This is a genomic window from Empedobacter brevis, assembly GCF_965118635.1.
Lineage (GTDB): Bacteria > Bacteroidota > Bacteroidia > Flavobacteriales > Weeksellaceae > Empedobacter > Empedobacter brevis_A.
The window spans coordinates 1-57,671 of sequence record NZ_CBCPHV010000002.1; the positions used below are offsets into that span (position 1 = coordinate 1).

51 protein-coding genes and 1 riboswitch (1 of these 52 running past the window's edge) are annotated in these 57,671 nt (G+C 30.7%); of the genes, 18 read left to right on the plus strand and 33 right to left on the minus strand.

What is annotated here, in order from left to right; all coding sequences use genetic code 11:
* Positions 1 to 585 precede the first annotated feature (585 nt).
* Positions 586 to 1,098, plus strand: coding sequence for an N-acetyltransferase family protein (locus ACMHJW_RS02370; RefSeq protein ID WP_413531813.1), 513 nt, complete (start codon positions 586 to 588; stop codon positions 1,096 to 1,098).
* A 224-nt stretch (positions 1,099 to 1,322) separates the two neighbouring features.
* Entirely contained in the window at positions 1,323 to 2,666 is a 1,344-nt protein-coding gene (locus ACMHJW_RS02375; RefSeq protein ID WP_413531814.1) for an ammonium transporter, read from the plus strand.
* 54 nt (positions 2,667 to 2,720) lie between these two features.
* Here ACMHJW_RS02375 and ACMHJW_RS02380 read toward each other — a convergent pair whose 3' ends face one another.
* Positions 2,721 to 4,748, minus strand: coding sequence for a M3 family metallopeptidase (locus tag ACMHJW_RS02380; protein ID WP_413531815.1), 2,028 nt, complete (start codon positions 4,746 to 4,748; stop codon positions 2,721 to 2,723).
* A 141-nt stretch (positions 4,749 to 4,889) separates the two neighbouring features.
* Between ACMHJW_RS02380 and ACMHJW_RS02385 the strand changes: the two genes are divergently transcribed.
* From ACMHJW_RS02385 to ACMHJW_RS02395, 3 genes are all read left to right on the plus strand, one after another.
* Positions 4,890 to 5,816 carry a 2-hydroxyacid dehydrogenase gene (locus ACMHJW_RS02385; RefSeq protein ID WP_413531816.1) on the plus strand — a complete coding sequence of 309 codons (927 nt, stop codon included), beginning with the start codon at positions 4,890 to 4,892 and terminating at the stop codon, positions 5,814 to 5,816.
* A gap of 101 nt (positions 5,817 to 5,917) precedes the next feature.
* Entirely contained in the window at positions 5,918 to 6,811 is an 894-nt protein-coding gene (locus ACMHJW_RS02390) for a helix-turn-helix domain-containing protein (RefSeq protein WP_413531817.1), read from the plus strand.
* Between the two features lie 176 nt (positions 6,812 to 6,987).
* Positions 6,988 to 7,986: a beta-ketoacyl-ACP synthase III gene (locus tag ACMHJW_RS02395; RefSeq protein ID WP_413531818.1), complete on the plus strand. Its 999-nt coding sequence runs from the start codon at positions 6,988 to 6,990 to the stop codon at positions 7,984 to 7,986.
* Positions 7,987 to 8,044: 58 nt separating this feature from the next.
* On the opposite strand, the gene ACMHJW_RS02400 is transcribed toward ACMHJW_RS02395, so the two are convergent.
* Positions 8,045 to 8,461 carry a DUF2007 domain-containing protein gene (locus ACMHJW_RS02400; protein WP_413531819.1) on the minus strand — a complete coding sequence of 139 codons (417 nt, stop codon included), beginning with the start codon at positions 8,459 to 8,461 and terminating at the stop codon, positions 8,045 to 8,047.
* Between the two features lie 80 nt (positions 8,462 to 8,541).
* On the opposite strand from ACMHJW_RS02400, the gene ACMHJW_RS02405 reads away from it, so the two are divergent.
* Positions 8,542 to 9,315 carry a dienelactone hydrolase family protein gene (locus tag ACMHJW_RS02405; RefSeq protein WP_413531820.1) on the plus strand — a complete coding sequence of 258 codons (774 nt, stop codon included), beginning with the start codon at positions 8,542 to 8,544 and terminating at the stop codon, positions 9,313 to 9,315.
* On the opposite strand, the gene ACMHJW_RS02410 is transcribed toward ACMHJW_RS02405, so the two are convergent.
* From ACMHJW_RS02410 to ACMHJW_RS02430, 5 genes are all read right to left on the minus strand, one after another.
* Positions 9,305 to 10,219, minus strand: a complete 915-nt coding sequence (locus ACMHJW_RS02410) for an AEC family transporter (protein ID WP_413531821.1) — start codon at positions 10,217 to 10,219, stop codon at positions 9,305 to 9,307. The genes ACMHJW_RS02405 and ACMHJW_RS02410 overlap by 11 nt on opposite strands.
* A 117-nt stretch (positions 10,220 to 10,336) precedes the next feature.
* Positions 10,337 to 10,510 carry a DUF4269 domain-containing protein gene (locus ACMHJW_RS02415; RefSeq protein WP_413531822.1) on the minus strand — a complete coding sequence of 58 codons (174 nt, stop codon included), beginning with the start codon at positions 10,508 to 10,510 and terminating at the stop codon, positions 10,337 to 10,339.
* A complete protein-coding gene (locus tag ACMHJW_RS02420) occupies positions 10,504 to 10,875 on the minus strand; it encodes a DUF4269 domain-containing protein (protein WP_413531823.1) in 372 nt (123 codons plus the stop codon). Before ACMHJW_RS02420 ends, ACMHJW_RS02415 begins: the two co-directional genes overlap by 7 nt.
* A complete protein-coding gene (locus ACMHJW_RS02425; RefSeq protein ID WP_413531824.1) occupies positions 10,875 to 11,297 on the minus strand; it encodes a PaaI family thioesterase in 423 nt (140 codons plus the stop codon). The genes ACMHJW_RS02420 and ACMHJW_RS02425 overlap by 1 nt, the downstream gene beginning before the upstream one ends.
* Before the next feature lie 48 nt (positions 11,298 to 11,345).
* The gene (locus ACMHJW_RS02430; protein WP_413531825.1) at positions 11,346 to 11,951 is read right to left on the minus strand and encodes a hypothetical protein; all 606 of its coding nucleotides are present in this window, start codon (positions 11,949 to 11,951) and stop codon (positions 11,346 to 11,348) included.
* 48 nt (positions 11,952 to 11,999) lie between these two features.
* Positions 12,000 to 12,094: riboswitch (SAM-I-IV-variant riboswitch) on the minus strand.
* 465 nt (positions 12,095 to 12,559) lie between these two features.
* Here ACMHJW_RS02430 and ACMHJW_RS02435 point away from each other — a divergent pair.
* Entirely contained in the window at positions 12,560 to 13,354 is a 795-nt protein-coding gene (locus tag ACMHJW_RS02435; protein WP_413531826.1) for an alpha/beta fold hydrolase, read from the plus strand.
* A 97-nt stretch (positions 13,355 to 13,451) separates the two neighbouring features.
* Here the strand turns inward: ACMHJW_RS02435 and ACMHJW_RS02440 are convergent, their stop codons facing one another.
* On the minus strand, positions 13,452 to 14,318 hold the full coding sequence (locus ACMHJW_RS02440) for a type II toxin-antitoxin system death-on-curing family toxin (RefSeq protein WP_413531827.1): 867 nt from the start codon (positions 14,316 to 14,318) through the stop codon (positions 13,452 to 13,454).
* 539 nt (positions 14,319 to 14,857) lie between these two features.
* Between ACMHJW_RS02440 and ACMHJW_RS02445 the strand changes: the two genes are divergently transcribed.
* Both ACMHJW_RS02445 and ACMHJW_RS02450 read left to right on the plus strand, forming a co-directional pair.
* Positions 14,858 to 15,499, plus strand: coding sequence for a DUF6266 family protein (locus tag ACMHJW_RS02445; protein ID WP_413531828.1), 642 nt, complete (start codon positions 14,858 to 14,860; stop codon positions 15,497 to 15,499).
* A 601-nt stretch (positions 15,500 to 16,100) separates the two neighbouring features.
* Positions 16,101 to 16,310 (plus strand): helix-turn-helix domain-containing protein, encoded by a 210-nt coding sequence (locus ACMHJW_RS02450; protein WP_413532217.1) that lies wholly within the window; start codon positions 16,101 to 16,103, stop codon positions 16,308 to 16,310.
* An 857-nt stretch (positions 16,311 to 17,167) separates the two neighbouring features.
* On the opposite strand, the gene ACMHJW_RS02455 is transcribed toward ACMHJW_RS02450, so the two are convergent.
* Both ACMHJW_RS02455 and ACMHJW_RS02460 read right to left on the minus strand, forming a co-directional pair.
* The gene (locus ACMHJW_RS02455; RefSeq protein ID WP_413531829.1) at positions 17,168 to 19,117 is read right to left on the minus strand and encodes an oleate hydratase; all 1,950 of its coding nucleotides are present in this window, start codon (positions 19,115 to 19,117) and stop codon (positions 17,168 to 17,170) included.
* A gap of 91 nt (positions 19,118 to 19,208) precedes the next feature.
* A complete protein-coding gene (locus ACMHJW_RS02460) occupies positions 19,209 to 20,084 on the minus strand; it encodes a helix-turn-helix domain-containing protein (RefSeq protein ID WP_413531830.1) in 876 nt (291 codons plus the stop codon).
* Positions 20,085 to 20,320: 236 nt separating this feature from the next.
* On the opposite strand from ACMHJW_RS02460, the gene ACMHJW_RS02465 reads away from it, so the two are divergent.
* Together ACMHJW_RS02465 and ACMHJW_RS02470 are read left to right on the plus strand one after the other, a co-directional pair.
* Positions 20,321 to 21,511 (plus strand): MFS transporter, encoded by a 1,191-nt coding sequence (locus ACMHJW_RS02465; protein WP_413531831.1) that lies wholly within the window; start codon positions 20,321 to 20,323, stop codon positions 21,509 to 21,511.
* A gap of 9 nt (positions 21,512 to 21,520) precedes the next feature.
* The gene (locus ACMHJW_RS02470) at positions 21,521 to 21,958 is read left to right on the plus strand and encodes a hypothetical protein (RefSeq protein ID WP_413531832.1); all 438 of its coding nucleotides are present in this window, start codon (positions 21,521 to 21,523) and stop codon (positions 21,956 to 21,958) included.
* Positions 21,959 to 22,044: 86 nt separating this feature from the next.
* Here ACMHJW_RS02470 and aceA read toward each other — a convergent pair whose 3' ends face one another.
* Positions 22,045 to 23,322, minus strand: a complete 1,278-nt coding sequence (gene aceA, locus ACMHJW_RS02475) for an isocitrate lyase (RefSeq protein ID WP_413531833.1) — start codon at positions 23,320 to 23,322, stop codon at positions 22,045 to 22,047.
* Between the two features lie 75 nt (positions 23,323 to 23,397).
* Entirely contained in the window at positions 23,398 to 24,984 is a 1,587-nt protein-coding gene (aceB, locus tag ACMHJW_RS02480) for a malate synthase A (protein ID WP_413531834.1), read from the minus strand.
* Between the two features lie 118 nt (positions 24,985 to 25,102).
* Here aceB and ACMHJW_RS02485 point away from each other — a divergent pair, with 118 nt between their 5' ends.
* Positions 25,103 to 26,590, plus strand: a complete 1,488-nt coding sequence (locus tag ACMHJW_RS02485) for a helix-turn-helix domain-containing protein (protein ID WP_413532218.1) — start codon at positions 25,103 to 25,105, stop codon at positions 26,588 to 26,590.
* A 52-nt stretch (positions 26,591 to 26,642) separates the two neighbouring features.
* Here ACMHJW_RS02485 and ACMHJW_RS02490 read toward each other — a convergent pair whose 3' ends face one another.
* From ACMHJW_RS02490 to udk, 11 genes are all read right to left on the minus strand, one after another.
* Positions 26,643 to 28,532, minus strand: a complete 1,890-nt coding sequence (locus tag ACMHJW_RS02490; RefSeq protein ID WP_413531835.1) for an ABC-F family ATP-binding cassette domain-containing protein — start codon at positions 28,530 to 28,532, stop codon at positions 26,643 to 26,645.
* Between the two features lie 36 nt (positions 28,533 to 28,568).
* Positions 28,569 to 29,750, minus strand: coding sequence for an ABC transporter permease (locus tag ACMHJW_RS02495; RefSeq protein WP_413531836.1), 1,182 nt, complete (start codon positions 29,748 to 29,750; stop codon positions 28,569 to 28,571).
* A 6-nt stretch (positions 29,751 to 29,756) separates the two neighbouring features.
* Positions 29,757 to 30,749, minus strand: a complete 993-nt coding sequence (locus ACMHJW_RS02500) for an HlyD family secretion protein (protein WP_413531837.1) — start codon at positions 30,747 to 30,749, stop codon at positions 29,757 to 29,759.
* Between the two features lie 4 nt (positions 30,750 to 30,753).
* Positions 30,754 to 32,136, minus strand: a complete 1,383-nt coding sequence (locus ACMHJW_RS02505; protein WP_413531838.1) for a TolC family protein — start codon at positions 32,134 to 32,136, stop codon at positions 30,754 to 30,756.
* Positions 32,137 to 32,285: 149 nt separating this feature from the next.
* Positions 32,286 to 32,960: a hypothetical protein gene (locus ACMHJW_RS02510; RefSeq protein ID WP_413531839.1), complete on the minus strand. Its 675-nt coding sequence runs from the start codon at positions 32,958 to 32,960 to the stop codon at positions 32,286 to 32,288.
* A 61-nt stretch (positions 32,961 to 33,021) separates the two neighbouring features.
* The gene (locus ACMHJW_RS02515; protein ID WP_413531840.1) at positions 33,022 to 34,821 is read right to left on the minus strand and encodes an ABC transporter ATP-binding protein; all 1,800 of its coding nucleotides are present in this window, start codon (positions 34,819 to 34,821) and stop codon (positions 33,022 to 33,024) included.
* A gap of 12 nt (positions 34,822 to 34,833) precedes the next feature.
* On the minus strand, positions 34,834 to 37,002 hold the full coding sequence (locus tag ACMHJW_RS02520) for an FUSC family membrane protein (RefSeq protein WP_413531841.1): 2,169 nt from the start codon (positions 37,000 to 37,002) through the stop codon (positions 34,834 to 34,836).
* Positions 37,003 to 37,064: 62 nt separating this feature from the next.
* Entirely contained in the window at positions 37,065 to 38,231 is a 1,167-nt protein-coding gene (locus ACMHJW_RS02525) for a THUMP-like domain-containing protein (RefSeq protein ID WP_413531842.1), read from the minus strand.
* Between the two features lie 127 nt (positions 38,232 to 38,358).
* Complete coding sequence (locus ACMHJW_RS02530; RefSeq protein ID WP_413531843.1) at positions 38,359 to 39,633, minus strand: methylmalonyl-CoA mutase family protein; 1,275 nt, start codon at positions 39,631 to 39,633, stop codon at positions 38,359 to 38,361.
* On the minus strand, positions 39,626 to 40,015 hold the full coding sequence (locus ACMHJW_RS02535) for an FtsB family cell division protein (protein ID WP_413531844.1): 390 nt from the start codon (positions 40,013 to 40,015) through the stop codon (positions 39,626 to 39,628). The genes ACMHJW_RS02530 and ACMHJW_RS02535 overlap by 8 nt, the downstream gene beginning before the upstream one ends.
* Positions 40,015 to 40,683 (minus strand): uridine kinase, encoded by a 669-nt coding sequence (gene udk / locus ACMHJW_RS02540; RefSeq protein ID WP_413531845.1) that lies wholly within the window; start codon positions 40,681 to 40,683, stop codon positions 40,015 to 40,017. The genes ACMHJW_RS02535 and udk overlap by 1 nt, the downstream gene beginning before the upstream one ends.
* Positions 40,684 to 41,022: 339 nt before the next feature.
* Between udk and ACMHJW_RS02545 the strand changes: the two genes are divergently transcribed.
* On the plus strand, positions 41,023 to 41,628 hold the full coding sequence (locus ACMHJW_RS02545; RefSeq protein WP_413531846.1) for a DUF4126 domain-containing protein: 606 nt from the start codon (positions 41,023 to 41,025) through the stop codon (positions 41,626 to 41,628).
* A gap of 79 nt (positions 41,629 to 41,707) precedes the next feature.
* On the opposite strand, the gene ACMHJW_RS02550 is transcribed toward ACMHJW_RS02545, so the two are convergent.
* The 8 genes from ACMHJW_RS02550 to ACMHJW_RS02585 all read right to left on the minus strand — a co-directional run bounded on the left by ACMHJW_RS02550 (position 41,708) and on the right by ACMHJW_RS02585 (position 48,135).
* The gene (locus ACMHJW_RS02550) at positions 41,708 to 42,412 is read right to left on the minus strand and encodes a formyltransferase family protein (RefSeq protein WP_413531847.1); all 705 of its coding nucleotides are present in this window, start codon (positions 42,410 to 42,412) and stop codon (positions 41,708 to 41,710) included.
* Entirely contained in the window at positions 42,409 to 43,269 is an 861-nt protein-coding gene (locus tag ACMHJW_RS02555; protein WP_413531848.1) for an ATPase, read from the minus strand. Before ACMHJW_RS02555 ends, ACMHJW_RS02550 begins: the two co-directional genes overlap by 4 nt.
* Positions 43,270 to 43,370: 101 nt before the next feature.
* Positions 43,371 to 43,853 carry a DUF4625 domain-containing protein gene (locus tag ACMHJW_RS02560; RefSeq protein ID WP_413531849.1) on the minus strand — a complete coding sequence of 161 codons (483 nt, stop codon included), beginning with the start codon at positions 43,851 to 43,853 and terminating at the stop codon, positions 43,371 to 43,373.
* A gap of 50 nt (positions 43,854 to 43,903) precedes the next feature.
* Positions 43,904 to 44,221: a hypothetical protein gene (locus tag ACMHJW_RS02565; RefSeq protein ID WP_413531850.1), complete on the minus strand. Its 318-nt coding sequence runs from the start codon at positions 44,219 to 44,221 to the stop codon at positions 43,904 to 43,906.
* Positions 44,222 to 44,228: 7 nt separating this feature from the next.
* Positions 44,229 to 46,613 carry a TonB-dependent receptor gene (locus tag ACMHJW_RS02570; RefSeq protein ID WP_413531851.1) on the minus strand — a complete coding sequence of 795 codons (2,385 nt, stop codon included), beginning with the start codon at positions 46,611 to 46,613 and terminating at the stop codon, positions 44,229 to 44,231.
* Between the two features lie 21 nt (positions 46,614 to 46,634).
* Positions 46,635 to 46,928: a hypothetical protein gene (locus tag ACMHJW_RS02575; protein WP_413531852.1), complete on the minus strand. Its 294-nt coding sequence runs from the start codon at positions 46,926 to 46,928 to the stop codon at positions 46,635 to 46,637.
* A gap of 65 nt (positions 46,929 to 46,993) precedes the next feature.
* The gene (locus tag ACMHJW_RS02580) at positions 46,994 to 47,635 is read right to left on the minus strand and encodes a hypothetical protein (protein WP_413531853.1); all 642 of its coding nucleotides are present in this window, start codon (positions 47,633 to 47,635) and stop codon (positions 46,994 to 46,996) included.
* A complete protein-coding gene (locus ACMHJW_RS02585) occupies positions 47,635 to 48,135 on the minus strand; it encodes an RNA polymerase sigma factor (protein WP_413531854.1) in 501 nt (166 codons plus the stop codon). The genes ACMHJW_RS02580 and ACMHJW_RS02585 overlap by 1 nt, the downstream gene beginning before the upstream one ends.
* 327 nt (positions 48,136 to 48,462) lie before the next feature.
* Between ACMHJW_RS02585 and ACMHJW_RS02590 the strand changes: the two genes are divergently transcribed.
* Genes ACMHJW_RS02590 through ACMHJW_RS02600 form a run of 3 tightly spaced genes read left to right on the plus strand, consistent with a single transcriptional unit; the run spans position 48,463 to position 52,016 of the window.
* Entirely contained in the window at positions 48,463 to 49,155 is a 693-nt protein-coding gene (locus ACMHJW_RS02590; protein ID WP_413531855.1) for a succinate dehydrogenase cytochrome b subunit, read from the plus strand.
* A gap of 17 nt (positions 49,156 to 49,172) precedes the next feature.
* On the plus strand, positions 49,173 to 51,185 hold the full coding sequence (locus tag ACMHJW_RS02595) for a fumarate reductase/succinate dehydrogenase flavoprotein subunit (RefSeq protein WP_413531856.1): 2,013 nt from the start codon (positions 49,173 to 49,175) through the stop codon (positions 51,183 to 51,185).
* Positions 51,186 to 51,245: 60 nt separating this feature from the next.
* The gene (locus ACMHJW_RS02600; RefSeq protein ID WP_413531857.1) at positions 51,246 to 52,016 is read left to right on the plus strand and encodes a succinate dehydrogenase/fumarate reductase iron-sulfur subunit; all 771 of its coding nucleotides are present in this window, start codon (positions 51,246 to 51,248) and stop codon (positions 52,014 to 52,016) included.
* 651 nt (positions 52,017 to 52,667) lie between these two features.
* On the opposite strand, the gene htpG is transcribed toward ACMHJW_RS02600, so the two are convergent.
* Positions 52,668 to 54,545: a molecular chaperone HtpG gene (gene htpG, locus ACMHJW_RS02605; RefSeq protein ID WP_413531858.1), complete on the minus strand. Its 1,878-nt coding sequence runs from the start codon at positions 54,543 to 54,545 to the stop codon at positions 52,668 to 52,670.
* Positions 54,546 to 54,724: 179 nt separating this feature from the next.
* Between htpG and ACMHJW_RS02610 the strand changes: the two genes are divergently transcribed.
* Positions 54,725 to 55,606, plus strand: coding sequence for a DUF72 domain-containing protein (locus ACMHJW_RS02610; RefSeq protein WP_413531859.1), 882 nt, complete (start codon positions 54,725 to 54,727; stop codon positions 55,604 to 55,606).
* Between the two features lie 36 nt (positions 55,607 to 55,642).
* A complete protein-coding gene (locus tag ACMHJW_RS02615) occupies positions 55,643 to 57,139 on the plus strand; it encodes a DUF6770 family protein (RefSeq protein ID WP_413531860.1) in 1,497 nt (498 codons plus the stop codon).
* A gap of 18 nt (positions 57,140 to 57,157) precedes the next feature.
* Here the strand turns inward: ACMHJW_RS02615 and ACMHJW_RS02620 are convergent, their stop codons facing one another.
* Positions 57,158 to 57,671: the 3' portion of a M48 family metalloprotease gene (locus tag ACMHJW_RS02620; RefSeq protein WP_413531861.1), read on the minus strand. The gene runs 740 nt beyond the window's last position; only the last 514 of its 1,254 coding nucleotides appear in the window; its start codon lies off the right edge, out of view; it ends in the stop codon at positions 57,158 to 57,160.

The window sequence follows — 57,671 nt, forward strand, 5'->3', positions numbered from 1 at the left end:
CTTTTTGTACAATGTATTAAGTATTAAGTATTAAGTATTAAGTATTAAGTATTAAGTATTAAGTATTAAGTATTAAGTATTAAGTATTAAGTATTAAGTATTAAGTATTAAGTATTAAGTATTAAGATAATCTTATAAACTCAAAACTTAAAAATCACTGGTTGAGTAGGGGGGAATTCTACGGATTGTATTCGGGGAGTTCACGGAAACGCATCGGTTAACATATCAAAGATTCTTCACTTCGCTGTTGCTACGTCTTGAATGACAGGTTATTTAATATTTACCGTTAGAAATTGTGTTAGGGATAGTAGTGGAAATCCTTTTGTTGGATTTTAATTTTCTTGTTATGATTTCTATTTTCTTTTACAAAAGATTGTAACGAATAGCCCGACCGAGCGATTTATTTTACAGCTGTTTGATCTATTATAATTCTTCTAAGAAATGTAGAATAGGAAGGAAAAGAGCGAGGGAACGCTCAAATAATTTTGAAAATAATTAGATTAGCTGTACTTAATTTATTAAAATTAAACATCAAAACTTATAATTTGCTTAAAAATAACTTATATTGAACATAAAATAAGTGATATGATAGATGGATTAAATTTACGCCAAGGAACTTTAGAGGATATTGATAGAATTTGGGAGATTTTACAACAAGCAATTCAGAAAAGAAAGGAGGAAGGAAGTAAGCAATGGCAAAATGGTTATCCAAATGTAGATGTTGTAAAAAATGATATTTCAAAGGGCTTTGGGTATGTAATAGAGAATAAAGATAAATTTATTATTGGTTACGTAGCGATTATAGATGAAATCGAACCAGCTTATACAGCTATAGAAGGAAAATGGTTGAATGATGAGCCATATATTGTTATTCACCGATTGGCTATAGCACAAGATATTACAATTAAAGGTATGGGAACTTGGACAATGAAGGAGATTGAAAAAGTTGCAATTGCTAAAAAAATACATGCTATAAAAGTTGATACAAATTTTGATAATATAGGAATGCTTCGTGTTTTTGAGAAGTTAGGATATCACTATTGTGGAGAAGTTTATTTTAATAATAGTGCAAGAAAAGCTTTTCAAAAAATCGTTTAGTATTTAACATAATTAAATATTTTAGCTTGAATTTGATAAAACTGAATAATCAAATTGATAAAAAGATTCCATTTTTGGAATCTTTTTTTATCAATTTATATGGTATAATCGTGTTTTAAGTATTGATATGTTATTTTAACCCCTAATTTTATAGGGGTGTTAATAAAAATATATTGTTTTATTTAAAAAATAATCTATTTTTGATAGGGTTAAAACTAAAACTTATGAAAATTGGATTAAAATGGAAAGTTGCATTTGCTATTATAACAGTGATCGCATTTGCTGGATTATTTTGGAAACCTGTTGTAGATATTCCAAATACAGGAGAATTCCTTAGTGAAGATAATATTGTCAATTCAGATGTCGCTTGGATATTGGCTGCAGCAGGTTTAGTATTATTGATGACACCTGGTTTATCATTCTTTTATGGAGGAATGGTAGGGAAACGAAATGTTATTTCTACAATGTTGCAAAGTTTTATTGCATTGGGAGTGATTTCTATTTTGTGGGTTGTTGTAGGATTTTCACTATCCTTTGGAGAATCAATTGGTTTTACGATTAATGGTGAACATTACGGAATTATAGGAAACCCGCTTAGTTATCCATTTTTTAATCATGTCGGAGCATTTCCACATAAAGATATGGCATCTACAATACCATTTGTTTTATTTGCATTATTTCAAATGAAATTTGCGGTAATTACACCAGCTCTTGTAACAGGTTCATTTGCAGAAAGAGTACGATTTATTTCATATTTATTGTTTATGATTTTATTTAGTCTAATCATTTATACTCCACTTTGTCACATGGTTTGGCATCCAGAAGGTTTACTAAATAAATATTTTGGAATAAAAGATTTTGCTGGTGGAACTGTTGTTCACATGAGCGCAGGATTTGCTGCATTGGCAGGAGCTTTAGTTATAGGGAAACGAAGAAATAGAGAGCACAAACCTGCAAACATTCCATTTGTTATGCTTGGTACAGGAATGTTATGGTTTGGATGGTTTGGTTTTAATGCTGGTTCAGCTTTAGGAGCAAATGCAACAGCAGCTTTAGCTTTTGGAACAACAACAATAGCTTCAGCTTCAGGAATGATGACATGGATACTTTTTGATAGAATAAATGGACGTAGTGTTTCTGCAATGGGAGCATGTATTGGTGCAGTTGTTGGGTTAGTTGCTATAACTCCAGCATGTGGATTTGTAACAATTCCTGAAAGTATATTTATTGGTTTTATAACTGCAATTGTTTCAAATATAATGGTTAATTGGAAAGTATTAAAAAGAGTTGATGATACTTTAGATGTTTTTGCCTGTCATGGTGTTGGAGGAATTATGGGAATGATTCTCACAGCTATTTTTGCACATGGAGAAAATGCCAGTTTATTGCATGGAGGAATAGATGTTTTTGTGCATCATATGGTAGCCTTATTATTTGTCTCTTTATTCACCTTTTTTGGTGCAATTGCTTTATTTTATATTACAGATAAAATGATTCATTTACGCGTTAGCGATAGAGCTGAGTTTGAAGGTTTAGATTTGTCTCAACACAAAGAAAGTTTAAATTAGTAAAATAAGAACAATATAAAAAAGCCGACTATTTTTAATAGTCGGCTTTTAAATTTATACTAATCCAGCTCGCTTCAATAAAGCATCTGCTGTAGGTTTATGCCCTCTAAAATCTTCATATAATTTCATTGGTTCTATTGTTCCTCCACTTGATAAAAGTTGATGGAATTTTTGAGCTGTTTCTGGATTGAAAATTCCAGTTTCTTGGAAAAATGCAAAAGCATCTGCATCCAAAACTTCGGCCCATTTATATGAATAGTAACCAGAAGAATATCCGCCTTGAAAAATATGAGAGAATGACGTACTCATCATATTTTTATCAACTTCTGGATAAAGTTCTGTTAGTTTGAATGTCTCTTTTTCAAATTGTTGTAAATCATTAATTTCAGTCAAATCATTTGCATGATAAGCCATATCTAATAAGCCAAAACTCAATTGACGTACAGTTTGATAACCTTCCATAAAAGTTGAAGAAGCTTTTACCTTTTCAATTAATTCTTGCGGAATAATTTCTCCTGTTTTATAATGTTTTGCAAATAATTTTAATGCTTCTGGTTCATAACAAAAGTTTTCATAGAATTGAGATGGTAATTCAACAAAATCCCAATAAACATTTGTTCCTGAAAGGCTTTCATAAGTTGTATTTGGTAACATTCCGTGCAAAGCATGTCCAAATTCGTGGAACAATGTTGTGACTTCCTGAAATGTTAATAAAGAAGGTGCATCTTTTGTTGGTTTTGTAAAATTACAAACAATAGAAATGTGAGGACGTTTGTTGTTTCCATTTACATTAGAAGCTTCTCTATAACTTGTCATCCAAGCACCTGGACGTTTTCCTGCGCGCGGAAAAAAGTCGGCATACAATAAGCTTAAGAATTCTCCATTTTTATCTAAAACTTCATACGTTGTTACTTCTGCATTGTATTTATCAATCGTATGAATTTCTTTAAACGTAATTCCATACAATTTTGTTGCAACATCAAAAGCACCTTGAATCACGTTTTCTAATTGAAAATAAGGTTTCAATTCTTCATCAGAAAGACTAAATTTTTTCTGTTTTAATTTTTCTGCATAATAAGCATGATCCCAACGTTGCAATGTTTCAATATTATCCAATTCTTTTGCAAATTCAACAATTTCCTCAATTTCTTTTTCAGCAAAAGGTTTTGCTTTCGTCAACAAATCATTCAAGAAATCTAATACAGTTTTAGGCGTTTTTGCCATACGTTCTTCTAAAACATAATCAGCATGCGTTTTATAACCTAATATTTTAGCACGCTCGTGACGAAGTTTTACAATGTTTTTTACATTTTCTTCGTTGTTGTATTCATTATTTTGATAAGCTTTTACACCATTAGCTCTAAACAATTTTTCTCTTAATTCACGATTTTCTGCATATTGCATAAACGGAATATAACTTGGAGCTTGTAATGTAATCAACCAACCTTCGTAATTTTTTTGTTCAGCATCTGCTTTTGCTTGATCTATTGCATATTGAGGCAAACCTTTTAAATCATTTTCATCTGATATTTTCAATTCATAAGCATTCGTTTCAGCCAGAACATTTTGTCCAAATTGCAAAGAAAGCATTGCTAATTGCTTGTCAATTTCGCGTAATTTGTTTTTATCTTCATCGTTTAAATTCGCACCGTTTCTAGAAAAACCTTTGTATTTTTTTTCTAATAAATAAGCTTGTTCATCTGTTAAATTCAACGAATCTTTTTGATTATAAACAACTTTTATTCGTTCAAATAATTCTTGATTTAAGCGAACATCATTTCCAAATTCTGATAATAAAGGCGAAATTTCTTGTGCTATTTGTTGAATTTCATCATTTGTTTCAGCTGAATTAAGATTGAAGAAAATAGAAGAAATTCGACCTAATTTTTCGCCAGAAAGTTCCATTGCTTCTATTGTATTTGCAAAAGTTGGCGCTTCTGTATTCGCTGTAATTGCATTTATTTCTGCTTTCGCTTCTTCAATTGCTTGGATAAAAGCTGGTTTGTAGTCTTCATTTTTTATTTTAGAAAAAGGAGCACTTTCAAAAGGTGTATCAAATTTTTCTAATAATGGATTTGCCATTTATAATGTATTTTTTTAGTTAAAATATAGTTGTTAAAACTCTTTCAAATTCTAATCCAAATGTAAGAAATCTGACAAAACGTCAAATTTAATGCTCGATTAATTTAGAGTTATTTACATTTGTTATAAAAGTAATCAATTATGAGTATAGCATTAATATTTAATCAAAAACCATCTGAAGAATGGCAAAGAAATTTACAAGAATTATTGCCAGATACGAAAGTTGAAGTTTATCCAACGATCTCAAATCCTGACGATGTAGAATTTATTGCAACTTGGAAACCACACAAAAATTATGTCGCTGAATTTCCAAATCTAAAAGTGGTACAATCTGTTGGAGCTGGAATTGATCATTTGTTACATACAAAAATTCCAAATTCAATAAAGGTCACACGAATTGTAGATCCTGCTTTGAAACAAGAAATGTTTGAGCATGTTTTGGCTTGTGTAATGACTTCAATGAAAAATCTATTGACTTATTACAAAGAACAAGTTAAGAAAGAATGGAAGCCAAAATCGTATCAAAATATCAAAGAAACAAGCATTACTATATTAGGATTAGGCGAAATAGGAAAGTTAGTTGCTGAACATTTTGTTGCGTTAGGTTTTCAAGTAAAAGGTTGGTCTAATTCTCCTAAAAATATCAATGGAGTAGAATCTTTTGCAGGAAAAGAAGGATTGAATGCAGCGATTTCAAAAACTAATTTTATTGTAAATATTTTACCATTAACAGCTGATACAGAAGGTATTTTAAACAAAGAGTTTTTTGATCAATGTTCAACTAATACAGTTTTGATTAATGTTGGTCGTGGAGCACATTTGGTCGAAAAGGATCTATTAACAGCAATTGAAGAAAAAAAGATAAAAGAAGCTTATTTAGATGTTTTCATTGAAGAACCTTTACCTGAAAATCATCCGTTTTGGACAAATGAAAATATCTATGTAACGCCTCATATTGCGAGTGTTACAAATGCAACAACTGCTTTAAAACAAGTTGCTGATAATTACAAAAGAATGAAAAATAACGAAGCTTTAATGAATGAAGTTTCATTAGACAGAGGATATTAAGCCTACCAAAATGACGTAAGATTTTGTTAAAAAGACGTATTTAAGTTTTTACTTGTCAAAAAAATCTTTTAACATTGTATTCGTTAGTAAACATAGCTAAAATGAGTGATTATATTCAACTGTATTCAATTGATAATATTTTAAGAACTTACAAAGAAGAAGCTACCGATCGTCGGTTAGCCATCTTTGATGTAGGTCCAGAAAACAATTATTATTTTGTGAAGCGAAAACCGTATAAGTTTACATCGCTTGGGTTGATTTTAATTACTGCAGGAACATGCGAAATCACAGTGAATTTAGAACCTACATTAATCAAACGTGATGATATTATTGTAGTTCTTCCAGGACAATTGTTCGAGATTATAGAACATTCTGCTGATTTTGCTGTTCAAGCTATTTTCATTGATTCTGACTTGATTATTGAAGCTGGTTTTCATGTGAAATCCAATAATTTAGTTGAATTTTTATCGTCTAAATATCCTAAAATCATTTCATTAGATAAAAAGATTGTGCGTGATATGCGTTACAATCTCAATAAGATTAGTAAATACACCATCAAAAACGAAAATATCTTTGCAAAAGATTTGGTATTGCATCACTTTTCGGTCTTGATGTACGAAATGGGAAATTACTACAACCACGCTGTAATGGCGAAAAGTACAATGAAAGAAGTACGAAAAGAAGAATTAGCAAAACAATTTTTGTATTTAGTTTCTACACATTTTCGACGTCAACGTAATGTACAATTCTATGCAGATGAAATGTTTATCAGTCGAAAACATTTGACTAAAATTGTTGTTGAAGTTTTTAACAAATCTCCAAAACAAATCATTTCCGAAGCTATTATCTTAGAAGCTAAAGTTTTATTGAAAAATCCAAAATATAGTGTTTCGGATGTTGTAACCGAATTAAATTTTATTGATACTTCAGTATTTAGCAAATTTTTCAAAAATTATGCAGGTGTTTCACCTACAGCTTTCATCACTTCAAACTAGTAATTGATGTAAATCAATGTAAATGTGAAAGTTTTCTAAAAACGTCTTTTTGACATATTATTACGTTTATTTCGCTAACTGATTTCGTAAATTGGACAGACCTTTGTTGCTCAAATTTTAATTGATGCGTCTTTTAGTAGATAATTAATACATGAAATTTGAATGAAAAGAATTTTATGGTGGTAGATTTTACAAAAAAATTATTTGCACATATTTCTGCAATTGGTGGTTATGTGCCAGAAAATAAACGAACGAATTCTGATTTAGAAAAAATAACAGACACTTCTGATGAATGGATTGTAAAAAGAACTGGAATTAAAGAACGTCGTATTTTAGAGGAAGGTTTAGCTACTTCTGATATGGCAGTTCGTGCAATTCAGAATTTAATTGACACATATAAAAAAGACATCAAAGATGTTGATGCGCTTATTGTTGCGACTTCTACACCAGATATGTTGATGCCGGCGACAGCGAATATTATATGCGAAAAATTAGGAATAGAGAATGTTTGGGCATTTGATATGAATGCAGCTTGTTCGGGATTTTTATACGCCTTAGACATGGGTGCTTCGTTAGTAGAAAGCAGACGATACAAAAACGTTTTGGTAATTGGTGCAGATAAAATTAGTGCGTATGTTGATATCAAAGATCGTTCTACAAATATTTTATTTGGTGACGGTGCTGGTGTTGTTTGGTTAGAGCCTACAAACGAAGAAGGAATTCTAGATGCTTTGCTATTAAGTAACGGAACTGGAAGAGAATTTTTGAATATACAAGGTGGTGGTTCGCTATATCCAGCAAGTTCACAATTATTGGTTGATGAGAAACGCTACATAAAACAAGATGGAAGAATTGTTTTCAAAAATGCGATTCAATCAATGAGTGATGCGTGTTTGAATGTTTTAAAGCGTAACGATTTTTCTGTAGAAGATGTAAATTGGTTGGTTCCACATCAAGCAAATAAGAGAATTATTGATGCTGTCGGAAATGAAATCAATATTGAAGAAGGTAAAACATTAATCAATATCGAAAATTACGGAAATACAATTGCAGCAACTATTCCATTGTGTATTTGGGAAAATACATCAAAATTAAAGAAAGGAGATTTATTGATGTTAACAGCTTTTGGAGCAGGTTTCTCTTGGGGAGCAAGCTTATTGCGTTGGACAATTTAATCAATAAAATTCATATATTTTTGTTCATAGAGAACGACAAGAAATTGTCGTTCTTTTTTTATTTTAAACCATTAAACTCTTCACCACATTTCTTGCATTTGAATACGTTTTTGTAGTAAATAGGATATACCCAAAACACAATAGAAGATAATAAAGAAAGTAAACCTTTTCCACCTTTCATCGACTTGTAATTGCTGTAATACTCATTACTTCCACATTTTGGACAAACAATAACTTCATCTAAATCATTGGTATAATTCGAAGCATTAATTTCTTCTAAAACTTTCATAGCACGATCAGAATCCTCTTTCTTAATCTTTACTTTCACACCACCAATTGCATTCGATAAAAATTGATTCATCCCAATCGAATGTTCATCAAAAACAAACGCATCAATCTGTTCACTTTCTAATTTTGAACGTAAAATGTGTGCTTCAATAGGACTTTCAAATGTTTTTAATGTAATTAGTTCCATGTTCGTTATGTTAAATCTTGACTTTACTATCTGATATAAAATTAGTTCTTTTTATCTTAATGCTTTAAATTTTTTAGAAGATGAAAACGATAATCCAATATTTCTTTTTAATTGTACTGATGATGAATACAACACATGCACAAAGTTTAAAACAGATAATTTACAAAGATGGTTCGCAAAAATTGAATGGTTTAGTAACCGATCATACAACGAAAAATAGTCCAGGTGTTTTGATTTTACCTGCTTGGAAAGGAGCTGATAACGAAGCAAAACAAGCCGCAATAGATTTGGCAAAAGAAGGTTATATTGCATTTGTTGCAGATATTTATGGTGAGGGAAACAATCCGAAAGATAATGCGGAAGCAGCAGAAATAGCAGGAAAATACAAATCGGATTATGTAGCTTATCAAAAACGAATCGATTTGGCATTGAAAGAATTAATCAAAACAGGAGCAGATCCAACTAAAATAGCTGTAATTGGTTATTGTTTTGGAGGAACAGGAGCATTAGAAGCTGCTCGTGCTCAATTGCCTGTTGTAGGAGTAGTTTCTATTCACGGTGGATTAGCAAAAGATTCGGTTCGAAAAAATATCCCCTTAAAAACAAAAATTTTAATTGAACATCCTGCAGAAGATGAATCTGTAAAACCTGAAGATATTTCGAATTTAGTGATCGAAATGAACCAAGGAAATACAGATTGGCAAATGATTACTTATGCAAATTCAAAACATACTTTTACCAATCCCGAATCACCAGATTATAATAAAGTAATGGCAGATAGAGCGTGGCAACACACATTATTGTTTCTAAAAGAAATATTTGAAATAAACAATTTTTCAAAAATTACTGAATAACCAATTGTATCATTTCATACCAAAAAGCAGCTGTAAAAAAGCCGACTATAATACTAATTCCAATAATCAAATTGGTTAGCTTGGTGTTGAGTTTAAATTGTTCTGCAATAATACTCGATGTAACCAATGTAGGCATTGCAGCTTCAAAAATAGAGATTTTAGCCACATCACCTTTTATACCAATTACAATGGCTAAAAGCATAACCACAGCAGGTGCAATCATTAGTTTATAAACCATAGACATTGAGATTTGCGACCATAATTTTCGCCAACCGTTAAACTTCAATTGTAATCCAACAGAAAACAAAGCCAATGGACCTACAGTTGCAGCTAATTTATCGAAAAATGGTTCGGCAGGAGATAAGTCGATAAATTGAGACAAGATCAATGCGCTGATACAACCCAAGAAAGGAGGGAAGGTGAACAATCTTTTCAAGATAAATTTAGTGTCTATTGCACCAGATCCGTTGCTACCACCTTTTAGGGCAGAAACTATTCCGATTGTAGATAAACATAAAAACATGGTTTGATCACAAATGATTGCAATACTCAAATATTTTTCACCATAAAAAGCAGAGATCAATGGAAATCCAATAAAGGATGTATTGCTATAACCACTAGCTAATTCTAATGATCTTCTCGAACGCTCTGAATATCCTTTTGCTTTGCTGTAGAATTTCATGTAAAACAAACTCCCAACGGCGATAATGATTGTCGAAAAAATAGGAAATAGCATTTCTTGCGACCATTGTACTTTTGGTAAATACTTAAACGAGACTGCCGGTAAAGCTAAATATAATATCCATGTGTTAATTCCTTTGTGTGCATCTGGATGTATAGATTTTGTTGCTTTAAACACCATTCCGGCGATTATGCAGACCGCAATTAATATAAAATTTACCATTTTTTGATATTTGGACTACAAATTTACAATGCCATTTATTTTTACCCTTAAGATATCACTTTTTATTCAATCCTTATTATTTATAAAATGGCGAGATTAGATATATTTAATCTATTATTATTGAAAACTACTTTTTATTTCATATTCCAATAAGGCGAGATAGGGATCACCTTGTACCTCAAGAAGTTTTGAAAAAGCAGGTTCAGTTTTGTAGCCTTTCCTTTTCAGTTCAATAATTTTATTTTTAAAATCTTTGCCCAATTTTTCAAGGATTTTTGCCTCAATTAACATGTGTCGATAAGCATTTTGTTCAGTCGGTTTTTGTTTTCTAAATAAATCTCAATTTCAAATGAATTAATTTTAAAATTACAAATCAAACAAGTTTCGCTATTGATTGTTGTTTGCTCAATTTTAAATTCTGGATAATGTGAAAAATTCTCAAGCAAATCACTTTCAGCTTTTTCAAAATCAGAACATTCACCAATAAGATCAATATCACTATTCTCGGTATTAATTTCAATCGGAATCGTGCCTACAACAATTGGTTTGTAGGCATTAAGTTTTTCTGAAATTTGATGTTTGCGCAACAGATGAAAGACATTTTGTTGTATTTCATTTCCGTTTTTCAAATAATCTATTGTAAGAAAATTTTGCATTATTTTATCCTCATCATTGTAACCAAAGAAGTTGCGGCATGGGTTTCTTTTTTTGTCGTTTCATCAACAGCAAAAATCTCTGTACGAATGGTACTAATTTTCTTTCCGCCTTTTATCACATATGCTTTTGATAGTAAATAATCGCCCAAAGCAGGTCGCAAATAATTTACCTTTAGCTCAACTGTTACCACATAGCAATCGTCATCGTAATGAGAAACAGCCGCATAACCAGAAGAAACATCAACCAAAGAAGCCATCATCGCACCATTGAACATGCCATGTTTACGAGTCATCATTTCTTGTTTTGGAATCTTAATCGAAACATAATCTGTTTCACATTCCACAAGTGAAGCATTATAAAACTTTAAAGTTTCTGATCGATTAAAACTTGCTTCGATTAATTCTCTTTTTTTTGGTGTCATAAAAAAATGCTTTCAACAAATATAGAGATTTGTCGAAAGCATTTTTAGTTAAGCAGATACATTATTCAAAATTTCTTCTTTTATAATGGTATTTTGATGCGACAATATTACCTTATCCAAACCGCGGTAATAATTGCCTTTGTCAATTGTAATCAATAAATTGTTTTTCGGAATTCTATTGATGATTTTATCATTAGGAAAATGTTGTTTCGAGTTTTTGAACGTAATAAAAACATCATTTTCAGTTAAGTTTTTAATGTCGTCTTCCGAAATAATATCAATCAATTCATAAGGTAAATAAAGTTGATCGAAGATATAATGAAACGTTTTTAAGCGTTTTCCGTTCAATTCCTTAGAATATTGCAAAAAGTTTCTCAATCGATGCACAACAGCATAAAAACTACCTACCAAAGGTGGTTTTGGAATATTACGTTCAAATAAGCAACCATCAATTAAACTTAGTGGTAATTTAATGTTCAATTCATCTGTTTTCGCATTGTAGAGATGACGATAATCCAATTCTCTTTTTTTCAATTCCTCAATAATATGATTTTTTAAAGCAGGAACTGTAATTGGCAATTGTTGGTTGATAAAATCGACCAGTTTTTCATCTGAAATAGGAGCTAGATTAAGCTCAGAAATGTTTTGTGACATACAATAAATAGTTAAAATAAAACAATTATTGTATTTCGAGAATAGGGGATTTTTCGTTGTTTTTGGATGAACTCCCGTATTGTTTTACCACCGTGGAGACTACTCTCGGTTGGTATCGTTGATTACGATTCGAAATACGATTCAAATTTAAACAAAAAATTGAATAGATAATAGTGTCTTTCAAGAATTTTATTTTAAAACGATTATTGAGCGTTAATTGTCATTCCGAGGTATCGAGGAATCTATTTTTATGTCTTGATGTGGTTAGAATTTTTATGTTTTGAATTCGATGTGATCCTAAAATATGTTTAAAGTGTCGACTTCGTTATTATAATTTAAGATTTAGAAAATTTTACAAATAATTAAGAAAAATTAAATTGTAACCCAAAAAATATTTATTACATTTGGTAAACAGAGTAATTAAAAAATGAAATTTACGTGCTTACATATGTCGATTCGCAAACAGGTTTGGAATATCCAGACGTGGGAAAGTCATGTATACTAAAAAGAGATTTTATTTTTTAATATATTTTAGTTTTCCCCGTCGTATTTCGATGGGGATTTTTTTTTAAGTGAAAATAACAATTACCAATATAAAATTAAAAACAATGCAAAGTTTACAACAATTAACAATCCCGGTTTGGCCCTTAGAGGACAACACAATCTTAAACAATGTTTCGGTAACATTTCAACTTTTTGGACTTCCATTAGGAACAGCTCCAGTCATTTTGATTAATCATTCCTTAAACGGAGATTCAGATTGTACCTATCATTGGGATGGTGTCATGGGAAAAAACAAAGCAATTGATTTGAATGAGTATACGGTAATCTGTATTGATATTCCAGGAAATGGCATTTCCAAAACCATAAAGTACGATTATATTCCGCGCGACCACATTACAGCACGCGATGTAGCGGTATTGTTTTGGTTGACGTTATTTGAATTGGAAGTAAACGAAATTTTTGCCATTATTGGTGCGGATTTAGGAGGAGGATTAGCATGGGAAATGGCATGCTTATTTCCAAACAAAGTGCTGAATATTATTCCGATAGCAGCAAGTCCTAAGACAGCAGATTGGCTACTAGAGCATCCAATTGCGAAAAACGATTATTTAAAATCTATTTTCCATACGATAGATATTTCTCGAAACAGAGGCAATATTTTAGAAGTTTCACAATACATCAAATCAAAAATACACGTGATCTATGTGAAAAATGGAAACTTGTTCAACAAAGCAGAACTAAAACGTTATTATGCTAAACTGCAAGGGTTCAACAAATATGTACAGTTTCATGAAATAGAACAAATTGTAGACAACGAATTATTGAAAGCGAATATCGATGAGGTCGAAAAAATAGTAGACGGTATCCTCGAAAAAGAGTTTATTAATAATGTCGCATAAATATAAAAGCTCCTGTGAAGGAGCTTTTTTACTTGTAGTATATCTATATTTTATCCGAAATATCGAGTTGTGTAACAGTTATCGATGTTAGCTGTAGTTAACGATCTTTTAATCTTCTTAAAGGTCCTTGATATTCATTTATTAGTGAATGTAAAGGTTCTACACCATTATAAAAAGATTGAGAATCAATTCCATACTCATCAGTTAAATTACAAGCTTTTAAACTTTCTTTTACTGCTTTAAGATTTATTTTTTTATCCCAACCATTAAAACCTATTTGAATAGCAGATTTGTATTCTATTTTATCCTTTTTTAAAAATCTTTTAACTACAACTGGTTTCATAATATTAGCAAAACCACCATTAAGAACATCAATGTAACAATTATGTTTTTTAAGTAATTTATCGAATTCTCTATAAGTAATAGGGTAATATCTTTTATCGATTTTTCTTGTTTTCTTTTTTAAAAAATCTGCTATAAATAATATTTCAGCATCATCAAGATGTTTAAATTTTTTTTTATAAATTGGATATTTTTCAAGATTATTTTCAGCAATGTTAACAGCAAGATCTTCAAATACTTTTTGTTTATCAGTTATAGTACGACCTAATCTGTGAAGATGATATATTAATGTTAAAAGTGCAGTACGTTTATTAGCGTCATGAAATGCGTGATTTTTTATAATACCATAGAATAACGTTGCACAAATTTCTTCCTCTTTTTTCCATTTAAGTTGTCCATTAAATCCTGTTGTTTGTCTTCCTAATGCTGAACCAAGTAAATTTATGTCTTTTACTCCACAAATAGTTTGTTCGCCATCTTTCATAAAAAAGTCTGCTATTAAATAATGAGATTTAATTACATCACTGAATGATATTAAGTTTCTTGATTGAAATTCAGAATCGTCAATTTTTTCAATTGCTCTATCATATTCTTTTTTTAGTTCGGGTAAAATTTCATCCATATTATTTTTATATATTAATTATTACAAATATACAATATCCTTTAATAAGTATTTTATTTATTGATTTTAGCTAATGGTTGCCGAATTTATCAAATAATTTAGCGTATTTTTCGTAAAAATTACTATACCTACTTTTGATAAAATTAAAAGCTAATAAACAAAAAATCACAATCAAATACCTTATTGTAAAACTACAATTCTACAAATTTTCTCCCACTTTCGTTCGTGTTTTCTTCGACCATTCTTCGAGAAAACCTGCATTTTTGCAGAGGTTTGTCGAAGCTTCCTCGAACGATGGTCGAACGAAGGTCGAACAAACCCAAAATCGAGTAAAATTCTAATTACGCGCTATCCATTATAAATAGAGAGTTGTATGTGTTTTTTAATTAACTTAATAGTAGTGTTGTTTAAAAAACTGAAGGACAGAAGTGGACAAATGTGGACAGAAGCGGACAAAAGCGGACACAAAATAGGTGTTTTGTAAAAGCTATTGTTTCTAGTGCTAACTTTATGATTATTAATTATTAAAATATGAAATTATGGCACAAATTAAAAAAGGAATTCTAGGTGGATTCTCAGGAAAAGTAGGAACTGTAGTAGGAGTAAACTGGCGAGGCAAAGACATCATTCGTAGTTTACCAAAAGCAAGTAAAAGACAACCTTCGGAGTTGCAATTGTTGCAACAGATTAAATTTAAGAAAGTTATTGCGTTTTTGCAACCCATTCGTCCAATTCTTAATTTGTATTTTGGGAATAAATCTGGTTTGTTGTCACGCTACAACATGGCAACGTCTTATACGTTGGGCAATGCATTGGAAATGGTAGACGATCTGCCTGTTATAGTTATGGAACGTGTATTGGTCTCGAAAGGAGATTTGGTTGGTTTTCTGCAACCTATTATGGACACAGCTGGTACAGATAGTTTTGAGATGGTTTGGGAAGCTAATTCTGAACAAGGTAATGCGAAGCCAACAGATGCAGTGAATATTGTATGTTATTGTGAGGAATTGGATTCGTTCGAAGTGTTTCAGTATGTTGCAACACGTGATGATTTGTCGGCAGTTGTGTTATTGCCAAATTACTACAATGGGAAACAAGTTAATTTTTGGGCATTTCTAAATAGTCAAACAAAGGCAATGGCGAGTACCAGTATTTATCTCGGCGAGCATTTGGTTGTTTAGTTGATGTTTTGAAACAAATATTTTCCGTGGGGTGGTTATTTGTAAAGGGTTTACAATACATTCTGATGAAGAGGAAAAAGAAAATGAACTTGAAAACAAATTGTATTGATGCTATTTTAACTTTTTTTGTCCACATAGATACATAGATTTTAGGTAGAGGTTTTAATAAAATAAGGCCTAGAATAATCCTACTAAAAGTTGGAAGAGTGTAGGTGGTTTGACTTATTTTGAAACATATTTAGCCTGTTCTGTGTATCAGTGTGGTCTTTTTGACAAAAGAGTAGAGAAGTTCTTTTTCTTATGTTATACTTGAAGAGTAAATCGTAATGTATTCTGTTTTAGTTTTTTGTTTTTGGATGTTGAATGATGAAAAACCATACGTTGTTTTTAATTATTTCTGATTGTCTTATTGTACAGCACAAATGCTTTGGTACAACAACAAGAGGTTATATGATGAATAGATTATGCGTACTGGATTATTGATTATTTTGTAAATATTTGGTTATTATCTATTTATATTGTAATTTGGTAAGTCATAATCATAATAATGGGTATGGATGACGATTTATTTTTTCAAAAAAATGGAGAGGCATTAAAGCAAATGAAACTCCTGTTGTTAGAATTCCAAAAGACGATTCTTTTGTTGGAAGAGAATCAGAAATTCTATGATAATGCAGATTTAAAAAGTTTGCTTAACGTGAGTGACAAGACGTTGTATCGGATGAGGAAAATGAATAAGATTCCTTTTTTTAAGATGGGTAATAAATTCTATTATCCCAAACAGTATTTTAACAAAAAGGCTCTTAAATAGGAGCTTTTTTTGTGGGGATTAATGCTTTACTAAGTTTCATTTAGAATGTCACTACGGTAAAGGAAATAGATTCCTCGATACCTCGGAATGACAAATTTCCATTAGTTATTGTCATTTTGAGCAGAACGTAGTGGTGTCGAAAAATCTTAAATAGTTGCTTTTATATAGATTTTTTATTTCATAATGCTTCGCAAAAATTTCATTCGACACTACGGTAAAGAAAATAGATTCCTCGATACCACGGAATGACAAAATTCCATTAGTTATTGTCATTTTGAGCGGAATGTAGTGGAGTCGAAAAATCTTAAATAGGAGCTTTTAAATAGATTCTTCATTTCATAATGTTTTGCAAAATTTCATTTAGAATGACACTACGGTAAAGGAAATAGATTCCTCGATACCTCGGAATGACAAAATTCCATTAGTTATTGTCATTTTGAGGGTAACCTAGTGGTGTCGAAAAATCTTAAATAGTTGTTTTTAAATAGATTTTTTATTTCATCATGCTTCGTAAAATTTCATTCAGAATGCCACTACGATAAAGGAAATAGATTCCTCGATACCTCGGAATGACAAAATTCAAATTTTAGTGGTTGTCATTTTGAGCGGAACGTAGTGGAGTCGAAAAATCTTAAATAGGAGCTTTTAAATAGATTCTTCATTTCATAATGCTTCGCAAAATTTCATTCAGAATACCACTACGATAAAGGAAATAGATTCCTCGATACCTCGGAATGACAAAATGAACTTTTAAATAAAAATATAGTAAGCACTAAAAAAGCTTCTAAATCACTAAAAATTTAGAAGCTTTTATGGTTTTTAGATTCTTTCGAATCGTTCTTATATCGAGTTTATTTTTAACCTCTGAAATGTCCTACCCATTCTTTGAATTTACCAAATTGTTCTTGTAAGAAAGATTCTTTTTCTTCTTCCTCATGCGTTGGATCTGATCCAATTGGTAGAATGTGTTCGAAATAAGTTCCTTTTAAAACTTTGTTCAATAAACCTTCACCTAAAAATGGTTTGTCATCGTTCAATGTTTTAGTTGCTTTTAACAAATGGCGAATATCGTATTGCAATGGATTGATATCTGGAACTTGTTTGTTTAGATTTAATAATTCATAAACGGCAATACGTGCTGTACGTACAGAACTTTCCATTGTGAAAACAACATCATTATTGGTTTCGACAAACTGACCTACTAAACCTAAGTTTTTACAATCTGCAGGAACGACTTGTGGGCGATCTCCTTTTGCACGAGGCATAAACATAGATGTAATGTAAGGCATATATGCAGATCGAGTGATGGTATTCTCGATAACATTATCCAATTGATCTTCGATACCTAAATGATAACATAATTCGGCTAAGATTTCGTTTCCTGTACACATTGGCATTGTTTTCTTGATATAATTTCCTTCTTTATCCATGAATAATGCATAAACCCAAAGGACTAAAATATCATCTGGTTGTGTAGGGAAGTGTGGTTGACGGTTACATGTAAAACTCATTAACCAATTAGAATCTGTAATGGTAATAATACCACCTGTTACTGTTTTACCAGAATAAGGATCATTAACAGAATATTCTTTTAGTTTATCTACTAATGCAGAAGGTTTACATGTTAAGGTAACAGATTCCCAAGAAGATTTTTCTATGTTGCTACAAAACTTCTCTGGACGACCAAATTCTGGAGATTTAGCTGCAAGGTTTTTCCATAATTTCCATCCTGCACTTTGTCCACTTGTACTGTTGTCTACTGCTAAAATAGGAGCTGTTGTGTTATCTCCATACGCTGTATCTTCGGTCATAGAACCAGTCGTTACAATAACATAGTCATTTTCTGTAACAGGGATTGTTACATCTTTGCCATCTTGTACGGTAATAATTCCTTTTACAACTTTTCCTTCCGTATTGATTGATAAATCTAAATCTTTTACCAATGTATTGAATTGAATTTGAACGCCTTTTTCTTTTAACCATTTTCCTAATGGCGTAACAAAAGTGTCATATTGGTTGTATTTTGGAAATACCAAAGAAGAAAGATCGTTTAAACCATCAATCGCATGTAAGAAGCGGTGCATATACAATTTGAATTCTAGTAAACTATGCCAATTCTCGAAAGCAAACATTGTGCGCCAAAATGTCCAGAAATTACTTTCGATAAACGATTGACTAAAGTAATCTTCAATCTTTATATCATCTAATTCTTCTTTTTTCTTCAATAAAAGTTTGATGATTGCCAATTGATCTTTCTTGTTCAATCCAAATTTACTAAAGTCTTTTACTTTTCCTTTTTCATGCAACAAACGAGCAATAGAATAATTCGAGTCATTATCATTTACTATTCTATATTCGTCTAAAACACTGTAAGGCTCTGGTAACTCTAATGCAGGTATATCTTGAAAAATATCCCACAAGTTTTCGTAGGTACAGTCCATTTCTCGACCACCACGAATAATGTAACCGTCTTTTGCATTTCCTGCTCCATCTAACGAACCTCCTTCAACTTTTAGTTGTTCTATAAATGTGATGTTCTCTGGCGAGAAATGTCCATCTCGAATAAAATAATAAGCTGTTGCTAATCCTGCAATTCCACTTCCTACAATGTACACTTTACTGTCCTTATACGATTTTGTAGGAATTCCTTTGTTGCGTTGGTAGTTTCCAATTTGATCCGCAAAAGGATAAGATTTTTCTGGAGTGTTTCTAGGTGTTTCTTTGCTGGCATCTGGTTGATGATCAATCTTTCCGTAGATCGTAGAATGATTTAAAATGTTGTCAAATTTTGAAGTAATTTCATCCATAATTATTTATTTAAGATTCTTTCATAAAATTACGACTTATTATGCATTAAAAGTGTCCTTAAATTCGTTATTTATATCCCAAATTTCTTTTTTATAAATGTTGTTCTTTTCTGTACTGTTGAGGTGAAGTAGACGTATACTTTTTAAAAAATCGACCAAATGATGAAGGAGAGTTAAAACCGAGCTCTAATGCTATCTGTGCGATTGTTTTTTCGGAATAACATAACTGAACATAAGCTTCCTTTAATAGATATTCATCAATAATAACATGTGGCGTTTTGTTCGTGGCTTTCTTTACAAGATGAATTAAATATTTATTCGTTATAAATAATTGATCTGCATAAAACTGTACATTTTTGTGCTCAATCACATTTTCTTGTACCAGTTGAGTGAATTTACAAAATAGTGTGTTGATTTCGCTCGAATCATTTTTATTGTTTTTTATTTGTTGTTCGGCAATTATAGAAGCTGAGGCAAGAAGTAAAGTGAAAATAATTGATCGAATAATATCTTCTAAAAATAATACCTCTCTTTCTTGTTGTTCTTGCAAATAGTTAATTAACATGAAAAGATGACTAACTTCTTTTTTGCTTGCTTTACAAATTGTAAAATTTTGATGCGTGAACAGATTTAGTTTATCAATAAAGAAGGGATTTGAGATATTCTTAAGCAGAAAATTCTTTTCAAAAAACAATAGTTTCATTTTAAAATCTGAGCTATTGTCTACAATTTTCAAGACAGTAGAAGGCGCCAAAATCAAGAATTCATTTTGAGTAATAGAATATTTCTGAGAATCTATTTCTAATTCTATTGTACCAGCTAAGCAAATACAAAATGCATAAAAGTCGATTCGAAATGATTGTTCAGGAAACTCAAAAATTGGATTTCCAGATGAGATATAATACAGTTTATTACAATTTATGCCATAAAAAGACAATGTCTCTTTAAGATTTTCATAGTGTTTCATGCTCGAAAATAATAGGTGATTGAGTTCTTTTTATGGTAGTAGAATAGAAACAGCAAAAGTAAGAATTGTTGAAGAGAGTATTAAATGCAATAAGGTATTTTAATCGAATTCTAATCTAGATTAACTTTTCATCATAATTGCGCATTGATTTATAAGAATCTTTTATGATCACTAATACTTTTTGAATTGAGCGATTTGTTTCGGTTGAGATAAATTACCTTTGCAAAAAAATCAATATGTTTTCTGCAATAAAGGAAAAACTAAATTCAGATCCTGTTTATAATCTCCATTTCATTTTAATGTGTTTGAGTTCGTTGTTATTTTCAGCGAGTTTTAATATGATGATTCCCGAGCTACCAGCTTACTTAAGTAGCATGGGAGGAGCAGAGTACAAAGGATTTATAATCGCTTTATTTACTTTAACAGCAGGGATTTCGAGACCTTTTAGTGGAAAGCTAACCGACACAATTGGCCGTGTTCCTATTATGGCAGTAGGTTCTATTGTTTGTTTTGTTTGTGGAATTTTATATCCCGTTTTGACAACTGTATCTGGTTTTCTATTCTTGAGATTGGTGCATGGTTTTTCAACAGGCTTTAAACCAACTGCAACAGCTGCTTACATTGCAGATATTATTCCGCGCGAACGTTGGGGAGAAGCATTGGGCTTGCATGGAATTTGTTTCAGTATCGGAATGGCGATTGGACCAGCCTTAGGAAGTACAATTACGTTGTATTCTTCTATAAATGTGATGTTTTTTACGTCTTCATTTTTTGCTTTGTTATCAATTTTGATTCTTTTCAATATGAAAGAAACTTTGAAAAACAAACAGAAATTCTCATTTGGATTACTAAGAATATCGAAGCATGATATTTTTGCGAAAGAAGCTTTACCAGCGGCTTTAATTACATTCCTTTCGTATGTAGCATACGGTTCTATTTTAACATTAATTCCAGATTGGACGGAACATTTAGGATTTCAAAATAAAGGAGTTTTCTTTATTGTATTTACCGTATCATCAATGATGGTTCGTTTCTTCGCCGGTAAAATATCAGACCAAAAAGGACGCGTATTGGTGATAAAATTAGGATTGGTTTTATTGATTGTTGCCTTGGTTATTTTAGCTTCGATTGATGCGAAAATAGGTTTAATTTTAGGAGGATTGATGTATGGAATTTCGACAGGAATCCTTTCGCCTGCACTCAATGCGTGGACAATAGATTTTAGTAAACCTGATGAACGTGGAAAAGCAATGGCGACAATGTATATCGCAATGGAAGCGGGGATAGGACTTGGTGCTTTGTGTGCTGGTTGGTATTTTCAGGATTATTTAGATCGTATTCCAATGGTAATTTATGTTTCAGCTTTTATTTGTTTATTGGGAACCATTTACATGCTGAAATTTAAGAATAAACCACAAACAATTTAAAGAGAAAAGATGAAAGCAGAATTATATCACTTTATAGCACAACAAATTGAGGATAAAATACACTACTTAAATGGTTTGATTGAAGATTTGCGTGCTTCGAATAACGATACAAAAAGTAGTATGGGCGATAAATACGAAACATCGCGCGAAATGATGCAACAGGAAATTACTAGAATTCAAAATCAATTGAATGAAGTGTTGATTCAACAAGAAGTGTTTTCTAAAATAAAAATCGTGGAAAATAAAACGATTGGATTAGGAAGTTATGTTGAAACTACGATGGGAAATTTCTGTATGGCATGTAGTTTTGGTGAAATTATTTTCGAGAATAAAAAGATTTTTGTCTTATCAACGCAAACTCCTTTGGCTAAAATATTAGTAGGCAAGTCGGAAAAATATTCTTTCGAAATGAATGGAAAAACTTTTCAGATTAATAAAGTTGATTAGAAAATTTTACTTTATTCATTTTTAAATTCAATAGAATAAAAAAAGGACGTTGCCAAGCAACGTCCTTTTTAATTGAAAAGTATGTATTAGAATTGTGCAGTTTCCGTACTTTCAGCCATTGCTGTAGTAGAAGAAACTCCTTGTTGCACGGTATTTTGTACGTAATCGAAATATTGTGTTCCTACAAAAGATTGATGTTTTACTGCTGCAAAACCTTCTTCTTGTAACGCAAATTCTCTTTCTTGTAATTCTGAATATCCAGCCATTCCTTTTGCTTTATATGCTCTCGATAATTCGAACATAGAAGTATTCATTGCATGGAATCCAGCTAAAGTGATGAATTGAAATTTGTATCCCATTTCAGCTAAATCTTCGCGGAATGTTTCCATTTGAGCTTCAGTTAAATGTTTCGCCCAGTTGAATGATGGCGAACAATTGTACGCTAACATTTGATTTGGATATTGTTCTCTAATCGCTTGTGCAAATTCTCTTGCCATTCCTAAATCTGGATTAGATGTTTCCATCCAAATTAAATCAGCGTAAGGTGCATAGCTTAATCCGCGATTGATTCCTTGTTCCAATCCATTTTTTACATTGTAAAAACCTTCTGATGTACGACTTCCTTTAATGATAAAAGATTGATCTCTTTCATCGATGTCCGAAGTAATTAAGTTAGCAGCTTCAGCGTCGGTTCTTGCAACTAATAAAGTAGGAACGCCGCAAACATCGGCAGCTAAACGTGCTGCAACCAATTTATTAATGGCTTCTTGAGTTGGAACTAAAACTTTCCCGCCAAGATGTCCACATTTTTTAGCAGAAGATAATTGATCTTCGAAATGAACACCAGCAGCGCCAGCTTCTATCATTTGTTTCATCAATTCGTAAGCATTCAAGTTTCCTCCAAAACCTGCTTCAGCATCAGCAACGATAGGAACCATATAATCAATGTTTCCTTGTTGAGTAACCGATTGTATCTCATCTCGACGACGCAAAGCATTGTTGATACGTTTTACAACCATCGGAACCGAGTTGGCTGGATAAAGAGATTGATCTGGATACATTTCTGCTGAAAGATTTGCGTCTGCAGCAACTTGCCATCCCGAAAGATAAATCGCATCTAAACCTGCTTGTACTTCTTGTATGGCTTGATTTCCATTCAAAGCACCTAAACCTGCCATGAATGTTTTTGAATTTAAACCTTTCCAAAGCTTTTCAGCGCCTAATTTTGCTAAAGTGTATTCGATGTCCAAAGAACCTCTTAGTCGAATAACTTCTTCTGCTGAATAAGGACGAAGAACGTTTTTCCAACGTGGATTAGTTTCCCAATCCTGCTGAATTTTCTGAATTCTTTCTTGATTGCTCATAATTGTGTTTTTTGTGTTTTGTTTATGAATGTGTGTTTGTGTATTTCTTTTTGTGTGTGTCTTTGTTATAGGGGCTTAATCAATATACTTATAGGCTTCTAATGTTAAAAATTCGGTAAATTTATGAGATAGAACTAATTCATCGAAAATTTGAATCGCTAATTCAAATCTTCCATTTCGGTAGTTTTCTTCTCCAACTAATTCTTTTATTTTTTGAACCTCTTCGGCTCTTAATTTTTTATATTTATCGCTGTTAAATTCAGAACCATCTTCAAGCTTAATGTGTTGATGTAACCATTGCCAAACTTGTGTACGAGATATTTCTGCTGTTGCAGCATCTTCCATTAAGTTGTAAAGAGCAGCAGCTCCACGACCAGACAACCAGCTCTCGATATATAAGATTCCAACGTTTATGTTGTCTCTTATTCCTTGTTCTGTTACGGTTCCTTTTGGAAGTTCTAACAATGCTTCTGCTGTTGTTACAACATCTTCACGTTTGTTATCAATTTGATTTGCTTGAGGCATATATTCGTTAAAAACATTCATTGCAACTTCTACTAAAGCAGGATGCGCAACCCATGTTCCATCATGTCCATTTTTTACTTCGCGAAGTTTGTCATTCTTCACTTTTTCAAACGCAATATCATTGGCTTCTTTATCATTTTTAATTGGAATTTGAGCAGCCATTCCACCAATTGCATGAATATTTCGTTTGTGACAACGCTGAATAACAGCTTGCGAATACGCTGCCATAAAAGGCGAAGTCATGGTAACTTGCGAACGATCTGGAACGATAAAGTTTGGGTGTTTTTTGAATTTTTTGATATAAGAAAATATATAATCCCAACGACCACAATTTAGTCCAGCGATGTGTTCTTTAAGTTCGTAAATAATCTCATCCAACTGAAAAGAAGCAGTAATTGTTTCAATTAAAACAGTCGCTTTAATAGTTCCTTGTGGTAAACCCATGTAGTTTTGTGCAAATACAAATACATCGTTCCACCAACGTGCTTCTAAATGATGTTCTAATTTAGGAAGATAGAAATAAGGCCCACTTTGCTTGGAAAGTAACGTGTGTGCATTATGGAAAAAATATAAACCAAAGTCAAATAGTGAGCCTGATATTTCTTGTTTATCTATTATGATATGTTTTTCATTCAAATGTAAACCTCTCGGTCTTACGATTAAGACAGCTGTTTTTTCGTTTAATTGATACTGCTTTCCATTATTCTCAAATGAAATAGTACCATTCACAGCATCTCTTAAATTCTGTTGTCCTTGAAGATTGTTATCCCATGTTGGAGAATTACTATCTTCAAAATCTGCCATAAATGTTTTGGCTCCAGAGTTTAGTGCATTGATCACCATTTTACGATCAACTGGTCCTGTTATTTCAACTCGACGATCTTTTAAATCATCTGGAATAGGAGCAGCGTGCCAATCGCTATTTCTGATATTTTTTGTTTCAGAAAGAAAAGAAGGGAAATTTCCTAAATCAAAAAAGATTTGTCTTTCTTTTCTTTCGGCTAAAAGTTCTAAGCGTTTATCGTTGAAATTTTTGTGCAAAGCACTTAAAAATTCAACAGCTTCTTTCGTTAAAATATCTGGATAACTATCCAGTACTTTCTGCGATAATTTTAAATCAGTTGTAATAGAATCCATTCTTTGTGTTTTTTTTGTAATTTTGGTTTTGGTTATGAAAGCGGAAGACATACTTCTAGCGAACGTTCGCTAAATTATGAAAATTCGTTTACATTTACCAAATATTTTTTTAGAAATTATGCAAGAAGAATATATTAAATTAATTTTCGGGTTAAAATTAAAGCAGGTTAGAAGTTCTAAAGACTTGTCATTGTTTAAGTTATCTAAGTTAACTGGGCTTTCTAAATCTTACTTGAATGAAATAGAAAAAGGTAAAAAATATCCGAAAACTGATAAGATAGTTGCACTTGCTGAAGCATTAGAAGTTCCTTATGATGAATTAGTTTCGTTGAAATTAGATAAAAATTTGGCGCCTGTTGCTGAGATTTTACAATCTAATTTATTACAAGAAATTCCTTTGGAATTGTTCGGAATTGAAGAAAGAGATTTAATTGAAATTATTTCGAATGCGCCGATGAAAGTAAATGCTTTTATCTCTACTTTGATTGAAATTGGGAATAATTATAATCTAACTCGCGAGAGTTTTTATTTGGCTTCATTGCGTTCTTTTCAGGAAGCGAACGATAATTATTTTCCTGAAATAGAATCTTCTGCAAAGAACTTTCTAAAAGAATATTTAGTTGATTCTGATGATTTTGTTTCGAATGAAGCAATGGAAGAAATCTTAAAAGAAGAATACAATTACTCAATTATTTATGAAGATTTCAGTAATCTAGGAGCAAAGGATTTGGCTAAGTTGCGTTCGATTTATATCAAAGAAAAAAATCTTTTGTATATTAATTCAATCTCGGATAATGATCAAAAACGATTTATTTTAGCGAAAGAATTAGGTTATAATTATCTTGATTTGAAGGAGCGTTTGTTCACTTTTTCGTGGGCAAGTTTTGATAATTTTGATCAATTGTTGAATAATTTTTATGCTTCTTATTTTGCAGGAGCATTGTTGTTGCCAGAGGAAAAGTTGTTAAAGGATATGCAGGATTTATTTGCTGTTGAGAAACATGATTTGTCTAAATTTCAAGAAATTTTCGGAAAATATACCGAATCCCCTGAAACAGTTTATCAACGAATGACGAATTTGTTGCCGAAGCATTTTAATATTCGAGATTTGTTTTTCTTACGTTTATCATCAAAATTTGGTTCAAATTCTTATAAATTAACCAAAGAATTGCATCTTAATCAGCAACAATCGCCGCAAGCAAATGAAACGGACGAGCATTATTGTCGTCGTTGGGTTTCATTGAATGTCTTGAAAGAACTGGAACAAGATGAGAATAATCGTCATGAAATATCAGCTCAGATTTCGTTTTATCCGTTCAATAATAATCAAAAATATTATGTGATTTCTTCTGCAACGAAAGATCCATTTAATCCAAATTATTTGCGAAGTGTAACGATAGGCGTTTTGTATAAATCGGCTCAGCGCAAAGTGAAATTTATGAATGATCCGTCGATTCCTGTAAAAGAAGTTGCTGTAACTTGTGAAAATTGTGGAATGAAAGATTGTGAAGAGCGTGTTGCAAAACCTATTCGTTTTGATAAAGCAATTCGAAATAAGCGACTAAATGTTACGATAAATGATTTTATAAAGGAGCAAAGTAAATAATAGTTTAAATCAAAAAAAAAGGAACTTCAAAAAAGTTCCTTTTTCTATATTTTTATTCGCTTAATTCTAACCAACGAAATTCTTTTTCTTCTAATTCATCTACAATTTTTTGTAGTTCATCTCCAATTGTGGCTATTTTGTCATAACCTAGATTTGGATCAGAAAGTAAACTAGTTAATTCTTCTTTTTTAGCTTCAAGAATTGGCAAAGATTTATTGATTTCTTCTAATTCTCGTTGCTCTTTAAAGGATAATTTTCTTGGTTTAGCTTCTTTTATTTTTTCTTTTGATTCTACTTTTTCTTGAATAGAAATTTCTTTTTCGGCTTTCTTTTCCTCAGATTCTGGTTTGTTTTTATTCTCGATATGATATTCCGTATAAGTTCCCATATAACGAGAAACTTTTCCTTCTCCTTCGAAAATCATTAATTCATCAACCACTTTATCCATAAAATAGCGGTCGTGCGAAACAACTAATAAACAACCTTGATAATCTTCTAAGAAGCTTTCTAGAACTGTTAAAGTAGGTAAATCTAAATCGTTTGTGGGCTCATCAAGAATCAAAAAGTTTGGATTTTTATATAAAATAGCCAACAATTGAAGACGTTTTTTCTCTCCACCACTCAATTTGGAAATATACGTATGTTGTTGTTCTGGCGTGAATAAAAACATTTCTAAAAATTGTTCTGCACGCATTTCTTTTCCACTTGCAAGCGGGAAAAAATCAGCAATATCTTTTACAAATTCTATTACGCGCTCATCTTCTTTAAAATCGATTCCGTCTTGTTTAAAATGTCCGATATTCAACGTTTCTCCACGTTCAATAATACCAGAATCGGCAGGTTCTATTCCTTCTAACATTTTCAAGAAAGTCGTTTTCCCAACACCATTTTTTCCAACTAAACCAATTTTTCCACCTCGTGCAAAAATATAAGAGAAATCATCTAATATTTTCTTTTGACCAAATGCTTTTGAAACATGTTCCATTTCGATGATTTTTTGACCCAAACGTGTCATGACCATCTCTAATTTTACTTGTTGGTCGATAATTTTATGTTTAGCAACTTTCTCTGTATCATAAAACGCATCGATACGAGATTTAGATTTTGTAGTACGCGCTTGTGGTTGACGGCGCATCCATTCAATTTCTTTACGGTAAAGATTTTTCGCTTTATCAATTGTCGCATTCTGATTTTCGATTCGCGAAGCTTTATTGGTAATATAAGTTTCGTAATTTCCGGAATGTACATACAATGTTTTGTCCTCCATTTCGAGAATTTTGGTACAAATTGCATCTAGAAAATAACGATCGTGCGTAACTAAAATTAATGTTTTGTTTTCTTTGTTCAAGAAATATTCAAGCCATTCTACCATTTCAATATCCAAATGGTTGGTAGGCTCATCTAAAATTAAAAGAACATATCCAGTTTCGAAACTTAAATCAATTAAAAATTTCGCCAATGAAATACGTTTACGTTGACCACCAGAAAGTTTTCCAATTTTTTGATCCAAAAAATCAATCTTCAATTTCGATAAAATTTCTTTGATTGTTGGCTCTACTTTCCAAGCGTCTAAAAGATCCATTTTTCCCATCAAATCTATTAATTCTGGGTTTGTAGGATCACTTTCAATCATGTTTTCATATTGACGAACAATATCTAAAACTTCATTCGAATGATTGAAAATATATTCTTCACTTTTTAAATTTTCGTCAAAATCATCACTTTGGTCTAACATCAAAATTTTAACACCTTTATTTGGACGAACTTCTCCAGAATCGGCTGTTTCTAATCCGGCTAAAATTTTAAGTAAAGTAGATTTTCCACTTCCATTTTTTGCAACGAATGCAATTTGATCTCCTTCGTTTACATGAAAATTAACATCTTCAAATAATGTTCGGATTCCGTATGATTTGGTTAGATTTTCAACTGTTAGAAAATTCATGGTTTATTATCTGTATTTGTAAATTAAAAAAAGAAACTAAATCTTTTCTGTATCGAGTTCTTTCATCGATTGTTTAGCTTTTCTTATTTTAACGATTAGAATAGCCAAAGATAAGACAAAGCAAATACTTCCTATTACAATTAGATTATTTAAATAAGGTTGAATTAATGCTGGATCGCCTTTTTCGATGAAAAGGATTCGAAATATTTTCAGATAATGTGTTAATGGAATACAATCGGCAATTCCTTGAATCCATTTTGGCATTTGACTTAATGGCCATGTAAATCCACTTAAAATGAAACTTGGAGTTGCTACCACCATTAAAACTTCGGTTGCTTTTAGTTGGTTTGGAAGGAGAATGCTGACTAAAAATCCTAAAAAACAAACAGCTAATATAAATGCAAGGGATGAAGTGAAGAATGGCCAGAATTCTGTTTCTAATTTCATTTCATAAAACATTCCAAAACAATAATATAATGCGTAAATAAATATAGACATAAATAAATAGGGGAATGTTTTGACGAATAGAATCGTAAATGGATTGGATGATTTTGAGATTAATTCATTAAATGTTTTATTTTCAAATTCTGATGCAAATGAAAGTGCTAAACCTAATAATAAAACTTGCTGAAAAACAGTTAACAAAACACCTGGAAGCATAAAGTATAAATAGTTTCCGCTCCTGATATTTTGTCGAATCATTGTAGATTTGAATGGTTCGTAACTTTGCGTGGCTACATATTCCGGAACGCCTTGTTTGCGCGCTGTCTCAATTGAAATTCCAGCTTTCATGGTTGTTAAAACAGTTGTAATTGCAATAGCGGCTGTATTGGATGTTAATGTATTTGAACCATTTACGAAATAAGCTATTTCTGGGATTTTTCGCTGTAATAAATCAGCTTGGAAGTTCCGAGGGATAACAACGACAACTTCAGCTTCGATTTCTAAAGCTTTATTCTTCGAATTAAATGTTGAAGGAAGAACTTCAGCTACTTTTACCGATTCGTTATCATTTAACATGTCAATGATTTTTTGACTTGTTGTTGTATGATCTTCGTCCACAACAATAATTGGAATATTGGTTACATTTCCTTTTTTGTAGACATTTCCAATCAGAACACCATACATAATAGGTGCGCCCAAAAACAAAATTGGCAAAACAGGATTCTTGAAGAAAAGTTTGAATTCTCGTATGATTAAATGAAAAATAGTTTTCATCAGAATTTATTTAGCGTTAAGATCTAAAATTACATTTGCTTTTGTCAAGAGTTGAGCTGCTTGTTTATAATCAACAGGAACTACTTTTACTTCATATTGCGATTGTTGTTGATCGATATCAGGATAAGCTGTCGAGATATTTGCATACGAATTAAGTACTTTTATCGAAACGATTCTACCTTTTAGAATCATGTTGTTTTTGTAAGGAACTTTTAAATTAACGACTTGATTTTTTTGCAATTGCCCAATTTTATTTTCTGGAATTGTAAATCTAAAAAATGTCGTTTCTTCCAAAATTCCATTTGCAATAGAATATCCAGCTAAAGCCAATTCTCCAACTTTTAGATTGATTGTTTCTACTGTCATATCTTGTGGCGCCTTTACATATCTTTCAGCTTCTGCAACATCCACTTCTTGCAAAGCACCCAAAGCACGTTCTTTTTGTCCCAAAGCCATATGTTGTTGCTCGATTCTTGCACCATTTTCAGCATCGGCCAATTCTGCTTTTGCCGCTAAATATTGGTTTTTTGCACCTTGATATTTTGCGTAAACTTCGTCGTAACTTTGTTGCGGAACAAGACTATCACGAAGCATATTTTTTAGACGATGATTCGATTTTTCAGCATAATCTAATTGTTCTTTCAAACCTGCAACTTTTGCACGCAATTGTTTCAATTGATTGTCTGTTGCACCTTTTTTTGCCATTTCATATTGCGCTTCGGCAGAATTTACAGCACCTTCGGCTTGACTTTTCTTTGCATCAACTTCTGGTAATTGCAATACGAAAAGCGTTTGACCTTTTTCTACTTTATCACCTTCATGAACTAATATTTGATCAATTTTTCCTGGAATTTTTGATACAACGCTGATTTGATCGCGCTCAATTTTACCTTGAAAAATAGTTTGTTCTTCTTTTTTATTTTCTTTGTCAGATGATTTACAATTTGTAAAAAGAAGTAATCCGCTTAAAGCAAAAATATATGATAGTGTATTTTTCATGTTTTTAATTTGATAATTGATTAAATAATTCTCCAGAAGTTTGAAGTAATTCATACGTTTTAGAACGTTGATCTAAGATTTGAGCATAATAACCTAAGTTAGCTTTGTAATATTCATTTTCGGCTGCTAAACGTTCGGTAACATCTATCAATCCTTCTTGAAATTGTCTTGAAGCTATTTCTAAATTATTTGTTGCAATGGTATTTTGTTGATCATTTACTTTCAATTTTTCAGAAGAAGTTTCGTAATCAATTTTGTTTTTGCTTAATAATAAATTCAGCTTTTCTTCCGAATCTTTCAACTTATTTTCATTTATTAAAATATCAGTTTTTGCTTGGGCTAATTTATTTTTGTGTTGTCCGCCATCTAACAATTCCCATTTTGCTCCAATTCCGATTAAAATATTAGGAAACATCGTAAATTGATTCAGTTTCAAGTTAACATCTCCCAAAATATCAGAATCTTTCAACTTGAAACGGCTTCCGAAAATCGATGTATAATTGGTATTTGCAAATGCAAAAACTTGTGGCAAATGTGAACCTTTTTCTTTTTGGTATAAAAATTCATAAGCTTTTACAGAATGTTCAAGAGCTTTCAATTCTTTTTTATTTTCTAATGTATAAGTTGCCGAAAGAATGTCGATAGGAATAAGTTCGTATTGTATTTGTTGAAGATCTTGCTCAGACATATGTGTCAAAGTTTCTAATTTCTTGTACAATAATTTTCTATTTCCATTTAGTTCTACTTGTCTCGCGTCTAATTCTAGCATTGCTAATTTTATTTTCTCGCGATCGTACGGAATTGCTAAACCATTCTGAATTGCTTTTTGAACTTTTAGATGTTCTTTATCTAATCGTTTTGAAGAATTAGAAATCAATTCTTCTACCTTAACCAATAACATCAATTGATCATAGGTTTGTAAAATATCTTTTGTAATTGTTTCTTTTTCGGCTTCTTTCAAATAATTTAATGCGGTGCTTTTTTCTTGAATTGCATTCAGCGCATTTGGGATTTGTAAGCCAGAAAATATAATTTGAGTAGCATTTACACCAACTGTAAATAATCCTGCTGAGGTATTAAATTTTTGATTTCCAGAAAATAATTCTGTGGATAATATATCGATTGATTTGGTTGGAATATCGATAAGTCCATTCGAATTTAAATAAGTTCCTGCAGCTATTGCAGATAAATTTGGTTGACGTTTACCTTTTACTTCGTCATATTGATAGTTATTTTTTTCAACTTCTAACTGTTTGTTTAATAAATCATAACTCGATTGAATTGCTTTTTCAATAGGTAGCTTAAGTTGTGGGTCAATGATTTGTTGTCCAAAACTCGAGAATGAAAAGAGCAAAGAGGCAAAAGAAAAATAATGTATAGTTCGCATTATTGTATTTTAGGATAAATTTAACAAAAAATATACCATGAATAAGATGTTTGCATTAGAAAGTGATTAAAAAATAAAAAATCCTGAAACTTTTTATAGAATCAGGACTTCCAAAAATTGCCAATAAGATGGCGCATAGTTCAATGTATTTAATATTTTTTATCAATAATTTCTAATGTTTGATTCAAAGATTCTTTCATCATTTCTTCTAAATAAGCCGTTGTGCTTTTATTGATTGTTTCGTCTATATATTTTGTACCACCAATTGTTTCGCTGTATTTTAAAACCTTATTTTTAAGATCTAAAATATTGATGTACACATATGTTTTCGCAATATATTTCTGTTTGTTAGAAGGATCATAATCAAAACCAGGTTTTACGTTAATCAAAATTAAATCATCTTGATTAATGGATTTCTTTAAATCATTAAAATTAACTTGATTGATATTTTCTTGTGTAATTAATTCATTTGGAATTAATTTTTTATCATATTTATCAATCATTTGATAAGTGTATTTGTTATCCTTCAAAATTTCAACAGATTTATCTCGAATAGTTTTTACAATATCAAATTTAGAATTTAATTGTTTCAGTTGATCTTCAATTGGTTTTGAACTAATATTTTGATCTAGATTTTGTGAATTATGATCGAAAAATCCAATAGAATCTATGTTAAGCAAAACTCCAACTGTGTTAACAGGAACGTCTAATGCGCTTTCGTAATTTTCTGTATTAAGCCCTAATTCTTTTGGAGCTTCTTTTTTTTGAGAGCAAGATTGTGTTAAAAAAAATGCACTAACTATAAAATAAACCAATTTTTTCATACGCTACCTATTTATCTGTTTAAAGGTAATGATTTATAATGTTTTAAAATAGAAAATTTCACTAAAAGTTTTCTTCTTCGTCATCGTCAAATGTTTTGGCAATTTTTTCGATATTTAAGCTTTTTGCCATTGCATCGAAAATCTCTTTGTATGTGCCATTCATTTTATATACATCCTCGTGAACACCATGTTCAACAACTTCCCCTTGCTTCATGACATAAGTAAAATCGGCATCAATAATTTGTGAAATGCTATGCGAAATTATAATAACTGTTCGGTTCTTTTTTATCGCATCTAAACTATTTTTGATTTGCTCAGTTGCAATTGCATCTAAACTTGCTGTAGGCTCATCTAAGAAAATGATCGGAGGATTTTTAAGGAACATTCGAGCGATAGCTATACGTTGTTGTTGTCCTCCAGATAGCAATAAAGCTTTGGATTGATAACCTTCTGGCAAATCCATAATTTGTTCATGAATATATGCACCTCTTGCAGCTTCTTCTATTTCTTCGAAAGTTGCATTCACATTTCCGTAACGAATGTTTTCTTCAATTGTTCCATTAAAAATGTGATTTTTTTGTAAAACTAAACCAATATTTTCGCGTAGAAATTGTGTGTCATATTCTTCTAAATCAATTCCATCAAGTAAGATTTTTCCAGAATCTGGTTGATAAAATTTATCCAATAAATTTATCACAGTACTTTTTCCCGCACCCGATAAGCCAACCAAAGCAGTAATTTTATTTGGTTGAATTGTCATGTTAATATTTTTCAAGGCTTTGTAACCATTTGGATAAGAGAAATCTACATTTTTGATTTCGAATTTACCTTTTAAATGTGTTGGAATATAACTTCCTGAAGATTCTTTTTCGTCGTCAGCTTTCAGAATTCCAAAGAAACTTTCTGAATAAATCATCGCATCATTCATTTCATCATAAATACGATGCAATTGTCGAATAGGGGCTGAAACATTGTTGAACAACAGAATATGAAACATAATTGCTCCAATTGTCATTTGTCCATCCAAAACCAAATAAGCAGTTAGAATAATGATAATAACCACACCAAATTGCTCAATAAAAGATTTTAAACCATCAAAAAAGAAACTCGTTTTACGTGTTTGCATTTGATTATTAGTCAATTCTTTTTGCAAATCAAGTTGTTTTTTACCTTCGATATCTTCTCTGTTAAATGATTTAATAACGGTGATAGAATCGATAATACTTATTATTCCTTGTGATTTTTGTTCACGATATCCTCGAAGGTTTCTTCGCCAACCACTTAGTTTTTTCGCTTGTTGTTGTGTAATTATGAAATAAATTGGAATGATACAAAGACCAACCAATCCAACATAAAAATTAGCATTAAACATTAAGATCAAGGCAACTATGGAGTTTGCAAAAAGAGGTAAAATATCAATAAAAAAGTTTTGTACTAAACGTGTTAAACTTTCTATTCCTCTATCAATACGTGTTTGAAGTTTACCTGCTTGATTATCTTGATTCGTGTAAAACGCCATTCTGTACGTTAAAATCTTTTCGATAATTGCTTGTGCTAAATCTTGAGAAACTAAAATTCGAAGTTTTTGTCCATAGTATTTTTGTCCAAATGTGATAAAGGCATTCAAGATTTCTTTTGTCATCAAAACAATTGTAATGAATGAAATGATTTTTAGACCATCTTTCAATCCTTTTCCAGCTTCAACTAATCCATTTATAGAATCGACAGTATATTGTAAAATAAGCGCATTTACCTGCGAAGTAAAAGATCCAACTAAGGTTAAAAGCAAAGTTGCTATAACCAAAGAACGATATGGTTTTACGAATGGACTTAAATTTTTAAAAAGTTGAATAATTGTCATTTAGTTACTCTTTTAGAGTTTTTCTTTCACAAAAACGTGACCAACTTTTGTGAAATCATAAGCGATTTCGTATAAATATTCTAATAAATCTTCAATCAACTCAGAATCATTTTGTAAAGCCTCTGTCTCGATTTCTGTATAAATGATTGTATTGTCTTTAAAGTTTATTGTTTTTGGTAAATTTTCAGTTTCATATTCACCGTAAAGTCGAATGTTTTGAAGCAATAATTGTAAAATTTTCTTCATTAAACGAATATGTTCAGAGGTTAAAATAACCGAATTATTTTTCTTTAAAATTTTAACTAAACCAACTGAATATGAAACAAATGATTGATTGAAAATAGTGAATTTATTCAGCTCATTTGCATTTGCTTGTTTTCCTTTTGGTTCGGATATTACGCGTTGAAAAACAGAATTGATATTTGCCATTGCAATAAAAACATCTTTTCGGGCTAATTTGTATTCAGTTGTAGAAACTTCGTTGTCAGCTAATTTTTTAAAAATCAAATAAATGAATTCGTAATTGGCAATTAATGCTTTTTGAATATATTCATTCATATTATTTTTTTCCCAACTAGGTAAAATTAAATAACTTGAAATAAAGGCCATAAAACCTCCGATAAGCGTATCTATTAAACGCTCTTGTATAATCTCTAATGAATCTTTATGCGAATAAAAACTAAAGGAAATTAGAATATATGCGGTTAAATAAAATGTTCCAATCGCATATTTATTACGGATAAAAGTATAAGCCATCAACATAAAAATAAGCATTAAAGCAAATCGGATACTTTGTTGAGGAATTAGTAATAAGATTAAAACTCCAATTAATCCACCACCAATGGTTCCTTTCAAACGTTGAAAATTACGTTTTTTTGTTACACTAAAACCAGGTTTTAAGATTACCAAAACAGTCATTAAAATCCAATAACTATGATAAGTCATCGGGATAATAAATGTAACTCCATATGCTAATAACATAACAATAGACGCACGAATTGCATGTCTGAAAATTGAAGATTTTAGGTTAAGATGATCTTTTAATTTTCGTAATGGATAGTTGATTCTAGGTTCAAAATTTTTGGCATGATCCAATGGATTTTTCTTTTTTTCGGTGAAGGAATCATCGTAGAAAAACTTATGAATAAACTCTATTTTATAAACAATTTGTTTTAGATTGATGTAAACTTTAGATAAAACAATTGGTTTTTGTCCTTCGTCATACAATTCTTTGATTGCGTCATCAATCTTTTTTAGTTCAACTTCAAAATCAAAACTTGGCTTTTTTGGTCGTTTGTTCGAGTTGATGTGATAAGCAATCATTTTTAGCTCATGCGCCAATTTATTCATTAAATTATAAATTTTTCGCATCGCTTTTGTATTTCCATAAGCTTCTCTCATCTTCACATAATCATATTGATTCGCTGTTATACTTTCGAAAATATCGACTAAATCAGAGAAAATAAATACAATAGAACGTCCAATTGGAGTTTGATCTTTTACTAATCTTTTGTTCGAAAAAACCAATTCTCGAACTAAATTTTGTTTTTCGTTAATTACAACATGTTCGTCAATTAATTTTTTGATAATATCATCGTAATTAGAATCTATATCAAACATGGAAGCTTTAATTCGAATGTATTCAGAAGTATGAATCATTGTATCAGCTAAATTTTGTTGCGCCATTCGATACGGACGAAACGTTGTAATAGCCAAACTAAAAATTGTGTACCAAGCTGCTCCAGCAGTTACATAAAATGCAATATCAAAAGGACTTAAATCATTTCTTAAATCATTCATATTCATTACCATGGACATCATGATAACCATTCCGAGTGCACTTGTTCGCTGGCCCCAAACCGTTAACATGTTAGAACAGAATACGATAAGTGTTAAGCAAATCCCTAAAAATATTGGATAGTTATTGATCGTTTTTGTGAAATACGAAACGATAAAAATCATTAATACGGAAAGCCACATTAAGTTTCGGCGTTCTTTAAAAGGACCAGGCGTATCTGTCATATGCGCTAAAACAGCACCCAAACTTATTGTTACACCAACATATAAATAGCCAAACGAACTTGCTAAAATAGGAGGAATAATAATTGCTAAAGAGGTTTTTAAACCGTCTGAAAGCGCTTCGCCATAGATAAAGTTTTCAATCTTATTTCTGAGTTCCAAATGTTATATTTTAGGGTTGAGAATTCTTGCATAAAATTAATACAACTTTTTCCGAATCCCAACTAAACTCTTGAAGTTTTTAAGATATGAAAACCATCTATACTTTGTGTAAAAATTAAAGTAGTTGAACCGCCATCAATAATTTTAAATTTTTTCTTGATCACATCTATTGGTTGATTATAATTTTTGACCAATACGTTTGCTTTCATTTTTAAAATTTCTTTTTTAGGATGAATAATTTGCTCTTCAATCAAGTAAATTTTTCCAGGAAAATTCTCCAAAAGTTCATCCGAAGTATATAAATGTGTATTTTGATGAAGTTTATGAAGATTAAATTTTTCGCTCAATAATTTGAAAGCTCCAGTTTTTAGAATTGCAACATTTGGTTCGTAAATATATTTTTGAATTCCACCGAAACTTGCATTAGAATGATATTCGTCCTCAAAATTGAAAGAGAATTCGGGGTGATTATTTTCTAAATTAATTGCTTTAATCAGAGGATTTTTAGTCGAAGAATTTTTATCCAAGATAATTAGAAAATCTTTTACCTCGTTTTTTAATGCAACAATATGTATTTCGGAAATCGAATCAATTTGTTGTAGAGTAGAAGTGATGTCCAATAAAGGCGAAAGTTTGATGATAATTTTGTCTGATTTTTCGAAAAAAGTAGGAATCCATTCCAGAATATTTGGTTCTAAATCTTCTAAAATAAACTTTCTTCCACTCGAATTTCTTCGTGCAGGATCAAGATAAATAACATCGAATTTTAAAGTAGGATTTTCTTCAAAAAAAGACTGAAAAGTTCCTGTATAAGTTTCTAAATTTGGTGCTAAAATTTTTGCATTATGTTGCACAATTTCACTTAAATCAGGATTTTGTTCGATGTGATATACTTTTTCAAAATTCTTGGCAAAAGCCATTGTGTCAATTCCGAAACCAGCAGTTAAATCAATCAAATTTTTTCCTTTAACCAAAGTCGATTTATAATTTGCAGTTGCTTCCGAACTTGCTTGTTCTAAGTTAATAGAAGGCGGAAAATAAATATTTTCTGTCGAATAAAGTGTTGGAAACTTATGTTTTGAAACTTGAATTCCTTTTAATTGTTGTGCAATTTCAGCAGAAGAAATTTCATCAAATAACGATTTTTTTAAACCAATAGATTTGAAATCTTCGTGTTCGATTGTTTTCAGATAATCTTGAAATTCTTTTGTTAAAATAGTTGGATTCAAATGGTTGTTTTTTGAAGTAAAATATTACATTATTAACTACAAAACTTCAGTATCCATCACAGTTACTGAAGTTTCGATTATATTATTGAGTTCGTTTTATTAAATTGATTTCCAATTTATATAAAAACTATTTTTTCTCTTCTTTTTCAGCCAAACGAGTGGGTACAATCGGAATAAAAAGAGCTTGTTTTACTACTTTTTCTTTTGGCGATTTTGCAATCACATCGGCAGGATTTCTAAATTTGTTTACACCAATTAATTTAATAATTTGCTCATCGAAATCTTTTTGTTCTTTTTTCGCGCTTGTGTAAACAAAATCTTGAATAGTTTCGTTTTGTAAAGCATTCACAAATCCACCTGCGTTTTGTATTGTTTTGAATAATTCTAACGCATTTTCTGCCATTTGATTAGTCAAACTTTCAATATAAAAAGAACCTGCAGCAGGATCTGTAAATTGGTTTAAATAAGATTCTTTTTGCAATAATAATTGTTGTTTAGCAGCCAATTCTAAACCAAAATCTGATTCTTCATTTACTTCATCATACGATTTTACGAAAACAGCATCACTCGATCCGAAAATAGCAGAAGAAGCTTCTACAGTAGAGCGGATAAGGTTGTTGTAAATATCTAATTTAGATTTATTGCGATCAGAAGTTGAAGTGAAAATAAATGCTTCGCTTTCTTTGTTATATTGTTCTAAAATGATTTTCCATAAAAAACGGAATGCTCTCAATTTTGCGACTTCGAAGAAATAATTACTTCCTACAGCGAATTTAAAATAGATTTTATCTGCAATATCAGCTCCAAAATGTTCTAAATATTCTACAGCGTGTGCAAGCGTTATAGCTAGTTGTTGAACATGATTTGCGCCAGCATTTTGATAAACATCTCCTTGAATAGAAATGACTTTTTCGAAGTTATTTAATTTCAACGCTTCTTTCAATAATTTTTTAGATTCTTTTTCCGAATCATTTAGCCAAAGTCCATTTTGAGCTAAATATCCAAAAATATCTAAATCTAAATATTTTAAATTTGGAAGTTCATCTAGGGATTTCAATTCAGAAGTTCCATCATATTTTATGAATAAATCTAAATAATTTGGAAGTTCTAACGATGAATTTAGTTGATTTTGTTGAATCAAATATCCATAAAGAAAACTATAATCTTGGTTTTTATTTCCAGTATATTTCGAAATAATTTTCCAATCTTTTGCTGATTTTGGTAAAGGTTCTACAGCCGAATAATCAATATCGTCTTTTGTATAGAGCGGTTTCACATTGATTTGATCATTTGTTCCCCAAACTAAAGTTTGATTATATTCTAAACCTTTGAGCTCGACTTGAACTTTATTTTTCCATTCTTTTTCAGAAATCGTATCAAAATCTTCAAATAATTTACTCATTTTCTTTTTTTTGTGGCTTTTCTACTTTTTCTTCTTGAATGATAAAAATATCTTCATCATCTTTTTTCAAGAAATGCTTTTCTCTTGCAATTCTTTCAATTTCGGCAGGATTACTATTTAGTTGATTCAATTTTTCAGATTCACTATCCAAGTGCTCTTTATAATATTGTTCATCAACTTCTAATAATTTTATTTGTTTATCTAACTCGCGATGTACAAAAAAAGAATTTTGATCGAAAAAGATCATCCAAACAGCAAATGCAATCGTTAATATAAAGTAACGATTCCAAATAAATTTGAATACGAATGTATCCTTAATTTTTCTTTTTGGGATTTCTGGCGTAAGTTCTTCGTCAAAGATCTCTTCCGATTTTTCTTTCATTATACAATAGTTTTAGAGTTTAGTTTTTCTTTAATTACAGTTGATAAAACTTTAATTGCAACAGAATTTTTCTTTTTCATGTTTGGAATAATAATGTCTGCAAAGTTTTTAGATGGTTCTATAAACTGTTGGTGCATTGGTTTTAAGGTTTTTTGGTAACGTGTTAAAACTTCGTCTAAATCACGTCCACGTTCTTGTATATCGCGACGTACACGACGAATTAAACGTTCGTCAGAATCAGCATGAACAAATATTTTCACGTCAAATAAATCACGTAGATCAGCATCTGTCAAGACCAAAATTCCTTCTACAATAATAACTGATTGCGGATGCGTTAAAATTGTTTCTTCCTTGCGGCTGTGTGTAATAAATGAGTAAACAGGCTGTTCAATTGAAACTCCGTTTTTCAATAATGCAACATGTTCTTTTAGTAATTCGAAATCAATTGATCTTGGATGATCAAAGTTGATTTTAGAACGTTCTTCAAAAGATAATTCAGGATGATCTTTATAATAATTATCTTGAGAAATTACGATGACACTTTCTGCATTAAGATCTCTTAAAATATTATTTACAACAGTTGTTTTACCTGAACCTGTTCCTCCTGCAATTCCTATTACCAGCATTTTTGTTTTATTAATTTTTTTAATTTCGTTTAATGTTTCCATTGCAAGAGTTCTCGTAAAATTTTCTTAAAGATAAAATTTTCCTGTAAGAAATTAAAATAAAAGAAATTGATTCTTGCAAAAAATTTAAATGTTGTCGTGAAGGAGTTTTGGTTGATTGATTTTGAGAAAAGGAATAATTCTCAATCCATTTAAAAAAAGATTGATTTACTATTCGATTATTTGGATGTATACTAAACATTTAGGTTCATTAACATAAAAAAAGTACTTTGCAGTACTTCGTTTCTCTTAATCGGATACAAAGGAAAGAAAAAATAATAAAAATTTTATCTTTTTTATCATTATATTTATAAAATCAGAACCATTATAAAAAACTAAATTATGAGCGACTTAATCTCAATGTCTACTATCTTTTCATTATTTCTCGGAATAGGATTAGCTGCGGCAGCTGGTTTCCGGATATTTCTACCTTTATTTGTATTGAGTTTAGCTGTGAATTTAGGTAAAACATTCATTAATCTTGATGAAAGTTGGCTATGGCTTGGAAGTACACCAGCAATAATAACACTTGGAGTAGCAATGTTGGTAGAAATTGGTGCTTATTATATTCCTATTGTAGACAATTTATTGGATACAATTGCTGTTCCTTTAGCAGGAATTGCAGGAACTATAGCGGTCGGAATTACGATGCCAGAAATGAATGAAGTTGCAACTTGGGCTTTGGCTATTATAGCAGGAGGAGGAACTTCGGCAGCAATTAGTGGTACAACTGCAGCAGCAAGAGCAGTTTCAACAACCACAACTGCGGGAGCAGGAAATTTTTTAGTAAATACAGGAGAAACATTCAGTTCAATTGTGTTAAGTATTACTGCAGTTGTATTAGCCCCTTTGGCTTTTATCTTTGCTTTGATAATTTTGTATGTTTGTTATAAAGCGTATAAAAGTATTAGAAGAAGAGGTGATGAGTTGTTGGCTGATGAGTTATAAAAGAAGAACGATTTTAAAAAATTATATTAAAAAAAGCTAACCAAATAGGTTAGCTTTTTTGTTATTTTTCAAAAAATATTTAATCCCTTTTATATATTTTTTTATATTTTTCAAATGCTTGCATCAAATTTTCTTCGATGGCTTTTGGCATTCTTCTAGTTGCATCAAATTCGGTTGTTGAAAGTGATTTAAAATCTGAAAGAGTCGGAATCAAGTCGATTGAATTGACTAACATTTCAATTTCAGTTTCATATTGACGATAAGCCAATGAATGAAAAGTGTCATTTTTGTAAACAGGAATATGTCGTTGTTCAATCAAAAAACCTGCATCTGCTTCTGTGTTTACAAAATGAGTTGTAACACCTATTTCTATACCTTTAGTTATTGCCCATTTCAAGGAATCTAATCCTCTAGTGAAAGGTAAAAAACCAGGATGTGTGTTTATTATTTTGTGCGTTTCAACCAATTCGTCTGGCAATAATCCTGCACCTGCAATAATTACATAATCAGCTTTATAATCGTTCAATTGATTATTCAATTTTTCGACCGTTGTCAAGTTAAAATCATATCCAAAATTTTTACAAAATTCTTTTGGTTCAATTTGAATTGCTTTACTTGGACGATGCTGATAAATAGGGTTGAATGGATTTTCCCTTTGCACAAATGGCAAAGCAAATACACTTATATTTTGATATCCTTTGGCTTTCAAACCAGTTAAAACATCTTGTGTTTTGCGATGAGGTGTGTTGTAGGAGATTATTGCAAGTCTTGGTTGATTTATCATGCTTGGTTGATTAAATATTTTTTATGATAATCAACAACATTATCAATAGGTTTTCTTATTATATGTCCTACAGTTAAGTGATATTCAGCAGCAACAGAACGAATTACATCTTCGTAAATATGCGCTATTGAACCAATGAAATTTAATTCAGAATTACGTGCTTCTTCATAAGGCATAATTTGATATTCTATAAAAGAAGACATCGCATCATAAATGATTTTCTGAATAAATGGATCATTTTTATGTTCAACCACAAATTTATTGAAAGAAGCTAAATATGTGTTTGCAAATTTATTTTGGTACACATTTTTATTTAATTCTTCAATAGATAATTTATAATAATCATCAAATGCTTTTGCTAAATGAGGTGGCATTTTTTTTGTAAAGAAGGAACGTAATAAACGTTTTCCTAAATCATTTCCAGAACCTTCGTCTCCTAAAATGTAAGCTAACGATTTAGTTTCTTCTCGCATACTAGTTCCATCAAAATAACAAGAATTAGATCCTGTTCCTAAGATACAAACCATTGCTGGTTTTCCCATATATGTTGCGTAACAAGCGGCCAATAAATCATGGTCAACAACAAGTTCTGCATTCGTAAAGAAATTATTCAATCCATTTTTTATAACAGTATGCATCGCTTCACTAGAAGTTCCTGCACCATAAAAAAAGATTTTTGTAAAATCATTTGCAACAGGTGCAAAATCTTCATTTTTTTGTAATTCAGCTGTAATATCTTCTGATGTCACAAAATACGGATTAAATCCGATTGTACTTGTTCTAAAAACTTCATTAAGGTCACTATCTAAAATAACCCAATCCGTTTTAGTAGAACCACTATCTGCTATTGCAATCATTCTTTTTGTTTTGATATAATTGAGGATTGCTAAAATAATATTCTTTTAACAATGAACATAAAAAAAAGCCTGAAATTTCAGGCTTTTCTATAAAATAATAATTAATGTTCGTGACTATGGTCTACTACATCGATTTCGATGTACGTTTCCGATTGGTTTCCTGCTTTATCAATTAAAATTAATCCTAAATGATATGGTCCATCTGTAATACCTTCTTCTGGAATTGAAATTTTATAATTGAAAGCATATTCTTTTTTACCAGAAGGAATAGCTTCTTCTTTAGAGAATTCCCAAGGAATTTCTGCTGAGCTTAATGTTTCTACAGCTTTGGCAGAACGATGATTGTGAGTATGTCCATCGCCACCATAATGAAGATCGATTTTTACAGCGCCCAATTCAACATTATCTTTTAGAATTGCTTCTATATTAATGTCATCGCCTAAATGAAAGTGATCTTCATCTTTTGGAGAAAGCAAATTAATTTCTGGTTTTGTTGTATCTAATGAAGAATCATCTGATGAACAAGACGAAATGAATAAAGCTGATAATGTTATAAATGAATATTTTAAAATTGTATTTTTCATTGTTTTATTTTTTTGAATTGAATGATATTTTTTAGATTTTGGTTGATAGATTAAGAAACAAAATCTTGAGGTGGACCTCGTGTAAAATGATATTCAATTGCATGAAATTCTACTTTTTCTACATGTTCAAAATTTTCTTTTGTATGAAATTCTTCATTTGTTTTATTCTCAATTTTTGGTTCATCATGTGTATCAATAAAAATCGTATAAAATGTAAAATGATTACATTGATGATGGATAATCTCTTTCTTTTGATCCGAAAAATTTTGCGAATGATCGATTAAAGAAAAATGTAATTGATTGAAAACAGGTATCGAAAAAAGAATAATACTAAAGAAAAGTCCAAAAATAGGATGTCTCTTTTTCATTAATCAACTATTTTCCGAACGGAATTCCTAACATAACTTGTATATTTCTAGCTTGTTCTGGCAATTTTAATGCACGATAAAAACTAGTGTGATTATAATAGTTTTTATTCAATAAATTAGAAACCTGAAAACTTAAATTAGCATAGAAATTATTGAATTTAATTTTCGTTTTTCCTCCAATTCCGACCAAAAAATAACTTGGCGTAATATCTTCATTTTGTGCAATTTTATCTTGCTCAAACGTATATTTTCCGTTCGCAAAAAAGCTTAAATCTTCTAAGAAACTAAGATTTTGATTGATTTTGTAATTAATTTGTCCAAACAAATTATTGGCAGGAGTGAAGGGAAGATAATTTCCGAATTTTTTATTTTCTGTAATTTGACGATTGTATAGATATTCGTAAATAAGATTTGCATCAAAATTTTCATTGATTTTTTTACGAACTTCAAATTCAAAACCAGTTAATAAAGCCTTGCTTTGTGTATATTGATAGATTTGTCCGCCATGAGGAAGAATAGAAAATTGTCCCGAAGGTTTCAAGAAAATATAATTGCTGAAATAATATAAATATGGACTAATGGAAATATTCCAATCATTTTTATGAAAACCAGATTTAAAATCTACTGCGATTCCTTTTTCTACATCAAGATTTTCGTCTCCGCGTTCATGTCGAAAACTTCCATGATGAATTCCGTTAGAACCTAATTCTATAGCAGTTGGTAAACGGAAATTTGTTCCAACATTCAGGTTGAAATCCCATAAATTATTTGGCTGAAAAGTAGCACCAATCATTCCATTGAAATTACTGAAATTACGATTGATGGTTTTGCTTCGGTTTGCATAATAATCGGCAATTCCTGTCGAATTTCCTTTTTCTATTAAATAATTATATAAGAAATCATCAAAATAACCTTCAGATTTGAATGTTGAATAATCATAACGCAAACCAGCTGTTACTTTCCAAATATTTCCTTTTTTGAATTCTTCAATCAAAAATCCACTGAATATATTTCGATCATATTTTGGTAATAAATAATTGTAACCAGTAATATTATTGTTTTGTATTTGCGCTTGTGTGCCAATTATTGTTTTAAAATTTTTGCTATGATTATGTTCAAATTTTAATTGAGAATCATATGTCGATAAATTAAAATCTAATTCTAAATCAGGATTTTTTACAGGAGCTGGCTGATTTGCATAATGTGTATGAAATGAACTAATTTCTTGTCTACGATTGTTTTGATAACTTGTTAAAAATTTCAAAACATCTTTTGTGTTTAGTCTGAATTCATTTTCAGAAATTACTTTAAAATGATTCACCTTTTGATAAGGAAACTCTATATTTCTATGATTCCCATCATTCTGAAGTCTGTCTACAGAAGGAATTCCGTGCGAACCAGGGAAAAAACCAATTTTTTGATTCACATTAGAAACAGTTAAAATTGAACGAAATTTTTCGCCAATATATCCCGTTTGTATTTCAGCATTCAGATCTTGTCCTGCAGTATTTTTTACACGTTTGTTGTAAATTGGTAAATAACGATTTAGATAATAAATACGATCTGTAGTGGTTTTGTAATCTGCATAATCAGAATAAGAACCTTTTATTTTATAGAAAAAGTGGTCATTTCGAGCTTTTAAATTAAAACCGATTCCATAATTCTCATTTATCGATTGATACAATGCTTTTGCTTCTCCAGAAAATGAATTTTTAGCAGGCAAATTGTTGTTATTTATTTTGATAACACCAGCAATAGCTTCGTTTCCGTATTCTAGCGCAGCAGGCCCTTTTATAATTTCGATATCTTCTACATTTAAGGCATCAATTTCCAAACCATGATCGGCTCCCCATTGTTGACCTTCTTGTTTTACGCCATTTTCGGCAACAATAAGTCGATTGAAACCAAGTCCACGAATAATTGGTTTCGAAGCCGAAGATCCAATTCCTGAAGCATTAATTCCAGCTACGTTTTCTAAAGATTTTGCTAATGATCCTGCATAATTTTCTTGAATATAAGCTTGATCTACACGTTCTATATTTGCTGTAGAAAAATCGTGATGATGTCCTAAAACAGTAACTTCATCTAAGTTATAAGCTTTGTGAAATGTAAGTGTAAAAACAAATTTTTGTTGTGAATCGAATGTAATATTTTGAAAAAAAGGTTCGTATCCTTGTTCGTCAATTTGAACTTGATAAGTTCCTTTGTTCAGATTTTCAATCTTGAATTTTCCTTCAGCATTTGCGTGATATTCCTTATTATTGAAATATACAGTTACAAAAGGTATTGGTTTTTGATTTTTATCTATAATTTGACCTTCGATAATATTTTGTGCGAATAAATTTCCACACAAGAATGTAGCAAAAACACTACATTTTATGTTGATTGACATAAATACAATAATTTAATAACGTTAAAAAATAAGGTAGTTTTTCTTGAAATTAAATTGTGTAGGGGGAGCTCGAAGGCTTTTTTGAGTAAGTAATACAGCTTGTTTTACACGAGTTGTGTAAAGGTTTTTATCTTTTTGAACATAAGATTGTGTCCATTCGAATAATTCGATATCCGAATTGTTTTCAATAAAATGTTGATCGTAATGACAAATCGTACAATTGTGATCGTGTACGTTAGCATATTTATTTTTTTGCTCTTTGTGTTCTTTATTTAATGCATGATCCAAAATATGCACAGACTGATACACTGTCATAAACAGTGAAATCGTGAGCATGATATATTGGATAAATTTTTTCATTACAAGACAAAAGTAAGACATTATTTCATTTCTTTCAACTCTTTTAAGTTTTGTTGAAGTTTTCTTAAAAATAGAAAATAGATAATTCCATAATATATCGTTCCTATAATCACAATAAATGTAACTGCTGTTATAATGGCTATCCAACCATAAATGCTTGCGTTGTTAGCAATTAGTTGTATGTCATTTGCATGTTTGGCAAGGTAAATAGATTGTCCTAATTCATAGTAAAAAGGAGCAGAAGAAACAATTAAGCTTAATACTGTGAAAAGGATAAATAAGTTGACCAATTTGCGAAACGAAATGATGTTTTTCATTAAATCGACAACAGATTGATTAAGGTTTATTTTTTTGAAATAACGATAAGCCATTATCAAAAATCCAAATGTAATTATGATGCTAAAAACTGAAGTTATTTCGTAATTGTTAATTGTTTTTTCTTCAACTAATGTTGTAACTTGAGTGTTAAAGAAATTTTTTCCTGAAATCAAGACATATAAATTGTAAACGAGAAAAAGGATAAATTCACAAAAAGTGAATATAAATAACCATTTTATAGTCGTTGACGATTTTTTCTTTAACATTTGAAAAATTTGATTTTTATCAAACTTATCTTCTTCTTTTATGGAACCCCATATTGATTTTAAGTCATCTAACTCCATTATTGTTCCATTTTAGACATTATTTCTTTCAATTTTATTTTCACTCTGTTCATTTTTACACGAGCATTCACTTCCGAAATTCCTAAGGTTTCAGCAATATCTTTATAAGGTAAATCCTCTAAAAATAGTAGTACTAATGCACGTTCTACATCATTCAATAATCTAATAGCAGCATATAAAAGTGTGATGCGTTCTTCTAAAAACTCATCTTTGTCTTCAGATTTTAAATTTAGAAATAGAGCTTCATTATAATCCGTTTCGCTCGATTTTGTTTTTTTTCGGATTAATGTAATCGCAGTGTTTAAACTAACTCGATACATCCAGGTACTAAATTTTGAATCTCCTTTGAAGGAATCATAAGAGCGCCATAGTTGCAATACAATCTCCTGAAATAAATCGTCATGAGAATCCTTATCGTCTGTGTAGATACGACAAACCTTGTGGATGATTCCCTGATTTTTTTCGACTAATTCAGTAAAAATTTTTGCTTTATTATTCAAACTATTATCTATTGCTCTACTAATTTGTAGTAAAAAAAAGAATTATGTTACAAGTAAAAATTAAAAATCCTCTTATATCACTATAAGAGGATTAACCTAACTAACTTAAACCTATGAAAAGTTGTTCTACTTTTCTATTGCAAGTATAGATATTAATTATTTACCAAACAATATTTTTTTTAAAAAGTTCTCATAAAGGTATGCTGACTAACTAAGAATGATTCTAAACTATCCAAATATGTTAACGAAATGATATAATTCATTGTGATTACAGTAAAGGGATGATTAAATTTGTGGAAATATCTAAAAAATTAAACGAATTGCTTTATGGCAAATGAATCATTACTAAAATCGTCGATTGGTAAGAAGTTCGCGATGGCGCTTTCAGCGTTATTTTTGATCGTGTTCTTGTTACAGCATTTCGTGATTAATGCATTATCTGTTATTAATCCGAATGGGTTCAATGAAGTTTCGGCTTTCATGAGTGAAAACCCTTTTATTCAGTACTTAATGCAGCCTATCTTATTAATTGGTGTAGTTTATCACTTTGTAATGGGTTTTGTATTAGAAGCTCAAAACAAAAAAGCTCGTGGACCAGTTGCTTATCAGAAGTATAATGGAGCTGCAAATGCAACTTGGATGTCAAGAAATATGATTATTTCTGGGGCTGTAATCTTAGTTTTCTTATTATTACACTTGTATGATTTCTGGGTTCCAACAATTACAGATCATTACATTTCTCCAAATCCTGAATTTGCGCAAGGTAATTACTTTATGGATCACTTAAATCACATTTTTACATTAGAAAGTGCTTTAAGTTTTGTACGATTAGTAATTTACATTGTAGCATTTGTATTCTTATCATTACACTTACAGCATGGTTTTGCGTCAGCATTCCAATCTATTGGAGCTAGACATCGTAAATACACACCTGTAATTGTTGCTTTCGGAAAATGGTATTCTATTTTAATTCCAGCTGGTTTCATTATCATTGCTGTTTACCATTTTTTTGTTAAATAATTAAATAATATCAAGAAATGAGTATATTAGATTCTAAGTCTCCACAAGGAGATATCGCAAAACAATGGAGCGAACATAAAGCACACTTAAACTTAGTAGCTCCAAATAACCGTGATAAAATTGATGTTATTGTTGTTGGTACAGGTTTAGCCGGAGGTTCTGCTGCTGCTACTTTAGCAGAGTTAGGATACAAGGTTAAAGCATTCTGTTACCAAGATTCTCCTCGTCGTGCACACTCTATTGCTGCACAAGGAGGTATTAATGCTGCTAAAAATTATAAAGGAGATAACGATTCTATTTATCGTTTATTCTATGATACAATTAAAGGTGGTGATTACCGCGCTCGTGAGTCTAACGTTTATCGTTTAGCAGAAGTTTCTGGTAACATCATTGACCAATGTGTAATGCAAGGTGTTCCTTTTGCACGTGATTATGGTGGATTATTGGACAACCGTTCTTTTGGTGGTGTTCAGGTATCTCGTACTTTCTATGCAAAAGGTCAAACTGGACAACAATTATTATTGGGAGCTTATTCAGCAATGAATCAGCAAATCCACTTAGGACATATCCAAATGTACAACCGTCACGAAATGTTAGACATTGTACTTGTAGATGGAAAAGCACGTGGTATCATTGCTCGTAACTTAGTTACTGGAGAAATAGAAAGACATTCAGCTCATGCTGTAGTGATCGCTACTGGTGGTTACGGAAATGTATATTTCTTATCTTCTAATGCAATGGGTTCTAACGTAACTTCTGCATGGAAAATTCACAAAAAAGGTGCTTATTTTGCTAACCCTTGTTATGTACAAATTCACCCAACTTGTATTCCAATCCACGGAACAAATCAATCTAAATTGACTTTAATGTCTGAATCTTTACGTAACTCTGGTCGTATCTGGGTTCCTAAAAAGAAAGAAGATGCTGAAGCAATTCGTGCAGGTAAGAAAAAAGCTGTTGACATTAAAGAAGAAGACAGAGATTATTACTTAGAAAGACGTTATCCTGCTTTCGGTAACTTAGTTCCTCGTGACGTTGCATCTCGTGCTGCAAAAGAGCGTTGTGATGCTGGTTATGGTATTGAAGCAAACGAAACAGGAGAAGGAGTTTATTTAGATTTCACGAATGAAATTAAGAAAAAAGGTCGTGAGGTTGCTTTCGCAAACGGAGATCAAAATCCATCTGATGCTACAATTGAGAAATTAGGTAAAAAATGGATTGAAGAGAAATATGGAAACTTATTCCAAATGTATTACAAAATTACAGATGAGAATCCATACGAAAATCCAATGCGTATTTATCCTGCAATTCACTACACAATGGGTGGTGTTTGGGTTGATTATAACTTAATGTCAACAATTCCAGGATGTTTTGTTGCTGGTGAAGCTAACTTCTCTGATCACGGAGCAAACCGTTTAGGAGCTTCTGCTTTAATGCAAGGTTTAGCAGATGGTTATTTTGTATTACCTTATACAATCGCAGATTATTTATCAGCAGATATTCGTACAGGTAAAATTCCTACAGATACTCCAGAATTTGACGAAGCTGAAAAAGCAGTTAAAGATCAAATTCAACATTTCTTAAACAACAAAGGAACTAAAACTGTAGATAGTTTCCACAAACGTTTAGGAATTATCATGTGGAATAAAGTAGGTATGGCTCGTAATGCGCAAGGATTAAAAGAAGCGATTGCTGAAATTGCAGCTTTACGCGAAGAATTCTATCGCGATGTGAAAGTTCCTGGTGAAGCTAACGAAATGAATACTGAGTTAGAAAAAGCAGGACGTGTAGCTGACTTCTTAGAATTAGGACAGTTAATGGCAATTGATGCACTTAACCGTAACGAATCTTGTGGTGGTCACTTCCGCGAAGAGTATCAAACAGAAGAAGGTGAAGCATTACGTGATGATGAGAACTATACTTATGTTGCTGCTTGGGAATACAAAGGAGATGACATTAATACAGAAGTATTACACAAAGAAGAATTAAATTACAAATATATCGAGCTTAAAACTCGTAGTTATAAATAATCAAATCATTTTGCTTGATAACAAACATTCAAGCAAAATGTCAAAATATCATATAGAATTATGGCATCATCAAAAACAATCAGCATCACGCTGAAAATTTGGCGTCAAAAAAACGCTAATGCTCAAGGAAAAATGGAAACATATTCCTTAAAAGATGTTTCTACTGATTCTTCTTTCTTAGAAATGCTTGATTTATTAAACGAGCAATTAATAGAGGAAGGAAAAGAGCCAGTTGCATTCGACCACGACTGTCGTGAAGGTATTTGTGGTATGTGTTCTTTATTCATTAATGGTGAAGCACATGGTCCAGATAGAGGAGTTACAACTTGTCAATTACATATGCGTATGTTCAAAGATGGAGAAACGATTTATATCGAACCATGGAGATCTGCAGCATTCCCAGTAATCAAAGATTTAATTGTAGACCGTTCATCTTTTGATCGTATTCAACAAGCAGGTGGATATATTTCTGTAAATACTTCTGGACGCACAGTAGATGCAAACAACATTCCTGTAAACAAAATGAATGCTGACGAAGCGTTTGACGCTGCAACATGTATTGGTTGTGGAGCGTGTGTTGCAACTTGTAAAAACGGATCTGCAATGTTATTCGTAGGAGCTAAAGTTTCTCAATTCGCATTGTTACCTCAAGGGCAGATAGAAGCTGCACGTCGTGCTCAGAAAATGGTTGCTCAAATGGACTTAGAAGGTTTCGGTAACTGTACAAATACAGGAGCTTGTGAAGTAGAATGTCCAAAAGGAATATCTTTAGATAATATTGCACGTATGAACCGTGAATTTTTATCTGCAAAAATTGTATCACAAGAATAATTAAATTCTGATATATAAATAAAAAAAGAGCGACAAATATGTCGCTCTTTTTTTATTGTGATAATATGACATAAAAAAAAGGATTTCAATTTCTTGAAATCCTTCCCAATGTTGATATTCAATTTCTGAATAAATACATTGTAATTTGTTCTTTTTAAATAATTATAAAAAATATTTTATAATTGATAATTAAATAGAACAAATATTTATTGAATAAAAAAATGAAATATACTCATAATAACGAATCACAAATTATATGTAAATTATGAGTAAAATCGAATTTAAAAAGAACGTCTAGGGAAAAAAGGATTTCAATTTCTTGAAATCCTTCCCGAAATTTTTGATAATGATTTGAATTAATTTTCACCAAATATGAAAATTCTCTGTCGGCTTAAAAATTTCGTTATATATAGGGAAAAACAATTATTAATTTTAGTGTTCTGTTTCAAAACAACTGAACTATTTTGAAGTCCTGAACGAATAATTATTAATTCCTTGATGTAAAATTAATGACAAAAATCATGTTTTACAAATTTTTTCTAAGTAATTTTAAAAATTTAACACTTTAATAAATCTATTAAGAAATAAAAAATCCAGCACATTATGTGCTGGATTTTAAATTGAAAGCTCTAAAATAAAGAGATTTCTGTATTATTTAATGTTTTTAAAACTTCTATTGATAAAGTTTGTCAATTCTTTACCTTTTAACAAACCTTGCGATAATTTTGCTAAATCTAATGCTTGATTAATCAATGCATCTTTTTCTTCTTTCGATTCTTTTGCTAAAATTTCTGTCGCTAAATCTGAGTTTGCATTCACAACAACGTTATACATTTCTGGGAAATTGCCCATTCCAAACATTGCTGCTCCACCAGAAGCTTGCATGTCTTTCATACGACGCATAAATTCTGATTGCGTTATAATGAAAGGAGCATCTGTTCCAGATAAATCTTCTAATTGAATTGTGTAAGATTTATTGTTGATAGATTCTGTGATTTCAGTTTTCAATTTTTCTTTATCATCATCAGATAATTTAGAAATTTTCACTTCATCTTTTTCAATTAAATTATTGATATGATCTGCATCAACGCGAACAAAAGTTACATTTTCTTTCGTAGATTCTAATTTTTGAATCAAGTGAGAAGCAATAGGAGAATCTAATAAAATAACTTGATAACCTTTTTCTTTTGCAATTTGAATGTATTGATCTTGTGCGTCAATATCAGATGTATAAAGAACAACTAATTTACCATCTTTATTTGTTTGATTATCTTTGATTGCTGCATTTAATTCGTCCCAAGTGAAATATTTTCCATCAACAGTTGGATACAATGCAAATTTGTCAGATTTTTCGAAGAATTTATCTTCCGAAATCATTCCATATTCGATTACAACTTTTATGTCGTTCCATTTTTTCTCATAATCTTCACGATTTTGATTCATTAATGAAGACATTTTATCAGCTACTTTTTTCGTAATGTGTGCAGAAATTTTCTTTACAGCACCATCAGCTTGCAAGTACGAACGTGAAACGTTTAATGGAATATCTGGAGAATCGATAACACCGCGTAATAACATCAAGAAATCAGGAACAATTCCTTTTACTTCGTCTGTTACAAACACTTGATTTTGGTATAATTGTATGCGATCTTTATCAATATTAATGTTGTTTCCTAATTTTGGGAAGAATAAAATACCTGTTAAATTAAAAGGATAATCAACATTTAAGTGAATGTGAAATAATGGTTCATCGTATTGTGTTGGATACAATTCGCTATAGAAATTAAGATAATCTTCTTCTGTCAATTCAGATGGAGATTTCGTCCAAGCTGGCGTTGTATTATTGATGATATTATCAACTTCTATTTCTTCAGGTTTTGTTCCTTCTGGAGCACCTTCAGGTAAAGGAAGTGTTTCTTTTTTAGTACCAAATTTAATTGGAATTGGCATGAATTTATTGTATTTATTCAATAATTCACGGATTTTCCATTCATCTAAAAATTCTTTAGAATCTTCAGCAATATGTAAAATGATTTCAGTTCCTCGATCTTTTTTATCCGAATTTTCTAATGTAAATTCAGGAGAACCATCACATGTCCAATGAACTGCTGGTTCGTCTTTATAAGATTTTGTGATAATTTCTACTTTATCAGCAACCATAAATGCAGAATAAAAACCTAAACCAAAATGTCCAATAATTCCATCAGCATCTTGATGTTGATTAATAAATTCTTCTGCTCCAGAAAAAGCAACTTGATTGATGTATTTTTCAACTTCGTCCGCTGTCATTCCCAAACCTTGATCAATAATGTGTAAAGTATTATCATCTTTATTGATTTTTACTTCGATCATTGGGTTTCCGTATTCTACTTTTGCGTCACCAATACTTGTTAAATGTTTTAATTTCAATGTTGCATCAGAAGCATTAGAAATCAACTCACGCAAAAATATTTCGTGATCGCTGTATAAAAATTTCTTAATTAATGGAAAGATATTCTCTACCGAAACATTAATATTTCCTTTATTCATTGTAATTGTATTTTTATATGTTTTTATAATTTTATAATTCGTATTTATTCTTGTTGACTTATCTAGTCGTTTTTTAATTTTCAAAAGATATTCCAAACGAAAATTTACTGACATTTTGTCTTAAAATAGAGCTTGAAAATTGCTAATAATTGTTTAATTTTCGATACAAATTTAGAACGATGAAATTCGGAAAAGTAGAAAACCCAGAATTGGTTGATTTTACATTACCAAAAACACCAAAAGAAACAATCGATTTGTTGAATAAAGATGATAAATCTTCCAATTTTGAAGTTTATGTAGGTTGTGCAAAATGGAATAAACAAGATTTGAAGAATTTTTATCCGCCTAAAACAAAGGATGAATTAAGCTATTATTCAACTCAGTTTAATAGTATTGAGTTAAATGCAACTTATTATCGTTCTCCAAGCAAGGAAAATGTAGAAACTTGGAAAAATAAAACGCCAAATGATTTTAAATTTTTTCCGAAAATTCCGCAAAGTATTAGTCATTATGGACGTTTGCAAAATGTAACCGACAAATTGAATCAATATTTGGATGCAGTTGCTCTGTTTGATGATAAATTAGGAATGATTTTTTTGCAAATGCACGAAAATTTTGGACCAAAAGATTTTGAAAAATTAGAAAACTTCATTCATAATTTTCCAAAAGGATATCCGTTAGCTGTAGAACTTCGTCATGAAGATTGGTTCTCGAACGAAGAAAACTTTAATCAATTTGTAAAATTATTAGAAGATCATAATATTTCGAATATTATTGTAGATACAGCGGGTAGGAGAGATATGGTGCATATGAGATTGACTTCTAATGAAGCTTTTGTGCGTTTTGTTGGAGCAAATATTCCGTCTGATTATGAGCGATTAGATGAATGGATTGAAACCATTAAATTATGGAAAGAAGAAGGTTTGCAAAAATTATATTTCTTTATTCATCAGAATTTAGAATTAGAATCACCAATGCTAGCCAAATATTTTATTAAAAAACTAAACAAAGATTTAGGTTTAGATGTTCGTGGTCCACAGGATGAATTGACGTTGTTTTAAAACCTTAAATCGATATTATAAATTATAAAAAACTATATGAAAAAACTTTTATTTTTACTACTTACATTTATCACGCTTACTTTTTCTTTTGCTCAAGTCCAGAATTTAAAGGATTTATCGACAGGAATTTTAGAAAGATCTTCTCTACTTAATGACAGTAAGGGAAATGTGATTGGTTATACTTTTATCTTCAATAAAGGTTTGGTAAATCAAGATAAATTTGTTCAATATGAATATATTTTATTGGATAATAACTTAAATAAAATAACTAATGGAGATTTTGAACTTCGTAATATCTCGAAAACAAGTTACAAATTTATAGGAATAACATTTTTGAATCAAAGGTTATATATCAATTCAAAATTATATAATATTAAAACTTTTGGTGAATATGGAAATGTTTTGGTGAAACTAGATTTAAAATCAAATAAAACTGAAAATATATCATTCTATAGAAATGGCGTTTTTACACCATTTTCTGAAACAGAAGATTATAGTAAAATGAAAGCTTTCAACACAATATATGGTGGAAGTATATTGACAACGTACAATGGAGAAAGCCAATTATATTACGTGGATTTTAATATTGGAGTTGCAAAAGATTTAGAAAAAATAAACGTATATAACGATAATTTTGAAACAACGTTTTCTTATGAAATTGATAAGAAAATGAAGAAAGATGGTTACAAATTTGATTTGGGAAATATAAGTAAGAACCAATTAGTTTTGTGGCAAAAAAAGGTAGATCAATCTTCAGGATTTTCTAAAATTGGAATAGAAAGATTATTAACGTATAATTTAGCAGACGGGAAAAATACGTCAAATATTATCTATACTTCAAAAACAAATAGAGATGGAATTTATGTTTTTCCTGAAATGGAAATTCAGAATGATAAATTGCTTGTTATAGGAGAAATAAAAGAATCTAGCGAATATGGAATTCCATTTTCTAGATTTGGACCAACCATTGGCTTATTGCGAACAATATATGATAATGAGGGAAAAGAGTTGTTAGAAAAAAGAATTAATTACAACGAAATATTTTCTGATATAGGTTTTAAGAAATTAAGAGATAAAGATGGTTATCGTTACAGTTTGAAAGAATATTTTAATTATAATGATAATTCGTTTACCGTTCTTTTAGAAAAGCAAAAAGGTGATAATAGCTTCACTGTTATAAGATCTACAGATTATATTCTTGCGAATTTTGATAAAGAAGGAAACTTTAAAAATCATATTGTTTTAGAGAAATCAAAACTAAAGATGTTTGACAGTTATTTGTTTTCTCAGGAAAATAAAGATGAAAACGAAGTTTTATTTTTCTACGGTGAACAAGATAAAAATGATAAAAAAGTTTGGAATTTAATAATCAATAAACTTAAAAATGGTGAATTAACTCAAGATAAAATGCCATTCAAAACAAAGGAAACTTCGATTAGATTCGGAAAAGCCAAATATGGATATATTTTTATAAGAGAATATAATAAAGAAGAAAAAGAAAGTTCTGTACGAATAGAGAAACTAAATTTATAAGAAGAAAAAAGCAACCGATTAGGTTGCTTTTTTTGTATAATATTCTCCAATATTTTTTAGTTCATCATTTGTCAAGCTCCACAAGAAACTCAATAATTTTTGTGTATTAATATTTTTATCATTTGCATCAACTTGAGCAACATATTTATTAAACTTTAATAATTTTCTACTTTCATAAAGTTTCATAAAAATTTCACCAATATATTTATCTAAATCATTTCTGTTCGAATGTATTTGCTTCTCATACATCAGCTCTAAAAGCGCATTTGTATATTCTTCATTATGAATATAATTTTCATAATAATTATTGATTTCTTTCGCTTTAACATTTTCGAAATCAACCGAACGAGCTACTTTTTGTTTTGTAAAATCATCTTTGAAATTTTTCTGAATCCAATTTAATCGATCATCTAAATTTGGATGCGAACGAATAGAATCTTTGTTAACATGTTCAGTAAAATTTAATCCATCAAACAACGAATTTTTTTCGATTATAATCGATTTAGGATTGAATTTTTGCTCAGGTAAATTA

Coding starts and splice junctions, on each gene's coding strand:
- ACMHJW_RS02370 (WP_413531813.1), top strand. CDS start 586: ATGATAGATGGATTAAATTTACGCCAAGGAACTTTAGAGGATATTGAT.
- ACMHJW_RS02375 (WP_413531814.1), top strand. CDS start 1,323: ATGAAAATTGGATTAAAATGGAAAGTTGCATTTGCTATTATAACAGTG.
- ACMHJW_RS02380 (WP_413531815.1), bottom strand. CDS start 4,748: ATGGCAAATCCATTATTAGAAAAATTTGATACACCTTTTGAAAGTGCT.
- ACMHJW_RS02385 (WP_413531816.1), top strand. CDS start 4,890: ATGAGTATAGCATTAATATTTAATCAAAAACCATCTGAAGAATGGCAA.
- ACMHJW_RS02390 (WP_413531817.1), top strand. CDS start 5,918: ATGAGTGATTATATTCAACTGTATTCAATTGATAATATTTTAAGAACT.
- ACMHJW_RS02395 (WP_413531818.1), top strand. CDS start 6,988: ATGGTGGTAGATTTTACAAAAAAATTATTTGCACATATTTCTGCAATT.
- ACMHJW_RS02400 (WP_413531819.1), bottom strand. CDS start 8,461: ATGGAACTAATTACATTAAAAACATTTGAAAGTCCTATTGAAGCACAC.
- ACMHJW_RS02405 (WP_413531820.1), top strand. CDS start 8,542: ATGAAAACGATAATCCAATATTTCTTTTTAATTGTACTGATGATGAAT.
- ACMHJW_RS02410 (WP_413531821.1), bottom strand. CDS start 10,219: ATGGTAAATTTTATATTAATTGCGGTCTGCATAATCGCCGGAATGGTG.
- ACMHJW_RS02415 (WP_413531822.1), bottom strand. CDS start 10,510: ATGTTAATTGAGGCAAAAATCCTTGAAAAATTGGGCAAAGATTTTAAA.
- ACMHJW_RS02420 (WP_413531823.1), bottom strand. CDS start 10,875: ATGCAAAATTTTCTTACAATAGATTATTTGAAAAACGGAAATGAAATA.
- ACMHJW_RS02425 (WP_413531824.1), bottom strand. CDS start 11,297: ATGACACCAAAAAAAAGAGAATTAATCGAAGCAAGTTTTAATCGATCA.
- ACMHJW_RS02430 (WP_413531825.1), bottom strand. CDS start 11,951: ATGTCACAAAACATTTCTGAGCTTAATCTAGCTCCTATTTCAGATGAA.
- ACMHJW_RS02435 (WP_413531826.1), top strand. CDS start 12,560: ATGCAAAGTTTACAACAATTAACAATCCCGGTTTGGCCCTTAGAGGAC.
- ACMHJW_RS02440 (WP_413531827.1), bottom strand. CDS start 14,318: ATGGATGAAATTTTACCCGAACTAAAAAAAGAATATGATAGAGCAATT.
- ACMHJW_RS02445 (WP_413531828.1), top strand. CDS start 14,858: ATGGCACAAATTAAAAAAGGAATTCTAGGTGGATTCTCAGGAAAAGTA.
- ACMHJW_RS02450 (WP_413532217.1), top strand. CDS start 16,101: ATGAAACTCCTGTTGTTAGAATTCCAAAAGACGATTCTTTTGTTGGAA.
- ACMHJW_RS02455 (WP_413531829.1), bottom strand. CDS start 19,117: ATGGATGAAATTACTTCAAAATTTGACAACATTTTAAATCATTCTACG.
- ACMHJW_RS02460 (WP_413531830.1), bottom strand. CDS start 20,084: ATGAAACACTATGAAAATCTTAAAGAGACATTGTCTTTTTATGGCATA.
- ACMHJW_RS02465 (WP_413531831.1), top strand. CDS start 20,321: ATGTTTTCTGCAATAAAGGAAAAACTAAATTCAGATCCTGTTTATAAT.
- ACMHJW_RS02470 (WP_413531832.1), top strand. CDS start 21,521: ATGAAAGCAGAATTATATCACTTTATAGCACAACAAATTGAGGATAAA.
- aceA (WP_413531833.1), bottom strand. CDS start 23,322: ATGAGCAATCAAGAAAGAATTCAGAAAATTCAGCAGGATTGGGAAACT.
- aceB (WP_413531834.1), bottom strand. CDS start 24,984: ATGGATTCTATTACAACTGATTTAAAATTATCGCAGAAAGTACTGGAT.
- ACMHJW_RS02485 (WP_413532218.1), top strand. CDS start 25,103: ATGCAAGAAGAATATATTAAATTAATTTTCGGGTTAAAATTAAAGCAG.
- ACMHJW_RS02490 (WP_413531835.1), bottom strand. CDS start 28,532: ATGAATTTTCTAACAGTTGAAAATCTAACCAAATCATACGGAATCCGA.
- ACMHJW_RS02495 (WP_413531836.1), bottom strand. CDS start 29,750: ATGAAAACTATTTTTCATTTAATCATACGAGAATTCAAACTTTTCTTC.
- ACMHJW_RS02500 (WP_413531837.1), bottom strand. CDS start 30,749: ATGAAAAATACACTATCATATATTTTTGCTTTAAGCGGATTACTTCTT.
- ACMHJW_RS02505 (WP_413531838.1), bottom strand. CDS start 32,136: ATGCGAACTATACATTATTTTTCTTTTGCCTCTTTGCTCTTTTCATTC.
- ACMHJW_RS02510 (WP_413531839.1), bottom strand. CDS start 32,960: ATGAAAAAATTGGTTTATTTTATAGTTAGTGCATTTTTTTTAACACAA.
- ACMHJW_RS02515 (WP_413531840.1), bottom strand. CDS start 34,821: ATGACAATTATTCAACTTTTTAAAAATTTAAGTCCATTCGTAAAACCA.
- ACMHJW_RS02530 (WP_413531843.1), bottom strand. CDS start 39,633: ATGAGTAAATTATTTGAAGATTTTGATACGATTTCTGAAAAAGAATGG.
- ACMHJW_RS02535 (WP_413531844.1), bottom strand. CDS start 40,015: ATGAAAGAAAAATCGGAAGAGATCTTTGACGAAGAACTTACGCCAGAA.
- udk (WP_413531845.1), bottom strand. CDS start 40,683: ATGGAAACATTAAACGAAATTAAAAAAATTAATAAAACAAAAATGCTG.
- ACMHJW_RS02545 (WP_413531846.1), top strand. CDS start 41,023: ATGAGCGACTTAATCTCAATGTCTACTATCTTTTCATTATTTCTCGGA.
- ACMHJW_RS02550 (WP_413531847.1), bottom strand. CDS start 42,412: ATGATAAATCAACCAAGACTTGCAATAATCTCCTACAACACACCTCAT.
- ACMHJW_RS02555 (WP_413531848.1), bottom strand. CDS start 43,269: ATGATTGCAATAGCAGATAGTGGTTCTACTAAAACGGATTGGGTTATT.
- ACMHJW_RS02560 (WP_413531849.1), bottom strand. CDS start 43,853: ATGAAAAATACAATTTTAAAATATTCATTTATAACATTATCAGCTTTA.
- ACMHJW_RS02565 (WP_413531850.1), bottom strand. CDS start 44,221: ATGAAAAAGAGACATCCTATTTTTGGACTTTTCTTTAGTATTATTCTT.
- ACMHJW_RS02570 (WP_413531851.1), bottom strand. CDS start 46,613: ATGTCAATCAACATAAAATGTAGTGTTTTTGCTACATTCTTGTGTGGA.
- ACMHJW_RS02575 (WP_413531852.1), bottom strand. CDS start 46,928: ATGACAGTGTATCAGTCTGTGCATATTTTGGATCATGCATTAAATAAA.
- ACMHJW_RS02580 (WP_413531853.1), bottom strand. CDS start 47,635: ATGGAGTTAGATGACTTAAAATCAATATGGGGTTCCATAAAAGAAGAA.
- ACMHJW_RS02590 (WP_413531855.1), top strand. CDS start 48,463: ATGGCAAATGAATCATTACTAAAATCGTCGATTGGTAAGAAGTTCGCG.
- ACMHJW_RS02595 (WP_413531856.1), top strand. CDS start 49,173: ATGAGTATATTAGATTCTAAGTCTCCACAAGGAGATATCGCAAAACAA.
- ACMHJW_RS02600 (WP_413531857.1), top strand. CDS start 51,246: ATGGCATCATCAAAAACAATCAGCATCACGCTGAAAATTTGGCGTCAA.
- htpG (WP_413531858.1), bottom strand. CDS start 54,545: ATGAATAAAGGAAATATTAATGTTTCGGTAGAGAATATCTTTCCATTA.
- ACMHJW_RS02610 (WP_413531859.1), top strand. CDS start 54,725: ATGAAATTCGGAAAAGTAGAAAACCCAGAATTGGTTGATTTTACATTA.
- ACMHJW_RS02615 (WP_413531860.1), top strand. CDS start 55,643: ATGAAAAAACTTTTATTTTTACTACTTACATTTATCACGCTTACTTTT.